General features: G+C 42.2%; 47 protein-coding genes and 2 tRNA genes (1 of these 49 running past the window's edge). 16 read left to right on the forward strand and 33 right to left on the reverse strand.

All coding sequences use genetic code 11. From position 1 onward, the window contains the following. Positions 1 to 30: 30 nt before the first annotated feature. The 5 genes from Q0L00_RS15020 to Q0L00_RS15040 form a co-directional block, all read right to left on the reverse strand. Positions 31 to 2,469: a hypothetical protein gene (locus Q0L00_RS15020; RefSeq protein WP_297337706.1), complete on the reverse strand. Its 2,439-nt coding sequence runs from the start codon at positions 2,467 to 2,469 to the stop codon at positions 31 to 33. A 99-nt stretch (positions 2,470 to 2,568) separates the two neighbouring features. Then, positions 2,569 to 5,106, reverse strand: coding sequence for a carbohydrate binding domain-containing protein (locus Q0L00_RS15025; protein ID WP_297337707.1), 2,538 nt, complete (start codon positions 5,104 to 5,106; stop codon positions 2,569 to 2,571). Positions 5,107 to 5,131: 25 nt separating this feature from the next. Then, entirely contained in the window at positions 5,132 to 5,959 is an 828-nt protein-coding gene (locus tag Q0L00_RS15030) for a glycoside hydrolase family 16 protein (protein WP_297337708.1), read from the reverse strand. 34 nt (positions 5,960 to 5,993) lie between these two features. Continuing rightward, the gene (locus Q0L00_RS15035) at positions 5,994 to 7,400 is read right to left on the reverse strand and encodes an Ig-like domain-containing protein (protein WP_297337709.1); all 1,407 of its coding nucleotides are present in this window, start codon (positions 7,398 to 7,400) and stop codon (positions 5,994 to 5,996) included. 29 nt (positions 7,401 to 7,429) lie between these two features. After that, positions 7,430 to 10,570: a glycosidase gene (locus Q0L00_RS15040; RefSeq protein ID WP_297337710.1), complete on the reverse strand. Its 3,141-nt coding sequence runs from the start codon at positions 10,568 to 10,570 to the stop codon at positions 7,430 to 7,432. A gap of 388 nt (positions 10,571 to 10,958) precedes the next feature. Here Q0L00_RS15040 and Q0L00_RS15045 point away from each other — a divergent pair, with 388 nt between their 5' ends. From Q0L00_RS15045 to Q0L00_RS15060, 4 genes are all read left to right on the forward strand, one after another. Further along, entirely contained in the window at positions 10,959 to 12,425 is a 1,467-nt protein-coding gene (locus tag Q0L00_RS15045) for a DASS family sodium-coupled anion symporter (protein ID WP_297337711.1), read from the forward strand. A gap of 225 nt (positions 12,426 to 12,650) precedes the next feature. Continuing rightward, the gene (locus Q0L00_RS15050) at positions 12,651 to 14,069 is read left to right on the forward strand and encodes a histidine kinase (protein WP_297337712.1); all 1,419 of its coding nucleotides are present in this window, start codon (positions 12,651 to 12,653) and stop codon (positions 14,067 to 14,069) included. Positions 14,070 to 14,117: 48 nt separating this feature from the next. After that, positions 14,118 to 15,257: a 6-bladed beta-propeller gene (locus Q0L00_RS15055; RefSeq protein WP_297337713.1), complete on the forward strand. Its 1,140-nt coding sequence runs from the start codon at positions 14,118 to 14,120 to the stop codon at positions 15,255 to 15,257. 3 nt (positions 15,258 to 15,260) lie between these two features. After that, entirely contained in the window at positions 15,261 to 15,932 is a 672-nt protein-coding gene (locus Q0L00_RS15060; protein ID WP_297337714.1) for a LytTR family DNA-binding domain-containing protein, read from the forward strand. Here the strand turns inward: Q0L00_RS15060 and Q0L00_RS15065 are convergent. Further along, positions 15,929 to 16,807: a helix-turn-helix domain-containing protein gene (locus tag Q0L00_RS15065; RefSeq protein WP_297337715.1), complete on the reverse strand. Its 879-nt coding sequence runs from the start codon at positions 16,805 to 16,807 to the stop codon at positions 15,929 to 15,931. The two genes, Q0L00_RS15060 and Q0L00_RS15065, sit on opposite strands and share 4 nt — an antisense overlap. A 133-nt stretch (positions 16,808 to 16,940) precedes the next feature. Between Q0L00_RS15065 and Q0L00_RS15070 the strand changes: the two genes are divergently transcribed. The 3 genes from Q0L00_RS15070 (at position 16,941) to Q0L00_RS15080 (ending at position 22,538) form a co-directional block, all read left to right on the forward strand. Beyond that, positions 16,941 to 20,444, forward strand: coding sequence for a PVC-type heme-binding CxxCH protein (locus Q0L00_RS15070; RefSeq protein WP_297337716.1), 3,504 nt, complete (start codon positions 16,941 to 16,943; stop codon positions 20,442 to 20,444). A gap of 2 nt (positions 20,445 to 20,446) precedes the next feature. Further along, positions 20,447 to 21,307 carry a sugar phosphate isomerase/epimerase family protein gene (locus Q0L00_RS15075; protein ID WP_297337717.1) on the forward strand — a complete coding sequence of 287 codons (861 nt, stop codon included), beginning with the start codon at positions 20,447 to 20,449 and terminating at the stop codon, positions 21,305 to 21,307. A gap of 112 nt (positions 21,308 to 21,419) precedes the next feature. Continuing rightward, positions 21,420 to 22,538: a Gfo/Idh/MocA family oxidoreductase gene (locus Q0L00_RS15080; RefSeq protein ID WP_297337718.1), complete on the forward strand. Its 1,119-nt coding sequence runs from the start codon at positions 21,420 to 21,422 to the stop codon at positions 22,536 to 22,538. Positions 22,539 to 22,926: 388 nt separating this feature from the next. Here Q0L00_RS15080 and Q0L00_RS15085 read toward each other — a convergent pair. The 3 genes from Q0L00_RS15085 to Q0L00_RS15095 form a co-directional block, all read right to left on the reverse strand. Then, positions 22,927 to 22,999 (reverse strand) — tRNA-Thr (locus Q0L00_RS15085). A 110-nt stretch (positions 23,000 to 23,109) separates the two neighbouring features. Continuing rightward, the gene (locus Q0L00_RS15090) at positions 23,110 to 25,122 is read right to left on the reverse strand and encodes a DUF349 domain-containing protein (protein WP_297337719.1); all 2,013 of its coding nucleotides are present in this window, start codon (positions 25,120 to 25,122) and stop codon (positions 23,110 to 23,112) included. A gap of 47 nt (positions 25,123 to 25,169) precedes the next feature. Further along, on the reverse strand, positions 25,170 to 25,739 hold the full coding sequence (locus Q0L00_RS15095) for a YqgE/AlgH family protein (protein WP_297337720.1): 570 nt from the start codon (positions 25,737 to 25,739) through the stop codon (positions 25,170 to 25,172). A 232-nt stretch (positions 25,740 to 25,971) separates the two neighbouring features. Here Q0L00_RS15095 and pdxH point away from each other — a divergent pair, with 232 nt between their 5' ends. Then, a complete protein-coding gene (pdxH, locus tag Q0L00_RS15100) occupies positions 25,972 to 26,607 on the forward strand; it encodes a pyridoxamine 5'-phosphate oxidase (protein ID WP_297337721.1) in 636 nt (211 codons plus the stop codon). Positions 26,608 to 26,610: 3 nt separating this feature from the next. On the opposite strand, the gene bshB1 is transcribed toward pdxH, so the two are convergent. The 8 genes from bshB1 to Q0L00_RS15140 form a co-directional block, all read right to left on the reverse strand. Beyond that, positions 26,611 to 27,330, reverse strand: a complete 720-nt coding sequence (gene bshB1, locus Q0L00_RS15105) for a bacillithiol biosynthesis deacetylase BshB1 (RefSeq protein WP_297337722.1) — start codon at positions 27,328 to 27,330, stop codon at positions 26,611 to 26,613. A 4-nt stretch (positions 27,331 to 27,334) separates the two neighbouring features. Beyond that, positions 27,335 to 28,375 (reverse strand): M23 family metallopeptidase, encoded by a 1,041-nt coding sequence (locus Q0L00_RS15110; RefSeq protein WP_297337723.1) that lies wholly within the window; start codon positions 28,373 to 28,375, stop codon positions 27,335 to 27,337. Positions 28,376 to 28,384: 9 nt separating this feature from the next. Next, positions 28,385 to 29,329: a thioredoxin-disulfide reductase gene (gene trxB, locus Q0L00_RS15115; RefSeq protein ID WP_297337724.1), complete on the reverse strand. Its 945-nt coding sequence runs from the start codon at positions 29,327 to 29,329 to the stop codon at positions 28,385 to 28,387. 158 nt (positions 29,330 to 29,487) lie between these two features. Beyond that, a complete protein-coding gene (locus tag Q0L00_RS15120; RefSeq protein ID WP_087938112.1) occupies positions 29,488 to 30,351 on the reverse strand; it encodes an RNA polymerase sigma factor RpoD/SigA in 864 nt (287 codons plus the stop codon). A 62-nt stretch (positions 30,352 to 30,413) separates the two neighbouring features. Continuing rightward, positions 30,414 to 32,555 (reverse strand): polyribonucleotide nucleotidyltransferase, encoded by a 2,142-nt coding sequence (gene pnp, locus Q0L00_RS15125; protein WP_297337725.1) that lies wholly within the window; start codon positions 32,553 to 32,555, stop codon positions 30,414 to 30,416. A 100-nt stretch (positions 32,556 to 32,655) separates the two neighbouring features. Next, positions 32,656 to 32,931 (reverse strand): 30S ribosomal protein S15, encoded by a 276-nt coding sequence (gene rpsO / locus Q0L00_RS15130; RefSeq protein WP_297337726.1) that lies wholly within the window; start codon positions 32,929 to 32,931, stop codon positions 32,656 to 32,658. A gap of 61 nt (positions 32,932 to 32,992) precedes the next feature. Then, complete coding sequence (locus Q0L00_RS15135) at positions 32,993 to 34,780, reverse strand: LptF/LptG family permease (RefSeq protein ID WP_297337727.1); 1,788 nt, start codon at positions 34,778 to 34,780, stop codon at positions 32,993 to 32,995. A gap of 72 nt (positions 34,781 to 34,852) precedes the next feature. Further along, the gene (locus tag Q0L00_RS15140; RefSeq protein WP_297337728.1) at positions 34,853 to 35,248 is read right to left on the reverse strand and encodes an START-like domain-containing protein; all 396 of its coding nucleotides are present in this window, start codon (positions 35,246 to 35,248) and stop codon (positions 34,853 to 34,855) included. Positions 35,249 to 35,466: 218 nt separating this feature from the next. Here Q0L00_RS15140 and Q0L00_RS15145 point away from each other — a divergent pair. After that, a tRNA-Met gene (locus Q0L00_RS15145) sits at positions 35,467 to 35,540 on the forward strand. Between the two features lie 259 nt (positions 35,541 to 35,799). Here Q0L00_RS15145 and rplT read toward each other — a convergent pair. The 8 genes from rplT to Q0L00_RS15185 all read right to left on the reverse strand — a co-directional run bounded on the left by rplT (position 35,800) and on the right by Q0L00_RS15185 (position 43,019). Further along, the gene (gene rplT, locus Q0L00_RS15150) at positions 35,800 to 36,144 is read right to left on the reverse strand and encodes a 50S ribosomal protein L20 (protein ID WP_297337729.1); all 345 of its coding nucleotides are present in this window, start codon (positions 36,142 to 36,144) and stop codon (positions 35,800 to 35,802) included. A 102-nt stretch (positions 36,145 to 36,246) separates the two neighbouring features. After that, positions 36,247 to 36,441 carry a 50S ribosomal protein L35 gene (gene rpmI, locus Q0L00_RS15155; RefSeq protein ID WP_087941465.1) on the reverse strand — a complete coding sequence of 65 codons (195 nt, stop codon included), beginning with the start codon at positions 36,439 to 36,441 and terminating at the stop codon, positions 36,247 to 36,249. Between the two features lie 24 nt (positions 36,442 to 36,465). Beyond that, positions 36,466 to 37,017: a translation initiation factor IF-3 gene (gene infC / locus Q0L00_RS15160; protein ID WP_297337730.1), complete on the reverse strand. Its 552-nt coding sequence runs from the start codon at positions 37,015 to 37,017 to the stop codon at positions 36,466 to 36,468. A gap of 84 nt (positions 37,018 to 37,101) precedes the next feature. Beyond that, positions 37,102 to 39,051 carry a threonine--tRNA ligase gene (gene thrS / locus Q0L00_RS15165; RefSeq protein WP_297337731.1) on the reverse strand — a complete coding sequence of 650 codons (1,950 nt, stop codon included), beginning with the start codon at positions 39,049 to 39,051 and terminating at the stop codon, positions 37,102 to 37,104. A 159-nt stretch (positions 39,052 to 39,210) separates the two neighbouring features. Next, positions 39,211 to 39,534 carry a type II toxin-antitoxin system RelE/ParE family toxin gene (locus Q0L00_RS15170; RefSeq protein ID WP_297337732.1) on the reverse strand — a complete coding sequence of 108 codons (324 nt, stop codon included), beginning with the start codon at positions 39,532 to 39,534 and terminating at the stop codon, positions 39,211 to 39,213. Then, positions 39,516 to 39,758, reverse strand: coding sequence for a hypothetical protein (locus tag Q0L00_RS15175; RefSeq protein WP_087941469.1), 243 nt, complete (start codon positions 39,756 to 39,758; stop codon positions 39,516 to 39,518). Before Q0L00_RS15175 ends, Q0L00_RS15170 begins: the two co-directional genes overlap by 19 nt. A 122-nt stretch (positions 39,759 to 39,880) precedes the next feature. After that, on the reverse strand, positions 39,881 to 40,444 hold the full coding sequence (locus tag Q0L00_RS15180) for a hypothetical protein (protein WP_297337733.1): 564 nt from the start codon (positions 40,442 to 40,444) through the stop codon (positions 39,881 to 39,883). 97 nt (positions 40,445 to 40,541) lie between these two features. After that, complete coding sequence (locus Q0L00_RS15185) at positions 40,542 to 43,019, reverse strand: DUF5686 and carboxypeptidase-like regulatory domain-containing protein (protein WP_297337734.1); 2,478 nt, start codon at positions 43,017 to 43,019, stop codon at positions 40,542 to 40,544. A 166-nt stretch (positions 43,020 to 43,185) separates the two neighbouring features. On the opposite strand from Q0L00_RS15185, the gene lhgO reads away from it, so the two are divergent. After that, positions 43,186 to 44,388 carry an L-2-hydroxyglutarate oxidase gene (lhgO, locus tag Q0L00_RS15190; RefSeq protein WP_297337735.1) on the forward strand — a complete coding sequence of 401 codons (1,203 nt, stop codon included), beginning with the start codon at positions 43,186 to 43,188 and terminating at the stop codon, positions 44,386 to 44,388. Positions 44,389 to 44,425: 37 nt separating this feature from the next. Here lhgO and Q0L00_RS15195 read toward each other — a convergent pair whose 3' ends face one another. The 6 genes from Q0L00_RS15195 to Q0L00_RS15220 all read right to left on the reverse strand — a co-directional run bounded on the left by Q0L00_RS15195 (position 44,426) and on the right by Q0L00_RS15220 (position 50,685). After that, positions 44,426 to 45,943, reverse strand: a complete 1,518-nt coding sequence (locus tag Q0L00_RS15195; RefSeq protein ID WP_297337736.1) for an FMN-binding glutamate synthase family protein — start codon at positions 45,941 to 45,943, stop codon at positions 44,426 to 44,428. Between the two features lie 47 nt (positions 45,944 to 45,990). After that, positions 45,991 to 46,950 (reverse strand): alpha/beta fold hydrolase, encoded by a 960-nt coding sequence (locus tag Q0L00_RS15200; RefSeq protein WP_297337737.1) that lies wholly within the window; start codon positions 46,948 to 46,950, stop codon positions 45,991 to 45,993. A gap of 132 nt (positions 46,951 to 47,082) precedes the next feature. Further along, positions 47,083 to 47,427, reverse strand: a complete 345-nt coding sequence (locus Q0L00_RS15205) for a hypothetical protein (RefSeq protein ID WP_297337738.1) — start codon at positions 47,425 to 47,427, stop codon at positions 47,083 to 47,085. Further along, positions 47,424 to 48,638, reverse strand: a complete 1,215-nt coding sequence (locus Q0L00_RS15210) for an NAD(P)/FAD-dependent oxidoreductase (protein WP_297337761.1) — start codon at positions 48,636 to 48,638, stop codon at positions 47,424 to 47,426. Before Q0L00_RS15210 ends, Q0L00_RS15205 begins: the two co-directional genes overlap by 4 nt. 10 nt (positions 48,639 to 48,648) lie before the next feature. Continuing rightward, positions 48,649 to 50,187 (reverse strand): helicase HerA-like domain-containing protein, encoded by a 1,539-nt coding sequence (locus Q0L00_RS15215; RefSeq protein ID WP_297337739.1) that lies wholly within the window; start codon positions 50,185 to 50,187, stop codon positions 48,649 to 48,651. A 90-nt stretch (positions 50,188 to 50,277) separates the two neighbouring features. Further along, positions 50,278 to 50,685 (reverse strand): DUF4332 domain-containing protein, encoded by a 408-nt coding sequence (locus Q0L00_RS15220; RefSeq protein WP_297337740.1) that lies wholly within the window; start codon positions 50,683 to 50,685, stop codon positions 50,278 to 50,280. A gap of 200 nt (positions 50,686 to 50,885) precedes the next feature. Here Q0L00_RS15220 and Q0L00_RS15225 point away from each other — a divergent pair, with 200 nt between their 5' ends. Next, a complete protein-coding gene (locus Q0L00_RS15225) occupies positions 50,886 to 51,584 on the forward strand; it encodes a molecular chaperone DnaJ (RefSeq protein ID WP_297337741.1) in 699 nt (232 codons plus the stop codon). A gap of 72 nt (positions 51,585 to 51,656) precedes the next feature. On the opposite strand, the gene Q0L00_RS15230 is transcribed toward Q0L00_RS15225, so the two are convergent. Then, positions 51,657 to 52,259 (reverse strand): tetratricopeptide repeat protein, encoded by a 603-nt coding sequence (locus Q0L00_RS15230; protein ID WP_297337742.1) that lies wholly within the window; start codon positions 52,257 to 52,259, stop codon positions 51,657 to 51,659. A gap of 10 nt (positions 52,260 to 52,269) precedes the next feature. Further along, complete coding sequence (locus Q0L00_RS15235; protein ID WP_297337743.1) at positions 52,270 to 53,085, reverse strand: 2,3,4,5-tetrahydropyridine-2,6-dicarboxylate N-succinyltransferase; 816 nt, start codon at positions 53,083 to 53,085, stop codon at positions 52,270 to 52,272. A gap of 20 nt (positions 53,086 to 53,105) precedes the next feature. Between Q0L00_RS15235 and Q0L00_RS15240 the strand changes: the two genes are divergently transcribed. The 5 genes from Q0L00_RS15240 to Q0L00_RS15260 form a co-directional block, all read left to right on the forward strand. Continuing rightward, positions 53,106 to 54,230: a hypothetical protein gene (locus Q0L00_RS15240; protein ID WP_297337744.1), complete on the forward strand. Its 1,125-nt coding sequence runs from the start codon at positions 53,106 to 53,108 to the stop codon at positions 54,228 to 54,230. 323 nt (positions 54,231 to 54,553) lie between these two features. After that, a complete protein-coding gene (locus Q0L00_RS15245; protein ID WP_297337745.1) occupies positions 54,554 to 55,216 on the forward strand; it encodes a metal-dependent transcriptional regulator in 663 nt (220 codons plus the stop codon). Further along, positions 55,213 to 56,124 carry a zinc ABC transporter substrate-binding protein gene (locus tag Q0L00_RS15250; RefSeq protein ID WP_297337746.1) on the forward strand — a complete coding sequence of 304 codons (912 nt, stop codon included), beginning with the start codon at positions 55,213 to 55,215 and terminating at the stop codon, positions 56,122 to 56,124. Before Q0L00_RS15245 ends, Q0L00_RS15250 begins: the two co-directional genes overlap by 4 nt. Next, positions 56,121 to 56,909, forward strand: a complete 789-nt coding sequence (locus tag Q0L00_RS15255; protein ID WP_297337747.1) for a metal ABC transporter ATP-binding protein — start codon at positions 56,121 to 56,123, stop codon at positions 56,907 to 56,909. Before Q0L00_RS15250 ends, Q0L00_RS15255 begins: the two co-directional genes overlap by 4 nt. 4 nt (positions 56,910 to 56,913) lie before the next feature. Beyond that, a protein-coding gene (locus Q0L00_RS15260) for an iron chelate uptake ABC transporter family permease subunit (RefSeq protein WP_297337748.1) crosses the window boundary here: on the forward strand, positions 56,914 to 57,671 show its 5' portion. It continues 529 nt past the right edge of the window; only the first 758 of its 1,287 coding nucleotides appear in the window; the start codon lies at positions 56,914 to 56,916; its stop codon lies off the right edge, out of view.

Genomic DNA, 57,671 nt, shown 5'->3' on the forward strand with positions numbered 1-57,671 from the left:
TTCAAAATCTCAGTCCTCCTTTCAATTATTCTAATGCATAATTCGGGTTAAAAAACCAGAACTGAGAACGGCCACTTGACCTTCGAGCATTTCACTGAGGTAGGAAATGGAAATTTCCTGCTCATTTTCTAGAGTCATCAAATTGTAGGCATGATACAGCTGATCTTCTCGCTTATTGGCTTGAATGGAGTGTTCGAGATAATTTTGGCAAAGGGCACAAAAGTCAATCAAAACCTGAATGGAAAGGGGTTTTCGCTCGCTACTAAATGAACCTTTATAGATTTTTTCACGATACTGACTTCCAGCCTGTCCCAAGGCATCCAAAACTAATTTTCTGTCCCGGTCACTAAAACCAGAAGAAAGTAAGTGTTTGCTTGCCGTCAGTCCCTGCAGAATTGCCTCGAAAAATTCCAACAACTCCTTAGAAATCTGAACTTCAGCCTTATTGCTTTTAGCTAAAACCGAAGTAAAAAAATTAAAAAACCGCCTGAGATAGTATAGGGTCACCATCGACACTCCATTACCCACCAAGGCATTGTTGGCATCATTCCATTCTGGCCGCTGTGTATTCATCCAAATTCCAGCCTCTGGGATGAAATTGGATAGTTTTGCCAAAACGGTTGCCAGAATTTTTTCAGTAAAATTGACATGATGAATAGTGCCAGTTTGATTTTGGACCAAAGCAGCATCTGAACCTAGTTCAAATCCACGTTTTTGGATAAACCGATCCAGTTCATGGTCAAAATCAATGGTATCCTTAGGATTTTGCAAAATAGCCTCATAAGGCTTGATTTTGTAGGGGACATTGGCGTATACAAAAATATCTTGTGTAAAATATTGAGCTAGCCGACCTGGTATATATTGCTCGGCAAACTCCAAAAACTTTAATAGATAAATAATCTGGTGATCTCCCCAATACCCGATATACGACCAGGGATCATCTGCCTCAATTCGCTCCCAATCCATTCCACCTTTGGTAACTCGGTAGGGGTTATACCCATCGAAAGTTGAGGCATTGAGAAATTTTAAGATCATGCCCTCAATGAAACCCGGGTAAGAAAGTGCCAAAGCTTCCCAATTCTGGAATATATCACGCCAGTTCCCGGCATAATCAAGGACTTTTGACCCATCGGATTCATTTCGGGTATTGATGGAAAAATTATTCCAAGGTCGGCTTGGATCGCCATGTCTTCGGCTAAATTTTAAGGGTAAATATTCCAGGCAGAGCCGAATGAAATCGGGATCTTCCGATCCTGCGGCAAATTTGTTGAGCTCGAAAAGTGAGAACTGCACGCCAAAGGTTTCGAAACTCCTTACATGCTTTTCAAAAACGTTCTTGTTGGCCGCTAGCAGGTAGCTTTTTATATCCGACTTTTCAATTTGGTAATTGTAATCAAAAATTCCCCCGCGCATGATATTAAACATCGCATTGGCAAAGTGCCGGGTATCTTTTCGCCGATCTGCTGTCAATTGTAAACCATCCGCAGCGGCGTTCAATTTGATTAATTCCCTCGAACCCTGTTCGATATCCTCTTTAACTTTGGCATATAATCCGGAATCATGTTTTATGGCATGTGCTAAAGATCGAATTTGGGCGATCGTTTGATTAAGTTCTGCTAGGATCATCCACTCTTGAGCTTCCCCCGCCGCCAACTTCAGATCAAAAACTACAAAATAGGCTCCTCGTTGGGCTTTGATGTCAGTTTCAGGAAGAAGAGAGTGGCCTTGTCGGAAAGCATTAAGCTGGGAAGAAGAGAGGAGATGTTGTGGTTTTTCAAGGCCTAGTGACCAGGCAATCGTCGCTTTCAAGGCCTCACTTGGCTCGGCTTTATCCACGATAATCGCGCTTGGAGCAAAAATCCCAATTCCGCTTTCAGGTTCGAGTTCGTTGCGTTTATAAGCGTCTACTAAATTGCTTCTTACATTTTGCAGCATACTTCCCACACCAAATGGCATGATGTTTTGAATTCCATCCAAACAGGAAATACGGATGTCCGACTCGGATTCATTGATGATTTTACTCGTTTTTACAAATCCGTACCGTTCACTGCTGGTCCATTGATAGTGGAAGCTGAGTTTTAGATCTAAATTCTTTTCTTCAAAAATAATTTTAGTTCCCAGTACATTTTTGTACAGATTTCTGCTGAGTTTGTATTGAGCTGCAAAGTGAATGGAGAACGGTTCCCATACCAGGGTCTGACCGTCTTTTTGGACTTTTAGAATGCTCTTTGAGCCGGTGTGTTCAGAAGACTCAATGATCTTATCATCTGTGTAATAGGGGAAAAGTGCATTTTCGGGATCTTTTCTTCCCGCACTCACGCCTCCATTACTACCCATAAACAACCAGTGATTTGATGGGCTGAGAATACTCATAAAAAAAGGAGGGATGGAATCAATCGATGAAATTTGATAAAAGAGCTCTTGGTTAATTTCAACTTGGGTTAATTGGGCAGACTCGATTTTCTTCACGGGTAATCGAAATTAATTGGGTGGAGTTAGAAATCAATTTAAATCAGGTCAGGCTGTTAAACCTGACCTGGTAAGCCTATAATAAGACCTATTCTTTAGTTAAGGATTGAGGAAAATTCGCACGTTGTCAATATTTGCCTCCACACTACATCCTGCATCTCCTCCACAAACCGCCTCAATTAATACCGAAATGCCATTGGATACATCTATATCTGCAGGGATAGTAAAATTACCTGTAAAGGTAGTCCAACCTTCTTCAGGGATAGGCCCAGGGTTAAACACATGCGTGAAAGAGGCCCCATTGGCACCTTCTCCAAATAACAGCACGTTAAATATTCCTCCTGGAGGTACGATGACCCCTTTGTGATCAAATCGTATTCTAACCTGATCACCCGGATTTACGGTGCCCCCTCCAATCCTTTCCTGCTTAAATGCGGGGTTACTTGGTCCATTTGTGGCTAACTTTCCCGACCAAGACCCACCGTTGTTTTCGGTATTGTCCAATTCCGCCAAGCCTCCATTTTGGAACAAAATCCACCCCGTATCATCGCCGGTTTCAAAATCTCCATTGATGGCAATATTGGTTCCGCTATCGGTTTGATTTTCTCCACCGCCCTCATCCCCGCCACCATCAGTACCACCGTTACCATTTTCTCCATCAATCAAGGTGATATCATCAAAATAGTAGGTTTCGGTTGACCCGGTCAGTTCTCCATCCGTTCCTTCAGGATTATCCGGCTTGATGACTAGTTGATTAAGCCCCGTATTGGTATCAGGAACACCGGTAAAAGTCACTTCAATTTCTACCCAGGTATTCGCCGGACCTATGGTCTGAAATTGAGCGGGTGGATTACCTGATCCTGTGGGCTGAGGATCACTATTTAATTCAAATCTCATCACCGCCTCGGGCTTGCTTGAGTACACTTTTAGCTTAAATGTTTTAGTCGGATCAATCGTTTCGGCAAAGGCGTTTTGCAATCCTGCCCATCTATTGGTTCCCGCAGCTTTGACTACTTTCAAGGAATTTTCAGAGCTGTTTACCTCCGAAATTGAGGGATTAGGAGCCAATTCGGTGGTAAGACTTCCTTCTCCAAAAAAGGTGTTGACGAATGACTCACAGGTTTCAAAAGTTACCGGAAAAGAAACCGCTGCGATGGGTTCCCCTTCACAACCAGATTCTCCACCTGAGGAATCAGAAGTTTGAATGATGTCATCGACATAAAAATCCCCAACAGTAGTACCCGGCCCATCCACAAAAAGGGTTAATTGACGGTATGAGCCTGAAGCGGCATTGAAATCAAAAGTTAATTCTTGCCATCCTTCATCTGAAGCGTCTACAGAAATCTCCACCGGATCGGTGCTGCCCCCTTCAAATTTCATCAATACAGGTATACCGGCAGTCGGGGTATTAAACCTCATGGTGATCAATTTATTGGCTCCCCCAAAATCAACTGGAGTCGCTAAGGAGAATGTGACACCTTCATATTCTGCTCCTGAATTTGTCAGTTTTCCTACAGTATTACCGGAGTTGTTAGGGTCAGGTGCCACTTCAAAAGCTGCTCCGTTGAAAGGTGAAGCCTGCACCTCTCCATTTTCAAAGGTGATGGGAAGGGCTGTCGTATTTTCTGACAGGAGTTCAAGTGAAACATTGTCCAAAACTACTACACCGATTTCCGCTCCCATGTCAAAAATGACCCGGCTATTATCGTTATCGAAATTTGCCGTAAACTCAGCACTGAAGCGTTGTTCATCAGTAGTCAGTTCGAATTCTTGGGTGACATTAGTAAAGGGATCCTCATTTAGTCCAATACCCGCCAAAATAGTTCGCCCATCTTCCACATCAGTGACCGCATTGAAGGAGAGTCTATACTCGCTTCCAGCTCGGATGGGTACTACTTGACTGACATTGACGTCAAAGGGATTTCCAGCAGTGGTGACATTGGTGAATGAAAACTGATTACCTCCTTCTTCTCTTACTTCCAAGCCGTTTCCTATCCAGCCAGCGTCTCCTGCTTCAAAATCGCCATTGGTTAAGATTCCCTGGTCAAAGTTTACCGTAACTGTCCGAGTGACTTGCTCTGCTTGATTTCCCGCCCCATCTGTTACATTATAGGCAAGGACGTATTCACCGGGCTGTAGGGTATTTACTTCTCCGGTAACTTCAATATTTTCGGTCAGGTCTCCATCCACCTCGTCATTTGCTGTTGCTCCCGGATCGGTAAATTCATCCCCAATTTCCAGTTCGATGGTAGCTTCTCCTTCCAGAGCAATTACTGGAGGATCATTGTCAGTAATGACCACAATCAAATCAATGGTTAGCGTTTGGGTTTCTTGGCTGGATCCGCCTGCATTGGTTGCAGTCAAGGAGACCTCATAGCTTCCGTCCTCCATGTAAATTTTTCTGGGATTACTCAAGGTAGAAAAAGTGCCGTCCCCAAAATCCCATTGAAAGGTCTCCGCCTCTTCGGAGGTATTGGTAAACGTAACTATTCCGCCGGTTTCCTGATCTATGGAAAAGGTAAATCCAGCCGTAGGGGGTTGAATAATCATTTCATCTTCTACACAGCTTACTAGTAATAAAATTGACCCGAGTACTAAAAAGCTTAGTATGAGATCTAGTCTAAATTTCCTAATCATGTTTTTTTAGGTTTAATGTGATTATTTATTGATATACTCGGACATAGTCGATGAGCATGGTTTGTGGAAAACGGGTATCTGGAGAAGGTGAACCCACAAAATTTCCACCTACAGCCACATTCAAAAGAAGGAAAAAATGTCTGTCAAAAACCCAATCGCTACCCGCTGGTAAATCATCAGGGGTCAATCGTTGATAAAGCCGTTCATCCACGAAAAAATCAATGAAATCAGCGCCCCATTCTATTGCGAATACATGAAATTCGGTATCAAATCTTGAGTCAAAGAGTTGGAAGGATCCTGAAATTGCATCGCCGGCAGAATACCCCGGGCCATGAATAGACCCCAGAATAGTACTGGGTTGCTGACCCCGTAACTCCATAATATCCATCTCTCCGGCTTGAGGCCAACCCACTCCGTCAATATTTGCTCCAAGCATCCAAAATGCCGGCCAAAGGCCCTGACCGAAGGGGGTTTTGATTCGAGCTTCTATTCTTCCAAACCGAAACTCCTTCAAGCCCTGGGTCGTAATCCTCGCTGAAGTAAAATTCCTGCCGGCAAAAGGTTCATTAATTGCTTTTATGACCAAGTTCCCTTTTCCGTCAATATGGATATTTTCGGTTCGGTTGGTGTAATATTGAAGTTCGTTATTTCCCCAGCCGTTAGTTCCTGTGCCGATTTCATAATTCCAAAATTCCGGATTGGGGGGATCACCAGTGGTCCCGTCAAATTCATCCGACCAAACTAAAGTGTACCCTCTATCCGGCAGTTCATTGGTTTCCATGCACCCAATCATGAGCAGGAATCCAAAAGAAAGGATCAGGATGTAAGTAAAAATTCTATTAGTATTATTCATGCGCTCTGTTCATTTAACTTTAAGTATGGACTGGTTATCTGTAGAAATAAATATTATCTACAAAAATGTCGGAGATGGTGCCATCGGAGATGAAAAAGATCAAGTCGACATCGTTAGTGGCCCCCAAACCTGCAAAATCACTCAATGGGATATCGTAGCTGACCCATTCTTGAGAAACTAAGGGTTGATAAGTAGTCAAATCAACCGTTCCTGAGGTCTCACCTGGACCATTGTTATTGATGATTTGAAATCGAAGGAAATCACCTGGATCGACATTCTCTCTGACATTGATATCGACATGAATATGAGTCATTTGGGATGCATCCACGTCTGGGGAATTAAACATATTCACACTCACAAAATTCAGGTCGGTGTAGCTAATGATCGTTTCACCAGCGATGTCGATCGCTCCACCTTGGGTGGTTGCAAATTGAAAGAAGCCATTAAAATTGTCCACCGGTACATTTTGGTAAGCGTCACTGAAAATGGATACGACATCTTCTGCATCCAAATCCGGTGGAGTAGGGGCTGACAAAAACGGTCCCTCCGAGACAACAGTCAAAGAACCCACCGCATCCATTTCATTTTCACCAACACCTATACTGGCTGATATTCTTGCGTTTCCTGAACTTAAAACCGATACTTGGCCAAGTTCATTAACTGTGGCCACATTGGGATTGGATGATTTAAAATTGAAATAGGAGGGAGAGGATTCCACCCGAACGTCAAAACCGTCTACATTCATTAAAACTCCTGTTCCTGTTACCGGCAGCGTAACCCCATTGAAGGAATTAATGGACTGATCTTCTCCATTATTGACCAAAGGCAGCGGTTGGGCAACGGAGGGAAGGTTTTCAAACTTCAATTCATCAATCCAAAATGAAAATCCCACTTCTTCACCTTCCGGACCAATTCCTCCTGCCGCAAATTGAAATACCCCTCTGACTTCCAATAATTTTGACGGATCTGGTATTGGAATTATGTATTTCTGCCAGTTAGTGGTGAAGTTTACTTGGGTCCTATAAGCACGGTAAGTATCACCCAAAAAATCTTGTCCAAATCCTATTTCGGATAGGGTAGCTGCTTGACTGGCTCTGGCATAAAAAGACAACACATTATAATCCTGCAAGTCTCTACCCGCTCCATCAATTCTGAAAATTGCACCTGCAAAATTTCCTGCCGGATCATTCGCATCCGGTACATCAATTCTGATGGAGGCATTTCCTTTGTAACTTTCATTGTCATCAACGGAGAACACATTCGGCTTTGCGGTTTGATAAGGGAAATAGAAATCACTTCCCAATCCCACAAAATCATCGGTAAAAATATCAGCAGCTGTGCTGAACCTTGCTCTTGGAAGATCTTCAAACTCTTCCCTCATACATCCTAATAAACTAACAATCAATAGGATTCCAAATAAGTTGATCGTTGATTTTTTCATGGTTATGCTGTTCGGCTTTGCGACTTTCATTATTTTCCGATATAGATGTGAACATAGGTTCTCAATTCCCACTCATTTCCATTCGGAAAACCTATTGCAGTGGGGTCAGGGACCCTATTTCCACTGACATCAACAGTTTGAGCTGGATTGTACCGGGGTGAATATTGATCTAATGATCGCCACGTAAATCGTACCCCCATGGTGGTATTGGGAAGCATGTACCATTCTTGCTTGCCCACAGAAGTCGAGATATCTGCCATCACTTGCACAGGGAATGTCAAGTTAAAATCTCGATGAAAGTCAAAAGGCCCCCAATCATTAAACTTTAAGAAGGAGGAAAACTTTAAATCTTTATAAAGTACCCTGACATCGCCCCCAAACCGTTCTATGGTTCTGGGATCAGGGCCATTTGCTTGACCGTTTCCTCCATAGAGATTGGCGATTATTCCAAACCTTGAATTGATTTTGGAAACGATTCGGGTATTGACTTCCCATAAATCCAAAGCGGGTGGGGCTCCATTTGCCGCAACAGGGACACGGCCGGTTCCGGGAAAAATGATGGCTGCATCCATGGTAGTTGGCAAGTGTCTATAAACAAAACCTAAACTCGCTGCAAAAGGAGCGTCTTCCTGCATGTCATTATCCCATTCATACATCCAAGTTCCTGGCGTGGGATCAAAGGTGAGAAGCAGTTCCCCAGCCACCGTTTCCCTATTCGAGCGGACCACGAAGGGATCATCCAGAATGTTTCTTGGTCGGGCAGGACCTCCAATATCACCGGGAATAGGATCTACCAAAGGTTTCTGCCACATGAAATTTGGGGCTACCTGGAAATTCCCCATCGTATAGGTAAATCCAGTGAGCACATTGTTTTTATTTCCGCTGCCGGCATCTTTTAAAGACCATCCGGTAAATGTTCGGGTATAATCTCCACCGCCATTAGCCACTAAGCCTTGAGAGGCCGCCTGACCATACCAGTTAATTTTTCCTTTGGTGAAGGAAAATTTAATTTTACCACCCCACAAGTCACTAGGTCTGATTCGATCAGTGAAGGTTTCAAAATTTCCATTTTCATTGCGAACGACCTGAAATTCTCTTCCTACCAGGGGTTGACCACCCCAAATTCCTCCAAGCTCAACTTTGAAGTTTTCAGAAAAAAGGGTTTCGCTTGTCAAAGTCAATCTTCGTGTTCGCGGCTGAGGAATAGCAATTGAACTGACCGCTACACCCGGGTCATCCAGGTCTTCATGAAAAATACCGGATAAAGCAGTTTTCCCCAATTGTTTTCTGTATTTAACCAATACGGCGGGGTTGGCTCCCCACCACAGCTCCCTTCCGAAAGCTACTTTTAAACCGTCCAAGAGTTTTTTTCCCGAAAGCTCCAAGCCTGATGGGGCTAAGGCATTGTAAATATCTATGTTGGGTCCATAGTTGGCTTCCGGATAAAGTCCAAAAAAATCGCCCTCATAACCCCAATGATAATGGCCAGTCCGGTAAAATCCATTTAAATCAAAAAGTTCATGGTTCCAGGTATAATCGGCTTGATAGACGGCCAAACGCCCCAAAGCATCGGCTACCTGTGTCCCAGATTGCGTTTGGATGGTAACGGGTCTACCTCGAGTTTCATAAAAAATCTCATCTATGGGATTCAAGGCTACATTGCCTAGGACGTTAAACGATACGTTTGCGCGCACATTGCTGGAAGGATTGGCTTGAACGCCCACAAAAAATGACTGCAAATGATCAAAACCTTGTTGATTGGGAAATGTAATCTGATCCGGATCGGGACTTTCGGGTGTCGTAGTTAATGTTCCACCGGTGTTAAAAGTACTTAGCTCGGCTCTAAACTCACTGACTGATAGGATATTAGCCTGTTCACCTTGCAAAGCAGCTTTATCCCCACGAGCCGTTAAAACCGCCTCCATAAAATCTATGGAAGAAAAATGATTCCTTAAAGACTGAAGGGTCATCGTACCCGAATAAGGATCAAACTGATGCGCTTGTTGCAAGGCATAATATGCAGCTCGCGGATAAAGCGTATACAGTCCACGAGGGGTGGTTTGCCCTTTGGCAGCTATGCCAAACCATTCCTCATTCATGTTATTTTCACCCTCTACAAAATCATGGGTATAACCACCATTGGACCAGGATGCTTCGGTGTTATGAATGTTTAATTCAACAGTCTGACCGGCTTTCCACCAGCCGTCGCTAAACTGAAAAGTATATCCACCCAAAGAATTGCCAGCCTTTCCTAGTCCAGCTGCATTTTCATAAATCTCTTTCCAATTATTGACCATATAATAGGCCTGGCGCTCTTGATCTTCTGCATTTTCAAGCGTGTTAAAAGCATCAGCGCCAAATTCGGTAAAAAGAATCGGCTTGTTTAATTCCGCCTTAACCCGATCAAAAGCATCCCCAAAGGATGCGCCTCGATACATATTGGTACCGAAAATATCGATGTCCTTACATTCTTCTTTGATGATCTCCAAAAACAACAAGTCACCGTTACAGATGGCGATAGGTACTCCCTGATCAATTTCTTTCATAGCCAAGCTTGCCTCATTAAACAATTTATACATGGCTAAGGCCCGCACGGTAGATTCTCGATCTTCGATTGGAATATCCTCTGTTTCTGCACCTCCCCAAAACAATCCATAGTTGTTTTCATTGCCCAGTAGATAGAGTAGGAGACCGGGTGTACCTTGATATTGGCGAACCATATCGGTTACTTCCTTCACTAAAAGCGCTCTCACCCTGGGGTCTGCATACTCTGTATTTGCCATCCAAGCTCCGTTCAGTGTCAGACCATATCTGCCAAAGGAATGATTGAGCATGGTGTAAATCCCATATTTCTGGTAGATATAAGTAATCCATTTGGCAGGAATACCGGTGTAAATCCGTATGGAATTAACACCCATGTTTCTCAAAAGAGACATTTCTGTATCTAGAGCTGCCCTGATGATATCATCGGGTTGCCGCCACAGGCTATAATTAAAATTGGTGCCTATGGGAAAATAATCCCAATTCATCCCATTGACCATAAAATCTTGTCCATCTACTTGAAGTCTCATTCCGCTTTCATCTTCAAGAATGGTTACTAGGGAGCTCTGTGCATCGGCTAACTTGATGGCGACTAAGAAAGCAAGCGCTGTTAGGTAGAGGTATTTCATAACAATTTTAGTATAAAAGTATTTTTCGTTAGTATTTTTGAGGAGCGGTGTCAATCAAAAATCGTTGTAACTTAATCTTGATTGATTCAAAATGCCTCATTTCAGACTACATCAATTCTTTCATTTGAATACTACAAAACCTCAAAATTTGGCAGCGCAATCGATTTTTTAGATCAATTACTAGCTTACCTTTGAAATAAGCCCTAAAAGGAACCGGGATAAGCTGTAGGGTATCCTGTAGTAGATGAACTAGGAATCCTGGGTTTTCAGATTGATTTAAAAGTTACATAATTTATATTATGTTAAGTAAATAATTTTAAACCTCATATTTTCCAAATTATATTTACCTTCCGATCTGTAAAATCTATCGTTAAACCCTCCCATCCAAATGAAGTTCAGCCTGTCGACTTGGGGACTTTATCTAGGTCCTATTAGCTTTTTTTTACTGCTCCTTATGGCAAAAGCGCCTGATTTAAGTACTGAAGGGCTAGCCATGTTAGGTTTAGCCGTTTGGATGGCGATTTGGTGGATAACCGAAGCACTTCCTATTGCAGCCACGGCTTTTCTTCCGTTGATATGTATGCCTACGCTTGGGATTTTGCCAATTTCAGATGCCTCTGCCAATTACATGCATCCCACCGTGATGCTTTACATGGGTGGATTTTTAATGGCAACTGGCATCGAAAAATGGAATTTGCATCGCAGAATTGCACTATCCATCATTCAATTCATCGGAACGGATTTAAGGACTATTGTTTTGGGATTTGTTTTGGCTACGGGTTTTCTTTCCATGTGGATTTCAAATTCAGCCACTTCCCTGATGATGCTGCCTATTGGGTTAGCAGTAGTCAAACAGTTTCAAGATCAGTTACAAAATAGTGAATCTCTTTCCCTGAATTTGGGCAAAAACATCATGCTTGGGATTGCCTACGGCGCTTCCATTGGCGGTATTGCCACCTTAATCGGGACCCCCACCAATACGATTTTAGTAGCGGTTATTGATGAGCTCTATGATTACACGATCGGTTTTAACGAATGGTTCTTTTTTGGCCTCCCCCTATCGCTTTTTCTTCTTTTTGTAACTTGGTATTATTTAATTCAATACGCCAATCCCCTCCCCAAAAAATTTAAACTGGCTGATGCGGGCACAATCGTTAAGGATCAATTAAGCGCTCTAGGCAAGATGAGTTATGAAGAAAAATCAGTACTGATTGTCTTTGGGCTGGTCTGTTTTTCGTGGATTTTTAGGCAATATCTGCTAGAACCCTTAATTCCAGCCATTAACGACACGATCATCGTCTTGACCGGAGTGGTACTCTTGTTTGTCCTCCCCGATTCAACTAAAACTAAAAGAATTCTAGATTGGAAAACTGCCGAACAGATTCCCTGGGGAATATTGATTCTTTTCGGAGGTGGTTTGGCATTGGCAGAAGGTTTTCAAGCCACAGGATTAGCAGAGTGGATCGGTCAAAAATTCACCTTGATCGAGGGGGTGGGTTTTATTGTTCTGCTTTTGATCATTGTCGCATCGGTAAATTTCCTCACCGAGGTCACATCAAATGTAGCAACCGCATCCATGTTGCTGCCCATTTTGGCCTCCGTTGCTTCCAAGCTGGACCTTCATCCTTTTGGACTAATGATCGGTGCGACTCTTGCGGCCAGTTGTGCCTTTATGCTGCCAGTAGCCACGCCACCCAATGCGGTGGTTTTCGGATCCGGCTTTTTACAAATGAAAGACATGGTCAAAGCGGGATTTTGGCTAAATATGCTTTCAATCTTGCTGGTGACCCTGATGGTCTATTTCATCCTTCCTTGGCTTTGGAATATCGATTTGAGGGAATTTCCGTTTGGTTAATTCCTTTTGGAGGAAATTCAGCTAGAATCTATCCCGAAATTATCCCTTTTCGTCCCATGAAGTTGAATGCCTTTTTTACTTCGATTAAGCTTGCATCAGTTTTAATCAAAATTCATTCAGACCATGGAAAAGAAACGGGGATTTTACGCATTGATTTTCGTCGCTGTGCTTTACAATCTCTTTTTAATCCTCTGGTCTTAATCCCAAAACCTCATCCAAGCTCTTATGAAATCCAAAAGTCTTGATTTTCGTCAAATTGAATGGTGGATCGTCACCACAGCAACACTTATCGCATTCCTGTTCATTCTTTTTGGGTATCGTCCTCAATTTTACAATGACAATAATGCACAAGTCATTTTTAAGTTTGTCAGTAGACTGGTGATTTTGGGGACGATTTATGCTGGATTTCATCTCATCCACATGGTTCTGATTCCTAAATTCATACGGGAAACAAAAAAGTGGCCTTCCCTCATCTGGATATTTTTAACAGGTTTGATTGCCTTTGGCACTAGTGCGCTTTTTGGCTTCAATGGGGGGTTAATCAAAAATCCTTTTCCTACGTTTTTTCTGGGAATCATTGTTCTTTATGCCTGTTACCAAATTGGGGCACATCTACTCAGCCAAGCCTTGACCCCTCCCAAACTTCGCGATTTCCAATTTTATAATTATTCTCGTCTACTTTTAGGTTACCTTTTTACCTTGTTTTTCTTGATTCAGTTAAGTCCGATTTCTAGCCCCGGCCCTTCGATCATTTTTGGAATATTCCTGCCAGGAATCTTTATTTCCAGCCTGTACAATTACTTTTTGGTTTACGGGAAAAGGAAAAAAGGTAAAATTGCACAGGCCCGTTTGTTTAACTGGGGTTTGGCAGCACTAATTCTTTTGATATTTCTCATCGTTTCTATTGATGAAAACCAAGAAGAAATTTTCTTTGTCGGCGGCTTAGGTGTAGTTGGCTTTATCCAGTTGATTTTCTTCCCTTTAACTTCTTTAATTTTTAAAAGACTTGAAGTGTATGCGGGTCAGATCACCGAACTTACCTATCAAGTTGATCAGGGTCAGGCCAATATGGAATTTCTTCGTTCGCAGATCAATCCTCACTTTTTGTTCAATGCATTGAATACGCTCTATGCCAGTTCGCTGATGGAAAAGGCCGAAAAAACCTCTGATGGGATTCAGAAACTGGGCGATATGATGCGCTTTATGCTTCATGAAAATCAATTGCCACGAATTCCCATTTCCCGGGAGATCGATTACCTGAGAAACTACATCGATCTTCAGTTACTACGCTTTGGCAATCAAGCCAATTTGGACCTGGATTTCCAAATCAATCCTTCGGAATGCAAAGGTGAAATCGCCCCGATGCTGATCATTCCCTTTGTGGAAAATGCCTTCAAACATGGGATTTCAACCAAGGAGAAATCCTGGATCCGTTTAAATTTGAGATGTATTTCAGGTTCACTTCACTTGGACCTAGTCAATAGCGTGCATCCGGTTAAATCCAAGGAAAACGCTCGGGAAAGCTCAGGAATAGGTCTTGACAATCTAAAAAAACGTCTAAATTTAGTCTATCCAAATCGTCATCAACTCAATATCGTGAGTAATGATTCGGATTTCTTTGTTCATTTTTCTGTGCAATTATAGATGTATGATTAGTCCATTTTATCCTAAAGTCCTCCTATCAAATTGAATATGAAATCACTCGGACCATTCCTTTCCCCTTTTCTTTTTCTATCCCTTTTCGCCTGTAATAACTCCCTTGACAAAGGTGCTCAATCAGCACTTCGTACGATTCCATTTAGGCAGGCTCAAGCCATGGTTCACGCTGAACTGGTGGAAAATCAAGAATTTGTTTTGCTCAGCACAGCAGAAAATGCACTTTTCAGTAGAGTAGATAAGCTTTTGGCAAGCAATGATCGGTTTTACCTTTTTGATCATCTTGATGATGCTGGAGTTTTGGTCTTTGACCGTGAAGGGAATTTTATTCAAAGCATCGGAGAATTTGGTGAAGGTCCTAATCAGTTAAAAACTATCGATGACTTTCAGGTTTTGGAAAATGGAGATGTTTTGATTTTAGATAAAATTCAAAAACGAATTATAACTTATAATTCGACAGGGAAATTTAAAGCAGCTACTTCAATTCCAGTTAATTCGGGTGGTTTTGTCAAGCAGGAGGATACATGGTTTTTGGCGATCAATTTTGATCATCAAAATCCAGATCTCATCCATAATCAAAAAATAGGTGTTTTTAACTCAACCTTTGATCCGGATAGCCTTTATTTTCACTATCCGTCAAATGTCCCGAATGCTAATGTTTATTACCACGCTGGTATACTTTCCCAAAGTCAAACATCAGTTGTTTACCATAGGCCCCCTAATGACACGATAGCCATTTTTTCTTCTACTGGAAAATTGGCAAACCAACTCGTTATCGATTTTGAAACCAATCGATTACCGGCTGAGGTCGTTTTTGACTTCCAACTCCTGGATGATTTTCAACCGCAAGATCAGGTATTTCGTTACCTGCTAACTCCCGTCCTGCCGGTAAGTGATTATTTATTTGGAATGATCAGTGGTACCGATCGGACATTTTGGACATTTGCGCTCCATAGCAAAAGCATGAGTTTGTTAGTCCATAAAATTGATTTCGATGATTTTCATCTTCCTAAATTAATTCTTCCTTCCGCAAATTTAGATAATAAGGCCATTGTGTCTTTAATCGACCCAGTCACCTTTAGGCAAGATTCGAATCCAGAAGCTTACCCTAAGGAAGTTCAAAACCACCTTAAAAAGGAAGGAACGGTTCTACTCCTTCAGTTTTTAAAACGCTAACTAATGATCAAATCAATCGCTATTGACGATGAGACCTATGCGTTGGAGGTAATCAAATCCTTGGCCGAGCGGGTTCCATTTCTGGAAATTGAAGCTACGTTTACCAATGCCATCGAGGGCTTGGAATATGCAAAGAATGGTTCTGTCCAATTGGTGTTTTTGGACATTAATATGCCGGATATTTCAGGAATTGATGTAGCTACTTTGCTCCCCAAAGACATTTTGATTGTATTCACCACCGCGTATTCAGAGTTTGCCGTCCAAGGGTTTGAGTTGGATGCCCTAGATTATTTGCTTAAACCGTTTAGTTTAAGTCGATTTCTGAAAGCCTGTCAAAAAGCCCAAGAGTGGCTCGATCTCAATACGGCATCCGACAACAGGTATACCTTTGTGAAAACCGCCGAAGGACAAATCAGAATTGATTTTGATGAGTTACATTTTTGCGAGGCCCAAGGCAATTACGTAACCTTCCAATCCAAAAGCCAAAAAGCAGTCAGCCGAATGACCTTGACTGAGGTAGAAACCATCCTTCCCGCTTACTTTATTCGTTCCCATCGCTCCTATTTAGTCAACAAGCACCTGGTCCAAAAAATTGAACGCCATCAGATCTGGGTGGGGCCTTACAAAGTCCCTGTTAGCGGGTCCTATTACCAGGATTTGATAGCTAAAGTCTAGCTGCCAAAACTGTTTATAAACTCCCGACGATATTCTCCTGGGGTTTGATTCATGCGCTCGCGAAATAGTTTGTTGAAATTTGAAAGAGTTAAAAAACCACTTTCATAGGCAACTTCACTGATATTTAGGTCCGTATCATGCAAAAGTTTGCAGGCATGCGAAATCCGTAAATCGGTCAAGAAGTCCGAAAATGATTTGTTTACTCGGGCTTTAAAAAATCGACTGAATGCACTGGGAGACAGATTGGCCAACGCAGCCACTTTTTCTAAACTAACTTTGGTTTGAAAGTGCTCCATGACATATTCATACACGTGACCCATTCGGTCCTTTTCGGACTCTTTATGCGTATTGATGTAAGCTGCATCTGCGATTTGTACACTTTCTGGGGAAGAGGCAATTGCCTCTAAAATTTGAATTAAACGGATGATCCTACCTACCCCTTTTTCATGTAGGAGTTCGATCATTTGAGTTTTGATCCATTGGTTGGTTTTTCCAAAAATCTCAATCCCTCGTTGGGACTTTTGGAGCATTGCTGCGATAGACTCAAACTCTTCTAATTCAAAGACCGAATTTCGTAAAAAATCCTCGGGAAAATAGATGACAATCCCATGGGTTTTCAAAGTGGAATTCGGTTTAAAATAGGCTTGATCATTTCTCCAGAGATGAGGTAGATTGGGGCCTGTCAAGACCATGTCCCCTTCTTTGAAGCTTTTCACATGATCGCCAATAAAACGGGTACCCCTACCTTCCAGAGCGGTAAATAATTGGTATTCTGAATGAAAATGCCAATTCACATCAAAGTAAGGGGCAATTAACTCCTTGATCACAAAAGCTTTATCCTGAGGGATCCTTGATTTTTTGACTGGTTTCTTCACTTAGTTATGCAGTATTCTTTTTGAAAACTAGTTAAAAATAACAAAATACAGTCAAAAATTAAGAGAATACAGTAAGGTAGAGTGGTGTTTTTTATGGAATATAGTACTTCGAAATTACCGTAAAGTTAAACCCATGAATAACCCAAATTTCTTCAAAAGCATTTTAATGCTTTTTGTACTTGGAATAGTGACTTTGGCGGGTTGCTCGGACAAAAAATCTTATTTGTCCATGACCGAGCCCCGACGAGTTGAAATTCTAGTCCTCGGACATGAAAGTGAACATCACAATTCCGAAAAATTGATGATGTATCTTGGTACTCCGCTCTTTCAAAAAGGGATCAATCTCACCTACACCACGGATCCCAATGATCTCAACGATGAGAAACTCTCCAATTACGATGGCTTGATGATCTATGCCAATCATGATGAAATCACCTCTGAGCAGGAAAGCGCACTCAAAGATTACGTGGAAGGGGGAAAAGCTTTGATTCCCATACACAGCGCCTCTTTTTGCTTTAGAAATTCAGATTGGTTTGTAGAGACGGTCGGTGGCCAATTTAGCCGGCACGGTGTGGGAGATTTTACCGCGGAAATCGTAGATCCCTCCCACCCCATCATGGAAGGAATCGAAGAATTTGAAACTTGGGATGAAACCTACGTCCACGCTTCGGTCAATCCTGACATGCATATCCTGATGGAACGAGTGGACCAGGAAGGTCGCGAACCTTATACTTGGACCCGAGAGCAGGGAAAAGGAAGAGTTTTTTACACGGCCTATGGACATGACGAGCGCACTTGGCAAAAGGATCAATTTCAACAATTGGTAGCCAATGGAATTCTTTGGGCAGTAGGTGATCAAGTTGGTGAGCTGTTGGCAGCTTATGCTATTCCAAAGCCTGAATTCAGAGATGCAGAAATCCCCAATTATGAGCGAAGGGACCCCGCCCCGCGTTTTCAGCTTCCGCTTTCCGCAGAAGAAAGCCAAAAACTCGTACAGGTTCCGGTAGATTTTAAATTAGAATTATTCGCCTCCGAACCCATGATCATTAATCCGATTGCCATGACTTGGGATGAGCGAGGACGACTATTTGTGATTGAGACCACCGACTACCCGAACGAAGTCCGTAAAGACGGAGGAAATGACAAGATCAAAATCCTTGAAGACACCGATGGCGATGGCAAAGCAGATAAAGTCACCGTTTTTGCCGATAACCTAAATATCCCAACCTCCATTACTCCAGTCAATGGAGGTATGCTGATTTCCATGGCTCCTGATTTTGTTTTCCTCAAAGATACCGATGGGGATGATGTCGCCGATGTCCGGGAAGTGATTATGACAGGTTGGGGAAAAAGTGATACCCATGCCGGACCCTCTAACCTCAAATATGGATTTGATAATAAAATCTGGGGAGTATTGGGATACTCGGGCTTCAATGGCGAAGTTAGTGGTCAGCAGTTTAATTTTGGACAGGGGGTTTACCGCTTTGACCCCAATGGGGAAAACTTAGAATACCTCGGTAATACGTCCAATAACACCTGGGGATTGGGTTTTACTGAAGATTTTGAAACCTTCATCTCTACGGCTAATGGACAGCACAGTGTGTATTTTTCCATGGAGAATAAATACATCCGCAGACCCATTTACCAAGGATCGGCCAATACCGTTCACGGAATCGATTCCCACTACGATATGCCTCATTTGACTCCGTTTTTACGTCAGGTGGATTGGCATGGTAGCTATACTGCTGCTGCAGGCCATAATTTCTATACGGCTCGGAATTTTCCCAAAGAATATTGGAACCGTATCGCTTTTGTAGCCGAACCGACCGGAAGGGTTTTGCACAATGCCATTATTAATCCAGACGGATCCGGATTTACTGAGAAAAACGGATTTAATATTTTGGCTAGCTCTGATGAATGGTTTTCACCTGTTCATGCTGAAGTAGGCCCAGATGGTGCACTTTGGGTAGCAGATTGGTATAACTTTATTATTCAGCATAACCCTACTCCAAGAGGTTTTGAAAATGGGGAAGGAAATGCCTATATCAATCCTCTTCGGGATGCCAAGCATGGGCGTATTTACAGGCTGGTTTACAAAGGAGCAAAGGAAGCTGAGCAATTTGACTTAAGCGAAAAAAACAACAGCGAACTTCTGGCAGCGCTGAATAGCGATAATATGTTTTGGAGATTAACAGCTCAACGCTTAATCGTCGAAAATCAGATGCAGGAGCTTCTTCCTGAACTTTACCAAGTTATCAGCAATCAGGAGCAAGATGAAATCGGCTTAAACCCACCTGCTATTCATGCGCTTTGGACTTTAAAAGGACTAGGGGCTTTGGATGGAAGCAATCCAGAAGCTGAGATGGTTGTAGAGAAGGCACTTCGCCATCCTTCTGCTTCGGTTCGAAAAAATGCACTAAAAGTTTTGCCTAAAACACCAAGAGCCTTAAAGGCGATTTTAGCGTCCAATCTATTGAAAGATGAAGATGCCCATACTCGAAAGCAGGCATTTTTGACCGTGGCAGAAATGCCATTTTCAGAAGATGCTGCTAAGGCAATAGTTCCATTAGCTGAAGATCAAACCAATGCTCAAGACAGTTATTTGCCACAGGCAATGTTTGCCGCAGTCCTCTCCCATCCTACCGAATTTTCCAAAAGGGAATTTACTATGACTAATGGTGAAAGTGCCGATGAGGAAGTTTCCCTGGCAGACCGGATCAGTCGAAGTCTGATCAGCGAGCAATACCCGCTCGATCAGCGAAATTCCATTCTTTTTCCACCCGATGTAGCTGGAAAGGAAATTGACCTTCGTATGATCATTTCCAAAGGAGATGATCCATATGAGGGCGTTTTGGTAGCTCAGGGAAATAATACCAATGGATACAGCCTTTACCTATACCAAGATGCCTTGCATTTTGCCGTAGCACAAAATGAAAAGCTAACCCTCATCAGTTCTTCTAAAAATCTCCCCGAGGAGCAATTTGTGATCAATGCGAGCCTCAAGGAAGACGGCACGATGAGTCTTGGAATCAATGGCAATGAAATTGGCAGGGCAAAAGTGGGTGGGCTTTTTGAAGAGGAACTCAATCCCAAAAATGTGCGTGTCGGACGCAATGATGGTCGAAATGTCGTTGGCAAGTACGAAGGTACGTGGTGGTTTGGTGGGAGATTAAGCAATAAATCTACGCTTTCGTTGACCAAACCCGGAGTTGAACTCGGTTCAGAAGAATCCTCAACTGAGGCTACTGCCACTGCCAACGGAACCTCAATGATCAAGCTCAGCGTGATCCCTCACGAAATGAAATTTGACAAAGCAACGTTTACCGTGAAAGCAGGTTCGCAAGTCACCATTGACTTTGAAAACCCGGACTTTATGCAGCATAATTTGGTGATCGGGCAGAAAGGCAGCATGGATGCCATCGGAAAAGCGGCGGATGAATTGGCAAGAAATCCCCGCGGTGCTGAGCAAAACTATGTACCTGAGATTCCAGAAGTGATCATTGCCACCGCACTAGTCGATCCGGAAGGTAGAGAATCTCTGGTATTCACCGCTCCTACTGAGCCTGGGGAATATCCTTTTGTCTGTACCGTACCGGGTCACTGGAGAATTATGAACGGAATCATGAAAGTAGAATAAGCATGGCTTTAGACGTAAAATTCGGAGTGAGTACTTGGCTTTGGACCTCTCCCTTTAATTCAGAAGCTTTCAAACTATTTCCGAAAATCAAGGAATACGGCTATGATGCTGTTGAAATTCCCGTTGAAGATCCGGGGTTGATCCATTCGACTGAAGTCAAAAAAGCACTCGCAGATCATGGCTTGGAAGCGGTGATTTGTGGTGCCTTTGGACCTAGCCGCGATCTGACACATGAGGACCCTTCTTTTCATCAGACCTGCTTTGATTACTTGGACCAATGCTTTGCGATAGCGGCCGAATTGGGTACTGGCTTTGTTGCCGGTCCCATGTACTCGGCAGTAGGAAAAGCCCGATTGGTTTCAGTTGAGCAAAAAAAGGTCGAATGGAATCGGGCAGTGAGCAATTTGCGGAAAGTCTGCCAACGGGCGCGTGAACATGGATTGGAGATCGCAATTGAAACGCTAAACCGATTTGAAACCGACCTGATCAATACCTCCGAGGAATTAATGCAACTCATCATTGACATTAATGAACCCGAAGCCAAAGCGCTTTTAGACGGTTTCCATTTGAATATTGAGGAGCCAAGCATTGAACAAGCCATCCGAAATGTAGGCTCAAAGTTGATTCATGTGCAGGTTTCTGAAAATTACCGCGGTACTCCAGGAACAGGCCAAACCAACTGGGATGCATGGAAAAGAGGCTTGGAAGCGGTGAATTACAGTGGAACCATCTCCATTGAAAGTTTCACTCCCGAGGTAAAAGAACTTGCTGGAGCAGTCTGCATCTGGAAACCGCTGGTGCCCTCTCAGGATGGCTTTGCCAAAGAAGGGCTGGAATTTCTACGCAATTGGGCATCAAAATAAATGTAAAATAGGATTACCCTTCCTCTCTCCCAAACCAAGTTTGGCGCAGGCTACGCAGGGTAACAAATTCCGATTATAATCAATCTTTTTCAACCCAAAACATAACACACACATGAGCAAAAAACCTATCAATATCGCGATCATCGGCTTAGGCTTTGGAGCGGAATTTATCCCGATCTACCAAAAACATCCGCTAGCCAATATGTACGCCATTTGTCAGCGAAATCAAGAAAAAGCCGAGACCATCGGGAAAGCCTTTGGAATTGAACACGTTTATACCGATTACGATGAACTGCTTAAAGACCCCAATATTGACGCCGTTCATATCAATACTCCGATTCAAAATCACGCGGAGCAATCTCTGAAGGCCCTTCGTGCCGGTAAGCATGTAGCCTGTACCGTTCCGATGGCTACCACCGTCGAGGAATGCCGGCAAATTGTCGAAGAAACTGAACGGACCGGGCTTACCTACATGATGATGGAGACCGTGGTCTATTCCCGCGAATTTCTATTTGTCAAGGAGATGTATGAAAAAGGTGAGTTGGGTAAAATCCAGTTTCTTCGAGCCTCCCATCAGCAGGAAATGGCTGGATGGCCGGGATATTGGGAAGGCCTCCCTCCTATGCACTATGCGACGCACTGCGTAGGTCCTGTCTTGGCTTTACCGAAAGGAGAAGCAGAATACGTATCCTGTTTGGGTTCGGGTAGAATCGATGAAAATTTGATTCCGAAATACGGGTCTCCTTTTGCCATTGAAACCTGCCACATCAAGCTGAAAGACTCCGATTTGGCGGCAGAAGTCACTCGCTCTTTATTCAATACAGCCAGACAATACCGGGAAAGTTTTGACGTCTACGGTTCCAAAAAATCCTTTGAGTGGACATTAATCGAACATGAAGATTCGGTGATTCACACCGGAGAAGTTCCCCAGCGGGTGAAGATTCCAGATTATGCCCATTTATTACCGGATGAAATTGCCTCTTTTACCACACAGGGAGTCTATGACCAAGACGAAAATCAGCATTTATCTTTTATTCAGGGCTCTGGCCATGGAGGATCCCATCCGCATTTAGTGCACGAATTTTTAGTTGCCTTGACTGAGGAACGTTCCCCTTATCCTAATGCCCGACAGTCGGCTAATATCACCTGTGTTGGGATTTTAGCCCATGAGTCTGCCATGGATGGAGGTAAAATCAAGCATTTGCCAGAGTTTACCTTGAGTAAAAAATAAGGGGTTTAGAAGGTAGCTTTTTAAACGCTGATGGCTCCTTGTTCCTCATCTTAGGCAAGAATAGAAATCAGTAGAAAAGCGGGATTAAAAAAAAAGACTCTGACAGGATTTTAAACCGTGCATGGGTAGCTTTAGAAAAGAGAAGCCACCCGTGTACGTTTTTTTTTGCCTTTATTGGCTAGTTTCCCCACTCCGAAGAGCTCCTAGCTCTTCCCATTAAAGAAAATAGTTTAATTATTAGTTTGTTTCAATCTGTTAAGCTGTGGGTAAGAATATCGGATTTACGGATTGGCAACAGTCAAGCCGCAAACTGGATCCGAGATTTCTTTGGCCTGGATTTCAACACTCCTTAAATGCAAAAAACCACTCATCTCTGAGTGGTTTTTTGAGCCCCTTGCCGGGATCGAACCAGCGACCTACTGATTACAAGTCAGTTGCTCTACCAGCTGAGCTAAAGAGGCTTTTATCTTTAACGTGGTGCAAATATAGGCCTTCATTCCATTGCTACCAAATGCTGGGATTTGATTTTTTCGGTTTAAGACCTATCTCACTAATTCTGAGAAAGATTAATTTAGAATTCCCGCAAAATTGATAGGCGCTTTTTCAGTTTGTCTATCTCCTCCTCGGCTTTTTGGATCTTGACATCAAATTGATCCTTGAGCTTATCGGCCGTTTTGGATGCTGCAAAAAACTCCAAATTGGTTTTCCAAAGGGTGATGTTGTTCTCCAAATCCGAAATCTGCTTGCGGATGCCGTGCTCCTTTTTGTTGAAGGTTTTTACCGCATTTGGATCAGATTGAATTCGGTTCAGATTTAATCGGAATAAGAAGTCTTCCCGATCAAAATTCTCAGGATCGAGTTTTTCCAAATAGGTGTCCACGGCCGCTTTAAATTGGGCCTGGATTTCTTTCATATTTTTGCGGGGCACAAATCCGATCTCATTAAACTTGCTCACAAATGCAGTCAACTCCTCTTCAGATGGGGCTCCTTCTTGGGAAGCTTTGATGATTTCCTCGCAGACTTCTTTCTTCTTTTTGTAATTTGACTCGTATTCAGTATTAGCCTGTTTATTGGAATTTCTACGGCTTTCAAAAAAGGAATCGCAGGCGTTTTTAAAGCGCTTATACAAACCATCTCGGCTTTTCTCGGGAGTAGGTCCGAGTTTTTTCCACTCTTGCTGCAGCTTGATCAGTTCATTTGCTGTGGTTTGCCATTCGGTAGAATCTTTAAGTTCCTCCGCTTTTTGAATCAATTCCTCTGCTTTGGACTGATTACTAGCCCGGATCTCATCGAGCTCTTTGAAGAAGTGGTTTTTATTTTGGAAAAACTGCTTGAATCCAGACCAAAAAGCCTTATTGATTTCTCTTCCGCTTTCTCGGGGAACTTGCCCTATTTTTTCCCAAGCCTTTTGAATCTCCAAAATTTCTTTGGTTTTGGTATTCCAGTCTTTGATTCGATCTGCTTTAAATTCGGTAAACGCTGCAAGTTTTTCGATCAAAGCCTCTTTGGATTCCTGATTCTTTTTGAAGATCTCCTTTTGGCTATCGTAAAATTCTTTTCTGCGATCATAAACCGCGTCTGAGGCTTTTTTAAAACGCTGCCAAAGAGTTTCTTGCTCATCTCTAGGAACAGGTCCGATATGCTTAAACTCCTCGTGAAGATCATTGAGCGTTTTGATTGCCTCTTTTAAGTCCGGTACCTGCTGAAGGGCCTCGGCTTTCTGACAAAGCTCCAGTTTGCTTTCTAGATTCTTCTTCCGGTCTAGTTCCTTGAGCTCAAAGTAAATGCTTCGATTGTCGTAAAAACGATCCATCAATGCATTATAGCTCGCCCACAAGTTTCTGTTTTGGGCAGAAGGTACCGGTCCAATAGATTTCCATTCATCTTGAATAGCCTTGATGGCATTCATACTGAGTGTGGTCTCTTCCCCATCTACCAATTCACGAAGCCGGTTGAGAATATCTGTTTTTGCCTCGAAGTTTTTCTCTTTTTGTCGCTCAGATTCCTTTCGGATGGTGGATACCTGTTTTCTGAATTCGAAATAAAACTGATTAAATTCTCGTTCCTCCTCAGATGGACGGAAATCAAAATCGTCTTCGACGCCACCTTCAGATTGGAATTTTTCCAAGGCTTCCTCGCGCTCCTTAGCCGTAATTTCATCAAATGCTGCCTTGATGTCATTAATCTGCCTGTCGGATTTGAGTGGATTGGTACTTTCTTTTAGTTTATCTTTGAGAACCTGAAGAAGTTGTACCTTGTCCATGCCGGACAGATCAAGTTCTTCTTCCGGGTGTTCATCCTCGTGATGTTCTTCTTCTTCCTCGGAAGCTTCCTCCTGATGTTCTCCTTCGGTATTTTCTACCGGATCTTTTTGGCTTTCTGCAGTCGCATCTGGTGCATTGGGAATAGGTTCGGTGATTTCCTCAGATGGAGATGAAGAAGCCGCACCTTCCTGAACGGGAATTTCTTCCATTTGCTGGTCGGATCCTGTTTTCGGGTCTTCCGTTTTACCCTTTGCATCCGCTTGATCTGCTGCTTGGGTCACCTTGTCTTTTTCAGACATATCTTCGTTTTTTTCAGTCATAAAAACACTAAATTTCGAGGCAATATGGGCAAAAGTAGGGATTTTGCCTAATTTAATCTTGGGTCTAGTGGATAATTTGCGAGAAGCTTAAAATCTCCCCCCATGTTTAATAGAATCTTTCGCCAGAGTTCATCCGGGGTATATTGCAAGGTAAATTCATCCAGGGCATCCTTGCAAACAATCCAGGTATTTTCGGTAAGCTCCTCGACCAATTGATCAGGTGCCCATCCTGAATACCCTAAGAAAAAATGAAAGTCGGAAGAATCAAATTCTTTTGACTTTAGTCCTTCCACAAGCTGATCAAAATTACCTCCCCACCACATATTTGGGCCGATATTGATACTTTCATCGAGTTTCTTATCTCCTTGATAAATATAGTGAAGTGTATTTTGCTCTACTGGTCCACCCACATAGACTTCTTTGTCCAAAAAAGACAGGCTCTCCACCAGTTCAGAAAGCTTTAGAATGGAGGGCTTATTTAGGATGAAACCAAAGCTTCCCTCAGCATTGTGCTCACAAAGCAACACAACGGATCTGGTAAAATTTTCATCTAGCAAAAAAGGCTCTGAGATCAATAAATCACCAGCCGAAAGGTCGGGAATCTTGTCAATGCTCATAAAGAATCAATTATGGTTGGGATTAAAAATATATGCCTAAATTTTATAAATGCAATGCTGATCGTACTTTTATTGTTGAAAAAAATGATTCATCTGATCTGCATAAAGGGACAAAATTGTGCATAACAAATAGGAAGGGTTCCAGTTTTACCCTAAAATCGATTGCATCAACAAAAGCAGGGCTTTTTGAAGAATTGTTTTTCGCAGAATAGTTAAAGAAAAAATGAAACCCATGGATATTGCCTCAATACGAAAAGAATACTCCCTTAAATCTCTAGACAAAAATGACGTCCATGATGATCCAATGATTCAATTTAAAAACTGGCTCCAAGAGTCCATTGATTCGCAAGTGCTGGAGGCCAATGCCATGACTTTAGCTACCCATGGGGAGGGTGGCTATCCCAATGCACGAATTGTTTTGCTCAAAGAAGTCGATCATGGTTTTGTTTTTTTTACCAATTATGAAAGTGAAAAAGGGCGAGAACTAATTCTAAATCCAAAAGCTGCGCTGACATTTTTTTGGGCTGAACTAGAGCGGCAAGTTCGTGTTCTTGGAAAGGTTGAACAAATCAGTGCCGCAGAATCAGATGAGTATTTTTTCAGCAGACCGCTCGGATCACAAATCGGAGCCTGGACCTCCCCTCAAAGTCATAAAATTGCTTCCCGTGAGGTATTGGATCAAAAACTGAAGGAAATGGAAGATAAGTTTGCCAAGGAAAAAATTAAAAGACCTCCTTTTTGGGGAGGTTTTCGATTGATTCCTCATAAAATCGAATTCTGGCAAGGAAGACCCAGCCGGCTTCATGATCGTATCCTTTACGAATACACCAATCAAAATGTATGGGAAATTTCCAGGCTAGCCCCTTGATTCTTATTTCAAGTCAAATAGATCCTCTGAGCCGATCATCCGCTCCACGGTGAATCCCTCTCCGTAAGTTTTGAGGATTCGATGCCCCATTTCTCGAGCTCGAGCTTCAATAAATGGCAAAAAGTCAGGATTGGAAATAAAGCTTTCCGGTTCTTGACTATTCGGATCATGAAATTGAGATTGATATGCCAGAATGCTTTTAACTTTGGTGTCCCAGTATTCTGTGATATCAAATACAAAATCCGGTTCGATGTAATTATTTTGAATGTAGTGATATACAAATTTTGGTCTCCAGGCCTCCTGAGCTTTCCCTTTGTAGGTAGTTTCGATTTTGCGAAGCCCACTCATAAAACAGGCATTGGTCGCTAGGCTTGCACCTTTACCATGGTCAGGATGACGGTCACGAATGGCATTGGCCAAAACGATTTCCGGTTGGTATTTTCGGATAATTTTGATGAGCTCCAGTTGATGTTTCTCATCATCTAAAAATAAAACATCCTGAAAGCCCATATTTTCCCTTGCTGAAAGTCCTAAGATTTTTGCAGCCTCATCGGCTTCTTTTAATCTTATCTCTGGGGTGCCTCTGGTGCCCATTTCACCTTGGGTTAAATCTACGATTCCTACCTTATGCCCTTTGGCAACGTGCGCCAGAATGGTACCCGAACAACCAAGTTCGGCATCATCGGGGTGAGCGGCGATTACTAAAATGTCTAATTTGTTCATGGAATTATCTGACTCGTAGATTTTGACCAATTCGGAGAATACTTCTGGTAGAAATTCGATTTAATCGGGTAAGCGTGCTGATGCTCACGCCATACCTTCGTGCGATACCGCCAAGGGTATCTCCTCTTTTTACCCGATGATAAGCTGCTGTCCGGGCTTTGGCAACTTGGTTGAAGGTAGTTGGGGTGATTTGGTAATCTTGATATTTAATTTTTCCATTGGGAAAATCATACACCAACTCTGGATCAAATGGCAGACCCCGATACCGAAGTTCATAATGCAAATGAGCGCCTGTACTTCTTCCTGTACTTCCTCCCCTGCCAATTACATCACCAGCTTTGACCTCGTCGCCAACTTTGGCAATTAATTTTGACATGTGCCCATAAAGTGTTTCCAGACCATTTTTATGCCTAATCACCAAAAAATAGCCATAGCCATAGCGATCGTAGGAACGAACCCGGACAATGCCATCAAAAGCGGCATAGACTGGGTCACCGGTGTTTAAGTCCAAATCTGTCCCATAGTGCATTCTTCCCCATCTGGGCCCGTAGGAGGAATTAATTTTCAAGATTTCTGAAGGCATTTTCCATTCATAACCAAAAAACGGATCGTAAAGACGGAGATTTACTGTGTCTTGAAACTTTCGGACATCAAAATTGTAGATGTCGACTTTTTTAGAATCCCAGGCTGAATAATATTCAAATGCCGTTACCCAAATGCTATCGATTTGGATTTGCTCTGAAACTTTGACCAGACGGTTGGTAGGAGCCCAAATCATCAGATTTTGATCTTCTGCGATGATGGATCGCGACTTCCTTAAATTGACGTTATTTTCAAAGATAAGGGAGTCCGTAATAGAGCTTAACGACTGCAAGTAGCTTTCCTGATCAAAAGTCCTCAACTCTATATTTCTTCGCTCTTGAGGAACGGAAATGGTTTCTGACTTACTTTTTTTGATGATTTTCGGAAAAATTTGAGCATTGGCCGTAGGTAGACCAATGCTCAAAATTAATCCTATACATAGTATCAGGTGTGGATACTTCATGAATGCGTTTTAATGATTCTCCAATGCAGCTAAAAACCTCTCAGCATCCAGTGCAGCCATACAACCTGTTCCTGCTGCAGTGACCGCCTGTCTGTAAATATGATCCTGAGCATCTCCACATGCGAAAACGCCCTCTACGTTGGTTTTGGTACTGCCTGGGATGGTTTTTATGTAACCAGACTCGTCCATGTGGATAAAGTCTTTGAAGACACTGGTGTTTGGCTGATGACCAATAGCAACAAAGAAGCCAGAAATCTTGAGTTCTCGTTTTTGGTGTGTAACATTATTTATTACCCGAGCGCCGGTCACTTCTTCTTCACCTAGAATCTCTTCTGTTTCAGTGTTCCAAAGGATTTCTATTTTAGGATTGTTCATCACACGATTTTGCATAATCTGGGAAGCGCGCATTTCATCCCTTCTAACAATCATGTAAACCTTGCTACAGATATTTGCTAAATAAGAGGCTTCCTCACAGGCGGTGTCGCCAGCTCCTACAATAGCCACATCTTGACCTCTAAAGAAAAACCCATCACAGACTGCGCAAGCAGAAACCCCTTTGCCATTTAAGCGGGTTTCGCTATCTAGCCCCAGCCATTTGGCAGAGGCTCCGGTAGAGATAATGACCGTATCGGCATGGACAGTAACCTGTTCATCCACCGTGACTACATAGGGTGTTTGGCTGAAGTCAACTGCAGTGACCATTCCGTAGCGGACCTTCGTCCCAAATCGCTCGGCCTGTTTTCGGAAATCTTCCATCATCTCAGGCCCCATGATCCCATCGGGATATCCGGGATAGTTTTCCACGTCTGTGGTAATGGTCAATTGACCTCCCGGCTGACCTCCGGTATAAAGCACGGGATTTAATCCCGCACGAGAAGCATAAATAGCTGCAGTATATCCTGCAGGCCCTGATCCGATGATCAGCACCTTTACTCGTTCAATGTCTTGATTCATCTTTAAGAAGTATTAAATCGGGTAAAATTTGACAAATATTGGATGGTAACAAAACTACCAATTGTTAAAATTCCCAAATGTGACTCTTATCCTATGAAAATCAGTCACTGGGTGCCAGGTTGACTAAAAATAAAAAAGGGAGTCGCCTCCCCTTTTTGTTAACCTAAGTAAGGCTTCAGTGTCTTACTTCGAGAAGTGTGCCTTAGCCTACGTATTGCTTTTTCTTTGATCTGCCTCACCCGCTCTCGGGTAAGATTAAATTTCTCGCCAATTTCCTCAAGGGTCATGGCTTGCTCTCCGTTCAATCCGAAATAAAGGGTGATCACATCGGCTTCACGTTGCGTTAGGGTAGACAAAGCACGCTGCACTTCTTTTCGAAGCGAGTCGTTCATCAGTTCATCATCTGGCTTTTCATCCCCGTCATTTTCCAAGACATCCAAAAGACTATTTTCCTCACCTTGTACAAAAGGTGCGTCCATAGATACATGACGTCCGGAGATTTTCATGGTATCCACAACCTCGGAAGCAGTTACTTCAAGCACTTCGGCTAGCTCTTCTGGAGAGGGCTCTCGCTCAAATTTCTGCTCGAGTTCACTGAATGTTTTGGAGATTTTATTTAATGACCCCACCCGGTTCAATGGCAATCGCACAATTCTAGATTGCTCGGCCAATGCCTGCAAAATTGATTGACGAATCCACCAAACGGCGTAGGAGATAAATTTGAATCCTCTGGTTTCATCAAATCGCTGTGCCGCCTTGATCAATCCCAAATTCCCCTCGTTGATCAAGTCACCCAGAGAGAGTCCTTGGTTTTGATATTGCTTTGCTACTGAAACCACAAATCGAAGATTGGCTTTGGTTAACTTCTCCAAGGCCAATTGGTCTCCTTCACGGATCCTCTTTGCCAAAACAACTTCTTCGTCTGCAGTTAACAAATCTACCTTTCCAATTTCCTGAAGGTATTTGTCCAGGGATTGGCTTTCTCTGTTGGTAATCTGTTTACTGATTTTTAGCTGCCTCATTCAGAATAATGATTTGTGTAATTGATTTTTAGATATGGAATGTAATCAAAGGAAGGCTAATCTTAACCTTTTGGTTCCTGTTTTTCTGGTTTTGGGATTAAAACTTTTCTGGAAAGCTTAAATTTCCCAGTCTTTTTATCCACATCGATAAGCTTAACGACGATTTCCTCTCCAGGTTCAAGAACACCTTCCATGCTTTCCAGACGCTCCCATTTGATTTCAGATATATGGAGTAAACCATCTTTACCAGGCATAAATTCCACGAAGGCGCCGAAAGGCTGAATATTTTTCACTTTACCGGTGTAGGTCTCTCCGATCTCCGGCTGAGCGACAATTGCTTTGATACGCTTGATAGCCGCATCCATATTCTCCTGATTGGCAGAGAAAACGTTGATTTTACCTTGATTATCGATCTCTTCGATCACAATCGTAGTACTGGTATCTTTTTGAATTTCCTGGATTACTTTTCCACCAGGCCCGATCACTGCACCGATCAATTCCTTAGGAATCATCATTACAAAAGATCGAGGAGTATGAGGTTTTAAATCCGGTTTTGGAGCAGCGAGTGTTTTGTTGATTTCATTCAAAATATGAAGTCTGCCTTCTTTGGCTTGATGCAACGCTTCTTTCAAGACCGAGTAATCCAATCCTTCTACTTTCAAATCCATCTGACAAGCCGTGATTCCCTTCTCAGTACCCGTGACTTTGAAATCCATATCTCCCAAATGATCTTCATCTCCTAATATATCAGAAAGGATGGCATACTTTCCAGTTTTGGCATCAGAAATCATTCCCATGGCAATTCCAGTAACCGGTGCTTTGATTTTTACCCCTGCATCCATCAGGGCCAAAGAACCTGCACAAACGGTGGCCATGGAAGAAGATCCATTTGATTCCAAAATATCGGATACGATGCGGATGGTATAGGGGTTTTCAACCTCAGAAGGCAACACTTTTTTCAAGGCTCTCATCGCCAAGTTTCCGTGTCCTACTTCTCTTCTGCCCGGACCTCGATTCGGTTTTACCTCCCCTGTAGAAAATCCAGGGAAGTTGTAATGAAGGAAAAATTTATTGTATCCAGAAATTACAGCTCCATCCACCATCTGCTCGTCCATTTTGGTACCTAATGTACAGGTGGTGACGGATTGGGTTTCTCCTCTAGTAAACACCGCAGAACCGTGTGCTGAAGGTAGGTAATCCACCACAGACCAAATCGGTCTCACTTCGGTAAGATTCCGGCCATCCATTCGTTTTTTGGTATCTAATGTGAAGTTTCTTGCAGCTTCTTTGTGAATTTTGTGAAAATAAGGACCGATCAAACTCGCCTCATATTCATGCTCCTCACCCAATGCCTCTACAAACTCATCTTTGATCTCTTTAATCAGAGCAGATCGCTCGCTCTTGTTTGCAATTTGCTTGGCAACCGACTGATATAATTTATCATACAATTCTGAACGCATCTTGTCAAACAGCGCTGGATCCGATTTCTCGTGATTGTATTCTCGCTTTTGCTCCTTTCCTACTTCTTTGGTCAGTTCAAGTTGTATTTGACAATGACGTTTGATCTCTTCATGTGCAAATTCCATGGCCTCAACCATTTCATCTTCTTGGATTTCGTTGGCTTCGCCCTCTACCATCAAAATGAAATCCAAGGATCCAGCTACGATAAACTCCAAGGAAGCCTTCTCAAGATCGCTGGGTTTGGGGTTGATGACTAATTGACCATCAATCTTTGCTACGCGAACCTCAGAAATGGGTCCATTAAACGGGATATCAGAAACTGCCAATGCTGCCGATGCAGCCAATCCGGCTAAACAATCTGGCAAAACCTCCTCATCTGAGGACATTAAAGTAATGGCAATTTGTGTATCTGCATGATAATCGTCGGGAAAAATAGGACGAATCGCTCGATCAACAATACGGCTAATTAGAATTTCATAATCGGAAAGTCTTCCTTCCCGTTTCAAAAAACCTCCAGGTATTTTTCCGGATGCTGCGAATTTTTCTTGATAATCCACAGACATAGGTAAAAAGTCGACTCCTTCTCCAGCCTCTTTTTTGGATACTACTGTAGCCAAAAGCATGGCTTTCCCCATTCGTACTACTACAGAACCATCAGCTTGCTTTGCCAATGCACCTGTTTCAATAGTGATTTCTCTACCATCCTTAAGGGTGATGGTCTTAGTGATTAAATTTGGTAACATAAATTATGATTTGTATTATTTTTCTCGTTTTAAAAATTAAGGCATCCAGTTTAAAAAGAAAAAAGTAAGGTCCTCCAAAAGAGAACCTTACCTTGATTCGTTATTTTCTGATTCCTAATTCAGAAATAATCGCTCTGTATCGCTCAATGTCAGTTTTGATTAAGTAATCGAGCAAGCTTCTACGCTTACCTACGAGCTTAAGTAATCCCAAACGTGAGGAGTGGTCCTTTTTATTGGACTTCAAATGTTCAGTCAAATGCTGAATTCTGTGAGTAAAGAGGGCAATCTGAGACTCAGGAGATCCTGTGTCAGTTTCAGATTTTAACCGTCCATGATTTTTAAACAACTCTTGTTTTTTCTCTGATGTTAAATACATGTTTAGCTAAATTAATTAAAACAGCTACAAAGGTAAGGGTAATATTCCAAATTAGAAAATATCAACTGCTTTTTGAAGCGCTACTCTTCCAGCGTTTCTGGATAGATTTCCACCATTCGATGTAAAAATCAGGTTCAAATAGTCGCGCATCTTTTCTGGCCTGCTTCAAGAAAAACAAACCAAAGGGCAAAAGCATCACACAGGAAAACCAAGTCCCGATCAAGGGATCAGTAACTCCCTCTTTTGCCCATTTTTCTCCGGTAATGGTCAGCATATAGTATACGATGAAAAATATGATGGAAACCAAAACCGGCATACCCAGTCCTCCTTTTTTGATAATCGCTCCCAAGGGGGCACCGATCAAAAACATGACAAAACAGGCAAATGCCTGAGTGTACTTTTGATACCAAGCGATTTCAAATCTTCTGAATTCCCGCTGGTAATTGTCAATTTGCACTTTTTTCACCTGAAAATTATTCTTTAAGTTCCGAGAATTATTCAGCGCCATTGTGAGTGCATTGGAGCGATAGCCTCTTTTATTGACCAGCGAATCGATCAATTCCCGCTCATCATCGGTCAATGGAGTAGTACGGGTTAGGGTTACTTTCCGATCATCAGGATCGTCAGCGACAGGATTATCCACCATTGCCTCTTCTAATCTGCGTTGCGGACTTAAAGGCTTGGACCTATTGGATCTCTTGGCTTGTAAGAGTGAATCGACTCTGGGGTTGGCCGGTTTGGAGGCAGTTACCGGAAGTGAACCACTAGAGTCCAAGGTGACCCCCAAACTTTCTTTGAAATCCAGCACGACGGTATCTTTTTTCTGATCCCCTAAAACTTGTTTTAGGGAATCCATTTCACGTCGCTCTTTTCTACTCATTTCGGCGCGAAGCGAATCAGCCATTGCCTTTCGTTCCATGATCGGATCCAAGGGGTCCAGGTTTCTGGTTCGCGAATAAAATGGAAAAATACTTTCTGCTTGTCGATAGTTTTGGAATTGTTGTTCGTTGACCAAAGAACGAATCGAGTCTAGGCCTAATTTGATTTGCGAAATATTTTTAATGGATCGATTAGTAGACCAAAGGTCTTCCGGAGTACGGCTGAGCTGAAACTCATCTAGATCAAAAATTATGATATTTTCATCAAAAGTAGTCCGGTTGAAGGGAATTGGCTTTTCTGCAATTCCTCGCATTCCTCTCTCCTCATGATAATTGGTTCCTTGGTAAAGGGTCAATTTCATGTAGTTATCATTGAAAAATTTCTCCATCCGGCCAGAGTCAGCTACGGTCACATCCAAGTTTCCCGAACCTGCACCGTGATTATAAATAATGATATCTTTTAGGTCATTGTCGTTTAATTTTTGATTGACTTTGATACTGTAGCCGGGAATGCCTGCATAAAATACGCCTTCTCGAATATCCAACGCCGGAGACTTCATCCGAATGTCATAGAGCAAACTAAAGGTTTTAAGATTGACTTTGGGTACTAAATAATTATTTGAAAAAAAGGCGGCTATCATCAGAAAAACAGTAAACACGCCAATGGGTCGAAGTGCCCTGACCAACGAAATCCCACTGCTTTTGATGGCTGTAATTTCAAAATGTTCTCCTAGATTCCCAAAAGTCATCAAGCTGGACAGTAAAACAGCCAAAGGCAGCGCCATTGGAGAGATACTGATTACAAAATAGCCGATCAACTCAGCATAGATCCAAAAGCTCAGTCCTTTACCAAATATTTCATCAAAATATTTAAGCATGTTGACAATCAACAAAATGAAGTCAACCACCACAAAAGTCAATAAAAATGGCCCTATAAAAGAGCCAAGTATTAATTTATCTAATTTTTTCATAGAAAATCCTCTTCCTCGTCCCAAATACGAAACAACGATTTTTGAGGTTCAAAATTGGTGATTTAGATTGAATTAACCACCAATTATTTCTTTCAGTTTACCAATCAACCCTTCCCAAATTGCAGTCAATTCATCATCATCATACCCATCAGAATAATCAATTACCTTTAGAAAAAGCGTCTGGGTTAATTCATTTTCTTCCAATTTAAATTCAATGAATGCGTGATCCTTTTCCTCAGGATTTGTGGGGTCGAAAAACTCAAATTTCACATGGGAGTTAATTCTCAAAGAAGCGAGTTTGGCAGGATGATCTTCCCCGTCGAAATTAAAAATGTAGACTTTGTCTTCATTAATTCTCACTTCATCTGCAAACCACTCCTCTAAACCGCTAGCAGTACTTAAATACTGAAAAACAATTTTTTTTGAGGCATTAATTTGATAATCAGCAACAAACTTATTTTTAACCATGATTTTTAAATTTCTGGAGTGAAAATTTCACTTTTTTAAAGAACGTCAACTTGCATTTCACAGCACAAGACCTCATATTTGCATTCCCATTTGAAGGGGGACATTGTCCAGAGAAAATGAAAGATTTTCGCTCCTGAACTATTGAAATTCGACTGTGTCATAATATAGGCATTAATTCGAACATTCGATATCAAAATTAAAATATTGGAAAAAATTATGGCGAGGTAGCTCAGTTGGTTAGAGCGCAGGATTCATAACCCTGAGGTCACGGGTTCAACTCCCGTCCTCGCTACAAAGGCTTTCGGAAACGGGAGCCTTTTTTTGTTGATGGGGTATCCACAAAAAGAAGGGTCCCTATCGGGCTATTCCAAGGTGCACAGGAGAGAAAATAGAGGCTACCATCAGTCGGTAAATCCAAGGCTACTTCTACCCTTGGAACTGCCAAAACTTTCTGATGCAGCGACCTTTTAATTTTGGGGGCATTTTTAAAAAATGCGCATAAAAAAAGCCTCCCCGAAGGAAGGCTTTCTGCAAAATAAGGTGTGCCGACCTTATTTTACTCTTTCAACTACAGCTTTGAATGCCTCTGGGTGATTCATGGCCAAATCTGCCAAAACCTTACGGTTTAATTCGATATCGGCTTTTTTCAACATACCCATAAACTGAGAGTAGGAAATTCCATGCTCACGAGCACCAGCATTGATTCGCTGAATCCACAATGCTCTGAATTCACGTTTCTTTGCTTTTCTGTCTCTGTATGCATACTGAAGACCTTTCTCATACTTGTTTTTGGCTACAGTCCACACATTTTTACCTCTACCGAAGTAACCTCTGGTGGCCTTTAACACTTTTTTTCTTCTTGCTCTTGACGCTACTGCGTTTACCGATCTAGGCATAGTTTTTTGTTTTTTGACGCTTGGTGTCCTGACGATTTAGGATCTTTAGAACCAAAGCACCTGGTGAATAAATAAACCTTAATTAATTGATAGACAAATTGATCAGATTCTCAACATGTCACGTACTCGGCCCTCATCAGACTCGTGTACCAAACCCGTTTTGGTCAGGTTACGTTTTCTTTTGGTGGCTTTCTTGGTCAGAATGTGGCTTTTGAAAGCGTGTTTCCTTTTGATTTTACCGGTTCCCGTTAAGGCAAACCGCTTTTTTGCACTTGATTTAGTTTTTACTTTAGGCATCTTACTGTATTTATTTAGTTGAAATTATTTCTTCGACTGCTTGGGTGCGATGAAAATATTCATTCGCTTTCCTTCTAATTTGGGCAGCTGTTCCACCGCTCCGTAATCTTCCAAAGCCTGGGCAAATTTCAGTAAAAGCATCTCTCCTCTTTCTTTGAAGACTATACTTCTACCCACAAAATGCACGTAGGCTTTAACTTTGGCACCTTCTTTCAGAAAGCTAATGGCATGCTTTAGTTTAAAGTTAAAGTCATGATCATCGGTATTGGGGCCAAAACGAATTTCCTTCAAAACAACTTTTGCTGCATTCGCCTTAATCTCCTTTTGTTTTTTCTTTTGCTCGTACTTAAACTTCGCATAATCCAAAATCTTACATACGGGAGGATTGACGCTGGGTGAAATCTCGACCAGATCCAAGTCGTTTTCTTCGGCCAGTTTGATGGCTTTGTCTGTAGGCATCACTGCGTTTCCGCCCTCTACAAAATCTCCTACTACCCGTACTTCTCTTGCTCTGATTCGTTGATTTACCTTATATGGTTCTTCTTGTCGACCTCTGTGTGGTTGTCTGTCTCTCAAGTTAGCTGTTGTTGTTTTTGTGAAATTGACTGCAAATATCGGAATTATTTTTAATCGAAAAAAGCGGAATAAAATTTTACCAACTTATTCTTTACTCAACGATTCTGAAATAATCCCCTGAAAATACTGAATAAACTCCTCAATCGAGTAGTTGCCGAGGTCACCTTCTCCATGCTTTCTTACCGAGAGCACGCGATTTTCCTGCTCTTTCTCACCCACAATGAGCATAAAAGGCACTTTTTTCACTTCCGAGTCTCTAATCTTACGACCGATTTTCTCATCTCTGTTATCAATACTACCGGTGATTCCAGCATCTTCCAACAAGGATTTGACTTCCTCAGCGTAAGTGATAAATTTCTCAGAGATCGGAAGAATATTAATTTGTTCCGGTGAAAGCCAAAGCGGGAAATTACCCGCACAATGCTCAATCAATACTGCGACAAATCGCTCCAAGGAACCAAATGGCGCACGGTGAATCATCACCGGTCTATGCTTGGCATTGTCCGAACCGATGTATTCCAATTCAAAGCGCTCAGGTAGATTATAATCCACCTGAATAGTTCCCAACTGCCATTTTCTACCCAACGCATCCTTGACCATAAAATCAAGTTTCGGGCCATAGAAAGCCGCTTCACCCAATTCGGTGACGGTTTCCAAGCCTTTTTCGGCTGCTGCCTCAATAATTGCGGCTTCGGCTTTGGCCCAAGCCTCGTCCGTTCCGATGTATTTCTGCTTGTTTTCGGGATCCCGAAGGGAAATCTGGGCAGTGTAATCTTCAAAACCCAGAGCTTTAAACACATAAAGCACCAAATCAATCACTTTGATAAACTCTTCCTTTACTTGCTCCGGACGGCAGAAAATATGGGCATCATCCTGGGTAAATCCTCTCACCCGGGTTAATCCATGCAACTCTCCACTTTGCTCGTAGCGATAGACCGTTCCAAATTCAGCATAGCGAATCGGCAAATCCTTGTACGATCGCGGCTTATGCTTGTAGATTTCGCAGTGATGAGGACAGTTCATCGGTTTGAGCAAAAACTCCTCCCCTTCATGTGGAGTATGAATCGGCTGAAAGGAATCCTTTCCGTATTTTTCATAATGACCCGAAGTCTCATACAGCACTTTGTGCCCGATATGAGGCGTGGTCACTTGCTCGTATCCTGATTTGTCTTGAGCTTTTTTCATAAAAGCAACCAATCGCTCCCGTAAGAGAGTCCCTTTTGGTAGCCAAAGCGGTAGCCCCTGCCCTACTTTTTCAGAAAAAGTAAACAACTCCAATTCCCGCCCAATCTTGCGGTGATCCCGCTTTTTGGCTTCCTCCAATAAGGTAAGGTATTCCTGTAGCTCTTTTGCCTTGGGGAAAGTGACCCCGTAGATTCGGGTTAGCATTTTCCGCTTTTCGTCCCCTCTCCAATAAGCTCCGGCAATATTGGTCAGCTTCACCGCTTTGATAAATCCGGTATTGGGAATATGAGGACCACGGCAAAGATCCGTGAAATTGCCCTGCTCATAAAAAGTGATCGAACCGTCTTCCAATCCTTCCAAGAGATCGAGCTTATACTCGTCGCCTTTTTCCTGATAGTATGCGATGGCGTCTTTCTTTGAAATCGCTTTTCGGACATATTCATTTTTTTCCCGGGCCAGTTCGATCATTTTTTGCTCGATCTTTTCCAATTCGGATCCATCCAAGGTGTGATCGCCAAAATCTACATCGTAGTAAAAACCCGTTTCAATTGGCGGGCCGATACCAAACTTGATTCCAGGATAAAGCGCTTCCAACGCTTCTGCCAATAAGTGGGCGGAAGAATGCCAAAAGGTGTTTTTCCCTTCCCCGTCATTCCAGGTCAACAGCTGAACGTTGGAATCCTGCTCGATCGCACGGGTAGCGTCCCATACCTGACCGTTGACTTTTGCGGCTAGGACATTCCGGGCTAAACCCTCGCTGATACTGGCAGCAATCTGTAGTCCGGTAGTTCCTTTTTCGTATTCCCTTTCCGATCCATCCGGAAGGGTAATTTTAATGGATTGTGACATAAAATAAATAAGCCTTTACAAACAGGCGTTTGGTTTAAGATGCAAATATGCGAAGAGTGATCACAAAGGAAAAATTTAGGCGAAAGGAATGTGTAAATCAATTTTGAATATCCAGTGGATTTTGTAAAAGTCTGACTTCTGAAAAAGCCAAAAACTGTCTTATTTACTTTCTTTTGACTTTTTTAAGGCACTAAAAAGTTCCTTGGGGTCTTGACGATTGTCCCAAAATGCCACAATGGTGATTTGAAGGCCATCAACTTTGTAATAGATACTAAAATTACCTATCGGAGCGACCCTTACCCCATTGAATTCTGTGGACTTGTAAATAAATGGTCTTTTGGATAGTTGCCTTGTTTTCTTTGAAACTAAATCTAAAAGTTTTTTTGAGTAGGTGGTGGACTTATTTCGATTAACCCAATATTTTAAAACACCTATAAATTGAAGATCTGCTGTTTTTGTCCAAATTACAATGCGTTTAGCCATTCCAGATTTCTTTTGTCCATGGCTTCTTGTGAAATTAACTTCCCATTTTTAATATCCTCCTCACTCATTTCCAACATCTTCTTTTGATCTTCTGTCAATTTTGACATTTCGAATACTGAAGAATCAGAAGAAATCAGCTGATCCAAGGCTTGCAAAAAATCCTTATTATTGATAGAGAGAATTTTCTCAATTAGTCCATTTCGTAAACTGTCAACTGTAGCCATTTTAATTTAATTTTATAGCTTAAAATTCGGCATTTTTTAATTTAATACCAATTCAGCAACGATATCAATATCGAAGAATAGACTTTGTTAAAAGATTTTCTAATAAAATCCACTCAAACGATTCAAAAACTCTTCCCAAAACTTAGTCCGGCCCAATAAGGATTGAAGGACCAATTTCCTCCTGTTCTTGGCGGAAAGTCAATAATTGGCGTATAACCCAATCTAAAAAAGAATCCACCTTCCGGTTTTTGGTACCTGTATCCGACTCTAAGAGGAATGAAGGCGTCAATAACCACTATATCTCTATATCCAATCGTTTCCGAAACTAAATCTAAGCTTGTGCCTAAGTAGGGGGTAAACCCAATTCCCATTTCCAGGTGATGATTTGACTTTCCGTAAAAGGCTGTCATCTCCAAAGGAACTGTAGGAAGCCAAGTAGTCCTCGAATCTAATTTTTCATGCCTCCACATAGAAAAACCTGCACTGGCACTTAGCTTTAGCTTCCCTTTTTGATGGAAAATCTTGCTGTAGTTAACTGCATAGATCCCAGAACTTCCTCCAACTTCAAGATAAATCCCTTTTTTTGCGGTGAAGGTTCCGGGTTCGGTCTGAGCTGTTGCCCCTAAAGAAATAGCGAAAGTCAAGATCAAAACTGAGATAAAAGCTTTTTGGAATAGATTTTTCATGATTGGGACTTTAAAAATGAAATCATCTGATCGATAAAGATCTCTGAGTTAGACTATTCCTCTAAACTAATCGTTTTTTTTTTCAAACAAAATTTTTTTACAAAATAATCTGCGCACTGACCTTTACCACAAAGGGATTGGCTTCGGGCACATCCAAGTAGGTCATCCGATGAATAAAATCCACCCGGAAAAACTTAAAAATATTTTCGATCCCATAACCCAACTCCACATAGGGTTTGTTGGGGTCTAATCTTCCGAAAGTTTCAATCGGGTTTCCGGCTGGGTCGATACCGGGGACATTTTCGATATTCTGATCGGAGACCGAACCAAACAGCACATTGGCATTGGCCACTGCACGCCATTTCAGTTTTTTGATCAGAGGAATCCGGTTGAGCAGAAATCCTTCAAAGAAATGCCGGTAGCGTAAACTGACAAATTGATCCGAAGCGAATTCATTAAAGTTCATCGTATTAAATGCTGCCGTGGTGTAAAACAATGTTTCATTTCCCAAATGGTTTTTCAAAATCGGATAAGGGACTTCTCCAAATACCTTTCCGGCATCCACTTCATACCGTGAAATCCCAAAAAGTCCCATATTCAGCTTTTGATACAGGTAAAAATTCAACTTGTGATAGTTCAAGTCTCCACCGAGCCATTGCAGCCCTTTGGCATAATTCACCTCAAAAATCGGCCATCGAGACGGACCAAAGGAAGCCCGTTCATTGTCATTGATAATGATGATTTCATCCCGACCATAGCGTAGGCCCGTTCTCACTTCCGTCGCCTCAAAGCGTGATTTCAAATCTCCGCTGCCCTTTTCCCGATAGTAAAAATCAAATAGCGGATCAAATTGGCCGACATTGACTCCGGCAGAAAACAAAAAGCCTTTGAAAAACTCCCGCTGAAAAGTCAGTCGCTGATTGGAACTTAGAAATGGTCTTCGGAGCGTGCCAAAACGGCTTGCGGCCAGAAAGATTGAGTTTCCCTCCAAGGATTCCATTTCCAAACCGACTTGATCAATTTCCCGGCTCGATTTGAGTTCCAACGTTGTCCAGCGTTTTCGATCCAAAATATGTTTAGCCGAAACACTGTACTTAAATCGCTCATCAATAAATCCATAAGCCAAATAGCCCTGAAAAGCCCATTTCGTACTGAATTTATAATTGGTACGTAAGCCCAATCCCCCTCGGAGGCCTTCCACATTATTGAAATTGCCAAACTCCGTCCACGGTCCGATATCAATTTTCCCTACGGGTAAAAAACCGGTCGCCAAAAATTTTAGCCCTTCCGAGTAAAGTCTTACAATCGGAATTTGCTTCAAGGTATCAACCATCTGCAGCACTGAGAGCTCCTCAGAGGTCAGCGGATCAGCGCGATTTTGGGACCAAAACTCTTCACTGGATTCGGAAAAATCAGAGTTAAGCTCAACCGAATTATTGAAAAACGAAGTGGGTTTGGGCTCACTCACCACGATACTGTCAGTGGCTGTGTAAAACTTGGCAAGCAGTCCAGCTGTTTTGGGTGTGATTTGGCCGATTTTGACTTGAACCCGGGTTTTGGCAGGAATAAGCGGTCCGGCACTGGTCGGAATCAATTCCTGTTGAATTTTAATCCGCTCGATGAAGTTTAGATTGGCACTTTTGGGAATCGTTAAATCCACTTGCTTGAGCGCATAGGTGTCTTTATTGATCCAAATAAACCCCTCAAAAGCCAAATCCTGTTCTCGTCTTGGAATTACTTTGAGCAAATAACAGGAATCATTTCCCACCAAAACCGAATCCATCAAATCGTAATCATAAAAAGTCTTCCACCCATCGGCGATAGGAGACACAAATTCCTTTTCGACGATGTTCAGCCAATTTTTGTAGAAATTATATTCTTGAAATGCCGAACCCGTAATCTGCGATGTCGTGGATCCATCCGTGATGCCCACACCGGTCACTTTTGACTTTTCGACGATTTCCTTTTTTAAAACAGGATCGTTTCGATAATAAAATTTACTCAGGGTTTCCGAAAAAAATACCGGAAGTATCTTCTCCCCTTCATCGTTGGTCAGTTGCCGAATACTATCCAAAACAGAAGTTACCTTTTTGACCGTCCGGCGATTGGTAAAGCTTTCCGAAAGGTGGTCAATATCAATTTCGATTTTGGTATAGTTACTTGTTTCATAGGCCGCTAATTGCCGCTTATCAAATTGATTTTTCCGCTCAACAGCCTCTCGGATGATGGCAAAAGCAGGATTCTCCCCCGCTTCAAACACAAAGGTCTCCAACTCCAGATCCGAGGGGCGCAACTGAAAATTAATCACTTGCTCCTGGGTTTGAGCAAGCACTTTGGTTTGGGTGAAGTAACCTAAATAACTCACCTGAATACTGTCGTTCAAAACGGCCGATTTGATTTCAAAAAAACCTTCAAAATCGGTGTTCTGGCCGGTCGAGGTTCCTTTCAGTAGGACTGCAGCAAAGGGAATGGGATCTCCGGTCTCCGCATCGGTGACTTTACCTTTAATGAGAAACTGCCCAAAACTGCTGAAAGACTGAACGAAAAAGAATAGGATTAAAAGATAGCGACTCATCCCTGAAATTTTGAAGAAAACTAACGTGCTGCAAAATAAATTCATTCCCGTTCCTTTTTCATCAGTTCCCTGTTTTTATTTCTTAATTCTTCCCTCATTCAAGCTCAGTTTAGCTAAGGGAAATCGCTCCACTCTTGCTATATTTGAACTTTGTTTTTGAGAAAATATGACATACGATATAGCGATCATAGGAGGAGGAATCGTCGGCTTGGCGACAGGCTTGAAAATCTTGAACCAAAAACCGGACTTGAAAATCGTCATTTTGGAAAAGGAAAATCAACTCGCCAAGCATCAAACGGGAAATAACTCTGGAGTGATTCATTCAGGACTTTATTACAAACCGGGCTCACTCAAAGCTAGCAATTGCATCAAGGGCTATCAGGAGTTGATTCAGTTTTGCGAAGGCGAAAAGATCCCTTTTGAGATCACCGGAAAAGTCGTCGTCGCCACTCGGCAGGAGCAAAAACCGCTTCTGGATACCCTGCTCAAAAGAGGCTTGGAAAATGGGCTTGAAGGCACTCGGAAAATCAGTTTGGAGGAACTCAACGAATACGAACCGCATTGCGCCGGAGTGGCTGCTATCCATGTGCCGCAGACTGGAATCGTGGATTACCATCAAGTTGCCTTAGCTTATGGGCGTAAAATTCTACAAGCTGGAGGAGCTATTTTATTAAATCATAAAGTCCTAAGCATAAGCCATAAAAAAGGCATTAATCAAATTGAAACTTCAAATAAAAGCATGGAAGCAAAGTTGGTCATTAATTGCGCGGGACTGTATTCAGATAAAGTGGCCAAAATGAATGATGAATCCTCTACTGGGGTTAAAATCATTCCCTTCCGAGGAGAATATTTCAAACTCAAAAAAGAAAAAGAGTACCTAGTCAAAAACCTGATTTATCCCGTACCTGATCCGAATTTTCCTTTTTTGGGGGTGCACTTTACCCGCATGATGAAAGGCGGTGTGGAAGCCGGTCCCAATGCAGTGCTGGCTTTTCGACGCGAAGGCTATAAAAAATCTCAAATTAACCTTGGAGAATTGGCAGAAACCTTGACTTGGCCGGGTTTTCAAAAAGTAGCGGCCAAGTATTGGAAAACAGGATTTGGGGAACTGTACCGATCCTTTTCAAAAGCTGCTTTTACCAAAGCTTTGCAGGAATTAATTCCTGAAATCCAAGAATCTGATTTAGTCGAAGGCGGAGCTGGCGTCCGTGCCCAAGCCTGTGATCGAACCGGAGGGCTGCTGGATGATTTTGCCATCAAAGAATCTGAGTTTGCCATCAACGTGCTCAATGCCCCTTCTCCTGCGGCGACAAGCTCGCTTTCGATCGGAGGAACTGTTGCAAAAATGGCTTTAACTCGATTTAAATAACTACTTTATTTACAGCTATTTTATAAGTAAAAAAAAACTAAACCTGTGTATTGACCGTATCCGGGAAATAGCGATTAGCCAATTTGATCATTTCATCGCCTTTGACCAAATCATGCACACTTAAGGTATCGGTATGCTCATGCCCCGCAGCACCAATTAATTCCCGAACTGCTTCAATCGTATTTTGATGAAAGTTAAAAACTCGTTCGGCTTTATCGGTCACCACAAGCCCTTTGGCTAGACTTCGATTTTGGGTAGCAACTCCTGTGGGACAATCGTTGCTATTGCAGCGCAATGCCTGAATACAGCCTAAACTAAACATAAATCCCCTAGCCGAATTGCAAATATCCGCACCCAGCGCTATGTTTTTTACAATTGAAAAAGCACTGATTACTTTCCCTGAGGCAATCAACTTGATTTCATCCTTCAGGTTGAATTTTTCCAAAGCCGCTTTGACAAAAATCAAAGCCGGTTCCAGCGGTAATCCCACACTGTCTGAAAATTCCAAGGGAGCCGCTCCAGTTCCTCCTTCTGCTCCATCGATCGTAATGAAATCCGGCCAGTTCTCCTGACTGACCATTTCTTTGCAGAGTTCGATAAATTCCTCCGTTCTACCAATGCAGAGCTTGATTCCTACGGGTTTGCCACCAGCGAGTTCTCTAAGCTTTTCGATAAACTGAATCATTTCTTGAGGATTGGAAAAGGCGGTATGGGCAGGAGGTGATAAAACCGTGGTTTCTGGCTTTAAACTTCTTATTTTTGCGATTTCAGGTGTGTTTTTTACACCGGGCAGCACGCCTCCATGACCAGGTTTGGCTCCTTGGGAAAGCTTTAATTCGATCATTTTTACCTGGGGCAAACTTGCTTTTTCCTTAAAATCGGTTGGAGAAAACTGTCCCGATTCATCTCTACAGCCAAAATAACCTGTTCCGATTTGCCAACAGATATCTCCTCCATCTAAATGATAAGAGGCTATTCCTCCCTCTCCGGTATTATGCAAAAAATTGCCCTTTTTCGCGCCTCGATTCAAGGCACTGATGGCATTACTACTCAGCGAACCAAAACTCATAGCAGAGATATTCAAAATGGATGAGGAATACGGCTGAGTGCAGAATTTTGACCCTATGGTAATCCGGATATCTTCTTCTTTTGGATGAACGGCATAAATGGAGTGTCGTAATGCCGTGTAATCCTCTCCGCCGATATCTCCCTGCGTGCCAAAAGGATGGGTATCATTGACGTTTTTGGCGCGACGATAAGCCAGTGCACGGAGATTTCTACTAAATGGTCGCCCATCGGTATTGCTTTCGATGAAATACTGCTGAATTTCAGGGCTGATCGATTCGAGCATATAACGGAAATTGCCAATTACTGGAAAGTTTCGACGAATCGCATGTTTTTTCTGAAGGGAATCATACACTCCTAAAAAAGTCAACCCAGCTAAAATTGCCAGCACTAAGTATCCAAAACGAAACTCCCGAAATTCATAAAACCACATCAACAAAAAGGTCAACAGAAATAGGGAAATTATGGAAATGAAAAATAGTTTTCTCATGGTTTACTGGACTTTTCACGAATATAAATAATTGAATGAACTTCCTTTTAATCTGTCAAAAATTCCAAGAGTCGATATTCAGCAAATGAAAACTCATTTTTCGGAATCAAAAATCCGGTATGCCCTCCCCGCTTCGGCATTTCTAGGAATAATTCGGGTTTATCCTGGGCAAGTTTCCGCGGATAACATTCAGGCCCCAAAAGTGGATCATTCAAGGCATTTAAAATCAGGGTTGGAATAGCGATGTGATTCATCCAATTATCCGGACTAACGGATTGATAAAAATCAGCCGCATCTTTGAATCCATGCAGCTTAGCTGTAAAATGGGTATCAAATTCATCAAAGGAATTGACTCGAGCCAACAAATCCAAGTCAATCAACTCGGGAAATTGCATGGCCTTTGCCTGGATTTTGGTTTTCAATTTTCCCAGAAAACGGTTTTTATAAAACTGATTGGATTTTAATTTAAGGGTGGCCGCACTGGAGGGAAGGTTACAGGGGGTTGAATAAACTGCGGCTCGCTTGATTTGGGTTGGGAGATCATGTGATTTTTCTCCCAAATATTTGAGGGTTTGAGCTCCTCCCATACTGATCCCGGACAGAAAAATATGCGGATAATTTCTATTGCTGATTACATGCTGCACGACCGTTTCCAAATCATAGCTGGCCCCGTGATGATATAAGATGGGCTTGAGATTGATCTCTCCTCCGCAGCTTCGGTTATTCCAAACTATGACATCAACTCCATGTTGATTAAATAATTTGACCAAGCCCATGGCATAGTGTCGATAGGAGTCTCCTTCAAGTCCATGCGAAACAATCAGCAGCCGATCCGAACCCACTTTTGACCAATCCAAATTCAGGAAATCACCATCCGGGGTATTGATTTTTTCCCGTTGATAGCTAACTCCTTTGACTGTTCGCAAAAGACTGGGCACGACTGTTTCCACATGTCCGTTGAGTAAATAGAATGGAGGATTCCTGTATTGAGATGAAATAATAGGCATGGCACAAAAAACTTAACACGCTATTCATCTTGGGATAAATAGCGCAACCTAATCAACTGTTACATTTGTGAAGAATTTTCTTCATAGGGTATACAACTAGAAAAGCGGAGTCGCAGGTGCAGACTCCTTTTTTTATATCAATTTGGCTACCAATTCTATGGCCTGAGAAACTTGAAGATTTAATTTAGCCCAATGGCTTTCAAACTCTTCGCCGAATCCCCGAGATTCTAGGATTTCCTTTCCCTCTTGTAAAATCTCAGTCAAATCATCAAATTCAAACATCCCTAAGGTGGGCTTCACTTTATGTCTGATTTGTTGGATGGTAACTTCATCACGAAACCTTACCCCCTGTTCATACACTTCTTTTAGCTCTATTAGCCCATGGTGTATTGCCTGGGTAAGTTCATCTTTGAATTCTTCATCCCCCTCTGCCATATCTACGATGAGTTGTTGTAGATTAGGATAACTTGTGCTCATATAGAATGCCTTATTGAAGATATGCCCGCTAAATAACCGGTGGACCAAGCGGCTTGAAAATTAAATCCACCTGTGATTCCATCAATGTTCAACACTTCTCCTGAAAAATAAATATTCGGGTGATACCTACTTTCCATAGTTTCGGGATGAATGCCTGAAAGGTCCACGCCACCTGCAGTTACGAACTCTTCCTTGAAGGTGGTTTTTCCTTTGATGGTCAAAATATAGCAAAAAAGATTCTGCACCAATTTATTAAGTTGTTTTTTGGAAAAATTCCCAAAAGAATCGGAATCCTTGATTTCTGCCCGCTCTAAAAAATGTTCCCAAAGTCGCGCTGGAATATCAAACAAGGGATAATTTTTAACGAGTCGATTGGGGTGGGCTTTTTGGTAATTTCGTAGCTGATCTTCATAGTCCATTTCCTTATAATTCCCATTCCAGTTAATCACCGCTCTTGCTTCATACTTCTGTTCATGCAGCCAATCAGCTCCAAATGCTGATAGTTTCAAGACCGCAGGGCCACTGATTCCCCAATGGGTGATCAACAGGGGGCCCGAATAGGAAAGTTTGCTCGCCTCAAACCTTACGTGAGCATGAGGCACCGAAAGGCCCATCAATTTTCGAATTGGCTCTGATGGAGTATTGAAGGTAAATAAGGATGGAATTGGGGAGGCAATTTGATGGCTTAAGCCATTAAGAAAATGATATCCCGAGCTCTTTGGACTTCCACCAGTTGCCAAAATTACGGCATCTACTCGAATCGTTTGCTGATCAAATTGTAAGTTAATTCCTGTGGATTGAAGTTGAATGGAATTCAAATTCATGCCCGTTTGAATCAAAACGCCTTGGTTGTTGGCCTCTTTTAGTAAAGCATCCACAATTGAGGAGGAATTATCCGAAACAGGAAAAACGCGACCGTCTTCTTCGATTTTGAGTTTAACCCCACGAGATTCAAACCAGTTTACGGTATCCTCTTGGTCAAAATGCCGGAATACACGCTTCAGAAATTTTTCTCCCCGAGGATAGTTTTTGACCAATTTAGAAATTTCCATCGGCCGATGAGTAACATTACATCGTCCTCCTCCAGAGATCCTGACTTTGGACAGAAGCTTGGAAGTCTTTTCATAGATGGTCACCTGATTTCCAGGTTTCGCTGCATGGACTGCGGCAAAGAAACCAGCCGCACCCCCCCCAATCACTGCTATATGTATCAAAATAATTTTACCTTTTTCGAGAAAATGATCCTAAAATCCCCCGGGTCAACTCGCGAAAGATTGTCCTTCCGATTTGTCTGACCAGTGTATTTTTACTGAGCTCTTCGATTAGCGATTGATCCTGAGGGGTACGAGCCGTGGTTTTTGTCCGACTTTTTTGGCCTGTAAGTTCAGCTTCTTCTTGTTGCTTTTCGATTTCATCCATTTTTTGATTGAGAATTTCAAACGCACTTTGTCGATCAATTTCTTGATTGTATTTGGGAACCAGGGTCGACTCACTGACTACCTGATCAATTTCAGAAGAATTCAAAATATCCATCCTCGTGATCGGAGCCCGGATAAGCGTATGGGCCAAGGGAGTAGGAATTCCTTTCTCATTCAAGGCCGTGACCAAAGCCTCTCCGATACCCATTGAAGTCAATACTTCAGAAGTATTATAATAAGTCGATATCGGATAGTTTTCGGCAGTTTTGCTGATTGCCTTTCGGTCCTTGGCAGTAAATGCCCGAAGCGAATGCTGGACTTTTAATCCCAATTGACCTAAGACAGATTCAGGAATATCGGTAGGCGTTTGCGTACAAAAATAAACCCCTACTCCTTTGGATCGAATCAACTTGATGATGGTTTCGATTTTTTCCAACAGATCCTTGGAAGCGCTTCCGAAAACCAAATGGGCTTCATCAATAAACAAACAAAGTTTGGGTTGGTCTGAATCTCCCTGTTCGGGAAATGTCTCATAAATCTCCGATAAAATACTCAACATAAAGGTTGAGAATAGTTTTGGTTTACTTTGAATATCGGTCAAGCGAATGATGGAAATAATTCCTTTCCCGTCTTTTCTTCGTACAAAATCAGTTACATCGAAAGACTGCTCGCCAAAAAACCGCTCGGCTCCCTGCTGCTCGAGCTCGATGATTTTACGCATGATGGTATTGACTGAAGCAGCTGAGACTTGACCAAACTCCCGTTGTATGGCTTCTTTGCCTTCATTGGTGATGAATTGCAAGACACGCTTCAGGTCCTTCAAATCCAACAGTGGCAAATGATGGGTATCGCAATACCGGAAAACCAAGGCAATCACGCCCTGCTGGGTAGCATTCAAATCCAAAATCTGAGCAATCAATACCGGTCCAAATTCCGAAACAGTGGCTTTAAGCTTTACACCCTTTTCTTTGGATATTGACATCAACTCTACGGGTAATCCCATGGGGTCGTAGTTCACCCCGATTTGTTGGGACCGCTTCAGAATAAAATCATTGGCCTGGCCCGGTTGTGCCAAGCCAGATAAATCTCCTTTGAGGTCCATCAGCACCGAGGAAATCCCTTTGAGGGAAAGTTGCTCAGCAATCACCTGAAGCGTTTTTGTCTTTCCGGTCCCTGTCGCGCCGGCAATCAATCCATGTCGATTGAGCGTTTTCAGTGGAACTTTGATGCTAGCCCCGGTAATAGGTTCTCCATCCAAAATTCCGGTACCTAAAACGATAAAATCTTTCTTATACGATTGACCTTCTGCCAGGTCTTGGATAAATTTTTCTTTTTGACTCATGCTTTAAAAAGATTGGGGTTTGAATCTACAAAAAAACCTTAAAGCCATTGGCATTAAGGTTTTCGTAAAGTTGAAGTATTTTGAAATTGATCAATACGTGACCATGGGTTCAAGTTCTTTGGCTTGTGCTATAAAATCCTGAATTTTGGATAAGGCAGGAACGGCTTTGGTCAGTCCTTTTTCCTCCTGTGTTTTCACCAATGCGGCATGAAGGTTTTCCGCATTTCTGGTTCTAAGTTCCTTTACCGTATCCACTCCAGCGGCTTTCAGGAGCTCAGCGAATTGACTGGCCACTCCGTTGATTCGGAATAGATCAGCCATATTGACCCAATCGAGAATTTTGCCTTCATCAATTCCAGAGGATTCAGCAATGGATTTTCTTCCTGCTTTTGAGGCGCCTTTTTCTAAAAGCCCTTCGACGGTCTTAATTCCTGCTTGCTCTAGTTTTCCTTGAAAAATTTCTCCAATTCCTTCGATGGCTGTAATTGATTTTCCCATGATTTTTTTGGTTTATGGTAAGTAAAGTGGAAGCCTCATTAGCTTGAATGAGATTTCTTTTGATGGCCTAAAATAAAGACATTTTTCGGCTTCTAAAATCCAATTTTAAAAATACCTTCAAAATCTTCATTGATAAACTTTAACTTTACAAATACATATCATCTGCTTTTCTTGCAGCCATCACAATTTCTTCTTACCCCGTGAACAAAAAAAATCTTTATTTTCTTTCCTTACTCATTCTCCTTGCTCAAGCACCGCTTTTGGCACAATCTGTACCCAACTTGGGACAAACCGATCGATGGATGAAAGGGGCCCTAGCGGCTATGGAGCGGAATGATTTTGAAACAGCCAATTCCATATTCAGAAATCTAATTGATTCAGGCTTGCCCCTTCCCGAGGAAATGCCCTATTATTTTGCCGAAACACTTTTTGAATTAAAGCAATTCGACAATAGCCAAAATTTTTTAAACAAATACCTGGAAATCAATGGATTTAGAGGAGAGAACTATGAGGGGGCACAAGCACTCAAAAAGAAACTGGAAAAACCCTTAAGGGAGATCAACCAGTGTCAACTGTGCAATGCCCAAGGCTACCGTCTTCAAACCTGTGAAACGTGTAACGGAGCTCAACAAATTGAGCAATCCTGTAGCTATTGCAAAGGGATCGGAATTGTAGGCTGCAGTCGATGTGCTGCCAGTGGGATGATCACCAAACGGAATATTTTCAACATTGTAGAATTCTATGAATGTGATCGATGCAATGGAAAAGGGAGATTGACCTGTCCAACGTGTCAAGGAAGTAAATTGGAAAAAAGTGATTGTCGAGTTTGTGGTGGTGCCGGAAAAACGGTAACTGAGTCGGTCTGTAATCACCAGGAACTTGAGCATGATCACCAGTAATTAAAAAAGGCTGTCTCCAACTTTATTTCAAGTTTTGAGACAGCCTCTTTGTTACTGAACAATTGTTACTCGTTACTGGCAATATTTTTTGTAGGCCTCAGAAGATCCGGGGTATTCCAAGCCACTAGCCAGCTGTAAATCCTCACAGCCACTTCCGATATTACCCATTCCCACTTTTAACAATCCACGGTTATAATAGGCTTGGCCGAAATTCTTATCGCGTCTGATGGCACTTCCATAGGCTTTAAGCGCTTCCTCTGTATTTCCCAGAGAATGATAGGCCCTCCCTTTCAGAAACGAAGCCATTGCGGGAGCTCCGGAGATTTCTTCGGCACGATTGGCATAAAGAAGCGCATTGGTATAATTCTCATTGGTATGATGAATATTGGATAAACTCAATAATAGTTGAAAATTATTGGGTTCTAGTTCCAAGGCCTTTTCAAAATCATCTTTTGCCAATTCAAAATTTCCACTTTCCTCATAAGCCCTTCCTCTGCTATACAGTGTGGATACATCATTGGGCTCGAACTTAAGCTTCTCGGTGTATTTCTCTATGGCTTGCTCATAATTTCCCTGCTCATAGTAAATATCACCTTGATTTTGATCAGATTTTGAACAAGAAAGCAGAACAGCAAAGATCGATGCCATGATCCCCGCTTGGATAATAAATTTCATATGAGTTGGTTTAGACTGCTACATTATTTTCTCTCAACGCATCGTTGAGGGAAGTCTTTAGATCTGTAGAAGCTTTACGTTGACCGATAATTAGTGCACAGGGTACTTGAAAGGTTCCTGCAGGAAATTCTTTGGCCAATGACCCGGGAATAACCACGGATCTAGGAGGCACATAGCCTTTGTATTCGACAGGTTCTGATCCGGTTACATCAATGATTTTCGAACTTGCTGTAAGGGTAACTCCTGCACCAATTACTGCTTCCTTACCGATGTGTACACCTTCTACAATGATGGCTCGAGACCCGACAAAAGCCCCATCTTCGACAATCACCGGAGCAGCTTGTACCGGCTCCAAAACTCCCCCTATCCCTACTCCCCCGCTGAGGTGTACATTTTTGCCGATTTGGGCGCAGGAACCGACTGTGGCCCACGTATCAACCATCGTGCCACTGTCCACGTAAGCGCCGATGTTAACGTAACTCGGCATCATCACCACGCCACTAGCCAAATGTGCTCCATAGCGAGCTACCGCATGCGGTACTACTCGTACACCTTGTTTGGCATAATTTGATTTCAAGGCCATTTTATCGTGAAACTCGAACGGACCAACTTCAATGGTTTGCATTTTTTGGATTGGAAAATATAAGATCACGGCTTTTTTGACCCAATCATTCACTATCCAGGATCCATCTTCTGCGGGCTCAGCCACACGAAGATTCCCTGCATCCAAATCCGCAATTACCGTTTTAATCGCAATCTCGGTGTCTTTTTCTTTTAATAATTCCCGGTTATCCCAGGCTTTTTCGATGATGGTTTTTAGTTCCATTATTTTGGTTAGTTTCGTTTATGCAAGTTAAAGGTGTTCAAAAACCCGCTATTTTAATCGCCTCAGGATTAAAACCCGTCAAAGATAGCCGGGCATTTGATAAGCTTGGGCTTTCGCTGCGTGAAACAAATAAATACCGCCTAAACTTCATAGGCTTTTCCGCAAAATCAACGTTTAAACAAGATGGAATTCGATTTTTTAGTTCATTATCCCATACAAAATCTCTAGGACAGCGGGCATTGATGCCCTTCCGATTCTTAGTAATTCTCTTGAAAATCAGACCAAAGATCCTGATTTGCTGCACTTGGGAATTTTTACCGATTGCAAAGTTCTTCAAGCCACTGCTTGGCTATCGCTTGATTTATGATGTTCAGGAGAACTATTGCCAAAATCTCAACTTAAATCCAAAATTGAGTCGGTGGAAAAGGCGATTGGGTAAAAAACTAATTAGCTGGGCAGAAAAGGGGGAATCCATCGATTATTTTTTCTTGGCCGAGTCCTGTTACGCCACCGAGATGCGGGATAAATCTCCCCATTTGATCCTTGAAAACAAATATGCAGGCGCACAAGCCAAGTCGATAACTGAGCACAGATTTGAAGGGAAAAATGAATTTCATTTCGTGTTAGGGGGGACCATTTCACCAGCTTTTGGAAGTGTAGATGCAATCCATTGGTTTGAGGAAATTTTAAAATTTTATCCCAAGAGCACCTTGACTTTAATCGGTCATGTGCCCCTATCGGCTCATCAATTGGAAATCGAAAAAATGGCAAGTTCCAATCCCAGACTGAATCTGATTTTTTCCTCCGACCCCATTGATCACCTTAGAATTCTTGAAGCTTACCAAGAGGCTGATTTCATTTTAATGCCCTATCAAAATCGTCCAGAAATTAATTCAAAAATGCCTACCAAACTTTTTGAGGCAGCCGCTCTGGGCATCCCTCTTTTATATTCTCCCAATCCCAAATGGGAAGAGTACATCCGAACGTATCGGGGAGGTTATCCCATGGATTTCTCCAAACCAGAAGTTGCAATTTCCACTTTTCAATTTGCGATCAGGAATCGGTATTTCAGCCAAGACCTTCCTGTTGAAACCTTTTGGGCATGTCAAGAACCTAAATTCTTGGCACTTATAGATTCCCTTTAATTCCAGTTGATTTTACATCGTGGATAAGTCAAAATCTTATCCACTCCTACCCCAGATTTTACACGATTTTCTCAATCAGGAAACTCCCTGTATCCTTCGTTTCAGAAGTTTGATTTTATTAAAATCAATTTTATGATCAATTTATTACATTGTTTTTCAATTAATTATGACTTTTTATTTATGAAGCTAAATTTATTTTTAGTCATGCCTAATACAGAAACCACAATCCATTTTGACTTATCAACAGCTCTTTTAGATTATTTCAAACTTTTATTTAGATATGACTTAATTTATTTTTATATTTGACTGACAATTGAAAAACTATGAACCTGACAACAGCTGAAGAGAATTATCTTAAAGCGATCTACCATCTCTCCGAGGAAGGAAAAAAATCTGTTTCGACCAATGACATTGCAGCTGAAATGAAAACCAAGCCGGCTTCTGTATCGGACATGCTTCGTAAACTGGGAGAAAAATCAGTGATTGAATACCGCAAATATTACGGGGTTCATATTACCGAGGAAGGAAAGAAGCTCGCCTTGCAAACGATTCGAAAACATCGGCTTTGGGAAGTATTTTTGGTAGAAAAATTAAATTTTGCTTGGGACGAAGTCCATGAGGTAGCCGAGGAACTGGAGCACATCCAGTCTCCCCTTTTGATTCAGCGATTAGATGCCTATTTGAATTTTCCAAAGTTTGATCCCCACGGCGATCCGATCCCTGATGAATACGGAGACGTCCGTTCCCGTCCACGAATCCCACTCAATGAAATGGAAATCGATCAATCCGGTCAAATTGTGGCGGTAAAAGATAGCTCGGCCGCATTCCTCAGGTACTTGGATAAAGTTGGTGCCTACATCGGAGCGCGAATCAAAGTACTAGACAAAGTAGAGTTTGATGGTTCGCTGGAGATTTTGGTTGATCAAAAGAAAACGCTGTTTATGTCCAAGGATGTAGCCTCCAATATTTTGGTTCTTCAATCATGAAACATCTACTTCTCTGGGTTTTATTTTTCGCTCTTTTCTCCTGTAAAATAGAAGATGAGAGCGCAGGCACCAAACCACTCATCGTGGCGACCACCAGTATATTGGCCGATGGCGTTTACAATCTTGTCGGGGAAAATGCCGAGGTCGTTTCGCTGATGCCTGCAGGAGTCGACCCCCATTTGTACAAGGCCTCCGTCCGAGATTTGGACTTACTTCAAAAGGCGGACTTGGTTGTTTATCACGGACTATTTTTAGAGGGAAAGATGACCGAAATTTTCGAGAAGCTGGAGTTTAACCAATCCATCATCAATATCTCAACGGAGATCCCCGATAGTTTGCTTATTCGATCAGGCCCGGAAGCGCACAGCGTGGATCCTCATATTTGGTTTGATGTTAAACTCTGGTCTTTGGCCATGAACTACACGAGGAAAGAACTGATCAAATGGAAGCCTGAATGGAAGGTAATGATCGAGGAAAATGCTACCTTATATCAACTAAAACTAAACCAGCTTGACAAAGAAATCCAAGCTAAAGTCCAAGAACTGAAAACAACTGGACAGGCCTTAATTACTGCTCATGACGCTTTTGCTTATTTTGGAAAAGCCTACGATTTTGAAGTAAAGGGACTTCAAGGGCTGTCCACCTTAAGTGAACCAGGAATTAGGGATTTGACAGATTTGGCGGAATTTGTAGCCGAACAAAAAATCAGGGCTGTATTTGCAGAACAAACCATTTCCCCAAAAGCAATTAATGCTTTGGTAGCTGCGGGGAAAAACCAAGGTCATGAAATTAAATTGGCAGGTCCCCTCTATACTGACAGCCTTGATCAACCGGGGACTCCTGCCGGTACCTACATCGGTATGATAGAAACCAACCTTCAAATCATATTTGAAAACCTCAAGCCATGATTAAACAAGTCGATAACCCTATTCTCGAAATTCATGATCTCACGGTCAGCTATGAACAAAGCCCGGTACTTTGGAACGTGGATCTTTCACTACCCGCTGGAAAGCTTATTGGGATTTTGGGACCAAATGGTGCCGGAAAATCTACCTTGATCAAGGCAATTATGGGGCTGGTGGACCACAGTAGCGGTTATGTCAAAATCTTTGATAAAAATCTAAGCGAGGTTCGAAGTAGGATCAGTTACGTCCCCCAGCGTGAATCCGTAGATTGGAATTTTCCAACTTCGGTTTTGGATGTGGTCACCATGGGCACGTATGGTAAATTGGGAATTTTCAGGCGTCCCGGTAAGAACGAAAAATCACTTGCGTTAGCTTCACTTGAAAAAGTGGGAATGAGCGCCTTTGCCAAACGCCAAATCTCCGAATTATCAGGGGGACAGCAGCAGCGGGTTTTCATCGCCCGCGCTTTGGCACAAGAAGCTGATTTGTATTTGATGGACGAGCCTTTTGCAGGAGTGGATATGGCGACCGAAAACGCCATTTTTGAACTTCTACAGGAAATGGCAAAAGCTGGTAAAACAGTGATTGTTGTTCATCATGACATTCATTCGGCCATGAAATATTTTGACTGGATGATTATGCTTAATCTCCATTTGGTAGCCTCTGGACCCAAGGATGACGTGGTAACTGAAGAATTACTTCGAAAAACGTATGGTGGGAAATTAAACCTACTGACCAAAGTCTCCGAAATTATCCGCCGAAAGGATTTTAATCCCCTTAAAAACTAATAAAATGGAGCATTTTCTATACTTCTTCACCTTCCAAGATTCTTCGATTGCCTTTATCGTGATTGGCATTACGCTATTGGGAATTGGTTCGGCCTACGTGGGAACATTCAGTTTTTTGGATAAAAAAGCCTTATTAGGAGATGCTATTTCTCATGCTGTCTTACCTGGTATTTGTCTGGGCTTTCTTTTTGCCGAAGAAAAAAATCCTATCTATATCGTTGGAGGAGCTTTCATCGCTGGGGCAATGGCTACTTTTTTGAGCTCTTGGCTTAACGAAAACACCAAATTGAGCGAAGATACCATCATTGCCAGTATACTTTCTATCTTTTTTGGTTTCGGGATTGTATTGTTGACTGTGATTCAGAAAACCGGCAACCCTGAGATGGCCGGTTTGAACCAGTTTATTTTTGGAAATGCCATCGGGATTTTGGAGGAAGACCTCTGGGTGTATGGAGGATTAGCCGTGTTGATAATTTTGACTTTGACTGTTTTTATGAAAGAATTCAGTCTGATGGTATTCAATGCTGAATTTGGGAAAGCGATCGGGTATCCCATGGGAAGGATTCGACTTCTTTTTAATGTATTGATGATTCTATCGGTTATCATCGGGATTCAAGCCATCGGTGTGGTCTTAATGGCAGCTTTGTTGATCACACCGGGTGCTGCCGCACGATTTTGGACCGATAAGCTTTCAGTACTGTTAGTGCTTGCGGGTGCTTTTGCTGTTATCTCAGGAATTACCGGTACCTACATCTCCTACGT

This window comes from Algoriphagus sp. (assembly GCF_024305035.1).
Taxonomy (GTDB): Bacteria; Bacteroidota; Bacteroidia; order Cytophagales; family Cyclobacteriaceae; genus Algoriphagus.

Bases quoted from the DNA above. Each gene is read 5' to 3' on its own strand.
- pdxH (WP_297337721.1), top strand. From the start codon at position 25,972: ATGGATATTGCCTCAATACGAAAAGAATACTCCCTTAAATCTCTAGAC.
- Q0L00_RS15110 (WP_297337723.1), bottom strand. From the start codon at position 28,375: ATGAAGTATCCACACCTGATACTATGTATAGGATTAATTTTGAGCATT.
- Q0L00_RS15255 (WP_297337747.1), top strand. From the start codon at position 56,121: ATGATTAAACAAGTCGATAACCCTATTCTCGAAATTCATGATCTCACG.
- Q0L00_RS15250 (WP_297337746.1), top strand. From the start codon at position 55,213: ATGAAACATCTACTTCTCTGGGTTTTATTTTTCGCTCTTTTCTCCTGT.
- Q0L00_RS15050 (WP_297337712.1), top strand. From the start codon at position 12,651: ATGAAATCCAAAAGTCTTGATTTTCGTCAAATTGAATGGTGGATCGTC.
- Q0L00_RS15090 (WP_297337719.1), bottom strand. From the start codon at position 25,122: ATGACTGAAAAAAACGAAGATATGTCTGAAAAAGACAAGGTGACCCAA.
- Q0L00_RS15180 (WP_297337733.1), bottom strand. From the start codon at position 40,444: ATGAAAAATCTATTCCAAAAAGCTTTTATCTCAGTTTTGATCTTGACT.
- rplT (WP_297337729.1), bottom strand. From the start codon at position 36,144: ATGCCTAGATCGGTAAACGCAGTAGCGTCAAGAGCAAGAAGAAAAAAA.
- Q0L00_RS15030 (WP_297337708.1), bottom strand. From the start codon at position 5,959: ATGAATAATACTAATAGAATTTTTACTTACATCCTGATCCTTTCTTTT.
- Q0L00_RS15070 (WP_297337716.1), top strand. From the start codon at position 16,941: ATGAATAACCCAAATTTCTTCAAAAGCATTTTAATGCTTTTTGTACTT.
- Q0L00_RS15220 (WP_297337740.1), bottom strand. From the start codon at position 50,685: ATGGGAAAATCAATTACAGCCATCGAAGGAATTGGAGAAATTTTTCAA.
- Q0L00_RS15075 (WP_297337717.1), top strand. From the start codon at position 20,447: ATGGCTTTAGACGTAAAATTCGGAGTGAGTACTTGGCTTTGGACCTCT.
- trxB (WP_297337724.1), bottom strand. From the start codon at position 29,329: ATGAATCAAGACATTGAACGAGTAAAGGTGCTGATCATCGGATCAGGG.
- Q0L00_RS15170 (WP_297337732.1), bottom strand. From the start codon at position 39,534: ATGGCTAAACGCATTGTAATTTGGACAAAAACAGCAGATCTTCAATTT.
- Q0L00_RS15230 (WP_297337742.1), bottom strand. From the start codon at position 52,259: ATGAAATTTATTATCCAAGCGGGGATCATGGCATCGATCTTTGCTGTT.
- Q0L00_RS15060 (WP_297337714.1), top strand. From the start codon at position 15,261: ATGATCAAATCAATCGCTATTGACGATGAGACCTATGCGTTGGAGGTA.
- bshB1 (WP_297337722.1), bottom strand. From the start codon at position 27,330: ATGAACAAATTAGACATTTTAGTAATCGCCGCTCACCCCGATGATGCC.
- Q0L00_RS15135 (WP_297337727.1), bottom strand. From the start codon at position 34,780: ATGAAAAAATTAGATAAATTAATACTTGGCTCTTTTATAGGGCCATTT.
- Q0L00_RS15195 (WP_297337736.1), bottom strand. From the start codon at position 45,943: ATGAGAAAACTATTTTTCATTTCCATAATTTCCCTATTTCTGTTGACC.
- thrS (WP_297337731.1), bottom strand. From the start codon at position 39,051: ATGTCACAATCCATTAAAATTACCCTTCCGGATGGATCGGAAAGGGAA.
- Q0L00_RS15240 (WP_297337744.1), top strand. From the start codon at position 53,106: ATGCAAGTTAAAGGTGTTCAAAAACCCGCTATTTTAATCGCCTCAGGA.
- Q0L00_RS15095 (WP_297337720.1), bottom strand. From the start codon at position 25,739: ATGAGCATTGACAAGATTCCCGACCTTTCGGCTGGTGATTTATTGATC.
- Q0L00_RS15120 (WP_087938112.1), bottom strand. From the start codon at position 30,351: ATGAGGCAGCTAAAAATCAGTAAACAGATTACCAACAGAGAAAGCCAA.
- Q0L00_RS15055 (WP_297337713.1), top strand. From the start codon at position 14,118: ATGAAATCACTCGGACCATTCCTTTCCCCTTTTCTTTTTCTATCCCTT.
- Q0L00_RS15200 (WP_297337737.1), bottom strand. From the start codon at position 46,950: ATGCCTATTATTTCATCTCAATACAGGAATCCTCCATTCTATTTACTC.
- Q0L00_RS15235 (WP_297337743.1), bottom strand. From the start codon at position 53,085: ATGGAACTAAAAACCATCATCGAAAAAGCCTGGGATAACCGGGAATTA.
- rpsO (WP_297337726.1), bottom strand. From the start codon at position 32,931: ATGTATTTAACATCAGAGAAAAAACAAGAGTTGTTTAAAAATCATGGA.
- lhgO (WP_297337735.1), top strand. From the start codon at position 43,186: ATGACATACGATATAGCGATCATAGGAGGAGGAATCGTCGGCTTGGCG.
- Q0L00_RS15080 (WP_297337718.1), top strand. From the start codon at position 21,420: ATGAGCAAAAAACCTATCAATATCGCGATCATCGGCTTAGGCTTTGGA.
- Q0L00_RS15185 (WP_297337734.1), bottom strand. From the start codon at position 43,019: ATGAGTCGCTATCTTTTAATCCTATTCTTTTTCGTTCAGTCTTTCAGC.
- Q0L00_RS15175 (WP_087941469.1), bottom strand. From the start codon at position 39,758: ATGGCTACAGTTGACAGTTTACGAAATGGACTAATTGAGAAAATTCTC.
- Q0L00_RS15035 (WP_297337709.1), bottom strand. From the start codon at position 7,400: ATGAAAAAATCAACGATCAACTTATTTGGAATCCTATTGATTGTTAGT.
- Q0L00_RS15040 (WP_297337710.1), bottom strand. From the start codon at position 10,570: ATGAAATACCTCTACCTAACAGCGCTTGCTTTCTTAGTCGCCATCAAG.
- rpmI (WP_087941465.1), bottom strand. From the start codon at position 36,441: ATGCCTAAAGTAAAAACTAAATCAAGTGCAAAAAAGCGGTTTGCCTTA.
- Q0L00_RS15205 (WP_297337738.1), bottom strand. From the start codon at position 47,427: ATGAGCACAAGTTATCCTAATCTACAACAACTCATCGTAGATATGGCA.
- Q0L00_RS15025 (WP_297337707.1), bottom strand. From the start codon at position 5,106: ATGATTAGGAAATTTAGACTAGATCTCATACTAAGCTTTTTAGTACTC.
- pnp (WP_297337725.1), bottom strand. From the start codon at position 32,555: ATGTTACCAAATTTAATCACTAAGACCATCACCCTTAAGGATGGTAGA.
- Q0L00_RS15140 (WP_297337728.1), bottom strand. From the start codon at position 35,248: ATGGTTAAAAATAAGTTTGTTGCTGATTATCAAATTAATGCCTCAAAA.
- Q0L00_RS15245 (WP_297337745.1), top strand. From the start codon at position 54,554: ATGAACCTGACAACAGCTGAAGAGAATTATCTTAAAGCGATCTACCAT.
- Q0L00_RS15045 (WP_297337711.1), top strand. From the start codon at position 10,959: ATGAAGTTCAGCCTGTCGACTTGGGGACTTTATCTAGGTCCTATTAGC.
- Q0L00_RS15215 (WP_297337739.1), bottom strand. From the start codon at position 50,187: ATGAGTCAAAAAGAAAAATTTATCCAAGACCTGGCAGAAGGTCAATCG.